This is a genomic window from Aliiroseovarius marinus, from assembly GCF_050881025.1.
Lineage (GTDB): Bacteria > Pseudomonadota > Alphaproteobacteria > Rhodobacterales > Rhodobacteraceae > Aliiroseovarius > Aliiroseovarius marinus_A.
In genome coordinates this window covers 53,426-110,047 of sequence record NZ_JBNNXQ010000004.1, presented here as the reverse complement: position 1 = coordinate 110,047, position 56,622 = coordinate 53,426, and the positions used below count along the sequence as shown (strand labels likewise).

At 60.4% G+C, this 56,622-nt stretch carries 55 protein-coding genes and 1 other RNA gene (2 of these 56 only partly in view); 39 read left to right on the top strand and 17 right to left on the bottom strand.

Annotated elements, in window-relative coordinates; genetic code table 11:
* A protein-coding gene (locus ACRY08_RS13160) for a TIGR02302 family protein (protein WP_432450412.1) crosses the window boundary here: on the top strand, positions 1-1,388 show its 3' portion. Its footprint begins 1,249 nt before the window's first position; 1,388 of the gene's 2,637 nt are visible here — the last part of the coding sequence; its start codon lies beyond the left edge, outside the window; its stop codon occupies positions 1,386-1,388.
* A gap of 84 nt (positions 1,389-1,472) precedes the next feature.
* Here ACRY08_RS13160 and recR read toward each other — a convergent pair whose 3' ends face one another.
* From recR to ACRY08_RS13145, 3 genes are all read right to left on the bottom strand, one after another.
* On the bottom strand, positions 1,473-2,069 hold the full coding sequence (gene recR / locus ACRY08_RS13155; protein WP_432450411.1) for a recombination mediator RecR: 597 nt from the start codon (positions 2,067-2,069) through the stop codon (positions 1,473-1,475).
* Between the two features lie 7 nt (positions 2,070-2,076).
* Positions 2,077-2,421, bottom strand: coding sequence for a YbaB/EbfC family nucleoid-associated protein (locus tag ACRY08_RS13150; RefSeq protein WP_432450410.1), 345 nt, complete (start codon positions 2,419-2,421; stop codon positions 2,077-2,079).
* 67 nt (positions 2,422-2,488) lie between these two features.
* A complete protein-coding gene (locus ACRY08_RS13145) occupies positions 2,489-4,288 on the bottom strand; it encodes a DNA polymerase III subunit gamma/tau (RefSeq protein WP_432450409.1) in 1,800 nt (599 codons plus the stop codon).
* A 108-nt stretch (positions 4,289-4,396) separates the two neighbouring features.
* Between ACRY08_RS13145 and ACRY08_RS13140 the strand changes: the two genes are divergently transcribed.
* Positions 4,397-4,909 (top strand): protein phosphatase, encoded by a 513-nt coding sequence (locus ACRY08_RS13140; protein ID WP_432450408.1) that lies wholly within the window; start codon positions 4,397-4,399, stop codon positions 4,907-4,909.
* 168 nt (positions 4,910-5,077) lie between these two features.
* On the opposite strand, the gene rsgA is transcribed toward ACRY08_RS13140, so the two are convergent.
* The 3 genes from rsgA to ACRY08_RS13125 form a co-directional block, all read right to left on the bottom strand.
* On the bottom strand, positions 5,078-6,052 hold the full coding sequence (gene rsgA, locus ACRY08_RS13135; protein ID WP_432450407.1) for a ribosome small subunit-dependent GTPase A: 975 nt from the start codon (positions 6,050-6,052) through the stop codon (positions 5,078-5,080).
* Positions 6,053-6,507: 455 nt separating this feature from the next.
* Positions 6,508-6,605: signal recognition particle sRNA small type (gene ffs, locus ACRY08_RS13130), an RNA gene on the bottom strand.
* Positions 6,606-6,644: 39 nt separating this feature from the next.
* Positions 6,645-8,723: a 5'-nucleotidase C-terminal domain-containing protein gene (locus tag ACRY08_RS13125; protein WP_432450406.1), complete on the bottom strand. Its 2,079-nt coding sequence runs from the start codon at positions 8,721-8,723 to the stop codon at positions 6,645-6,647.
* Positions 8,724-8,887: 164 nt separating this feature from the next.
* Between ACRY08_RS13125 and nudC the strand changes: the two genes are divergently transcribed.
* Both nudC and ACRY08_RS13115 read left to right on the top strand, forming a co-directional pair.
* Complete coding sequence (nudC, locus tag ACRY08_RS13120) at positions 8,888-9,850, top strand: NAD(+) diphosphatase (protein WP_432450405.1); 963 nt, start codon at positions 8,888-8,890, stop codon at positions 9,848-9,850.
* A gap of 45 nt (positions 9,851-9,895) precedes the next feature.
* Complete coding sequence (locus ACRY08_RS13115) at positions 9,896-10,357, top strand: SRPBCC family protein (protein ID WP_432450404.1); 462 nt, start codon at positions 9,896-9,898, stop codon at positions 10,355-10,357.
* Positions 10,358-10,430: 73 nt separating this feature from the next.
* On the opposite strand, the gene ACRY08_RS13110 is transcribed toward ACRY08_RS13115, so the two are convergent.
* The gene (locus tag ACRY08_RS13110) at positions 10,431-11,264 is read right to left on the bottom strand and encodes a prephenate dehydratase (RefSeq protein WP_432450403.1); all 834 of its coding nucleotides are present in this window, start codon (positions 11,262-11,264) and stop codon (positions 10,431-10,433) included.
* Between the two features lie 132 nt (positions 11,265-11,396).
* On the opposite strand from ACRY08_RS13110, the gene ACRY08_RS13105 reads away from it, so the two are divergent.
* The 5 genes from ACRY08_RS13105 (at position 11,397) to ACRY08_RS13085 (ending at position 17,965) form a co-directional block, all read left to right on the top strand.
* On the top strand, positions 11,397-11,924 hold the full coding sequence (locus ACRY08_RS13105; protein ID WP_432450402.1) for a c-type cytochrome: 528 nt from the start codon (positions 11,397-11,399) through the stop codon (positions 11,922-11,924).
* A 280-nt stretch (positions 11,925-12,204) separates the two neighbouring features.
* Complete coding sequence (locus ACRY08_RS13100; protein WP_432450401.1) at positions 12,205-14,145, top strand: extracellular solute-binding protein; 1,941 nt, start codon at positions 12,205-12,207, stop codon at positions 14,143-14,145.
* Positions 14,146-14,151: 6 nt separating this feature from the next.
* Positions 14,152-15,237, top strand: a complete 1,086-nt coding sequence (locus tag ACRY08_RS13095; protein ID WP_432450400.1) for a microcin C ABC transporter permease YejB — start codon at positions 14,152-14,154, stop codon at positions 15,235-15,237.
* 2 nt (positions 15,238-15,239) lie between these two features.
* Positions 15,240-16,361 carry an ABC transporter permease gene (locus tag ACRY08_RS13090; protein ID WP_432450399.1) on the top strand — a complete coding sequence of 374 codons (1,122 nt, stop codon included), beginning with the start codon at positions 15,240-15,242 and terminating at the stop codon, positions 16,359-16,361.
* Positions 16,358-17,965 (top strand): ABC transporter ATP-binding protein, encoded by a 1,608-nt coding sequence (locus tag ACRY08_RS13085; protein ID WP_432450398.1) that lies wholly within the window; start codon positions 16,358-16,360, stop codon positions 17,963-17,965. Before ACRY08_RS13090 ends, ACRY08_RS13085 begins: the two co-directional genes overlap by 4 nt.
* A 240-nt stretch (positions 17,966-18,205) precedes the next feature.
* On the opposite strand, the gene ACRY08_RS13080 is transcribed toward ACRY08_RS13085, so the two are convergent.
* Positions 18,206-19,714: a serine hydrolase gene (locus tag ACRY08_RS13080; protein WP_432450615.1), complete on the bottom strand. Its 1,509-nt coding sequence runs from the start codon at positions 19,712-19,714 to the stop codon at positions 18,206-18,208.
* A 433-nt stretch (positions 19,715-20,147) separates the two neighbouring features.
* Here ACRY08_RS13080 and clpS point away from each other — a divergent pair, with 433 nt between their 5' ends.
* From clpS to ACRY08_RS13065, 3 genes are read left to right on the top strand one after another with little or no spacing between them, the layout of a single operon-like run.
* Positions 20,148-20,489, top strand: a complete 342-nt coding sequence (gene clpS, locus ACRY08_RS13075; protein WP_432450397.1) for an ATP-dependent Clp protease adapter ClpS — start codon at positions 20,148-20,150, stop codon at positions 20,487-20,489.
* 18 nt (positions 20,490-20,507) lie between these two features.
* On the top strand, positions 20,508-21,497 hold the full coding sequence (locus tag ACRY08_RS13070; protein WP_432450396.1) for a class I SAM-dependent methyltransferase: 990 nt from the start codon (positions 20,508-20,510) through the stop codon (positions 21,495-21,497).
* 46 nt (positions 21,498-21,543) lie between these two features.
* Complete coding sequence (locus ACRY08_RS13065; RefSeq protein ID WP_432450395.1) at positions 21,544-22,371, top strand: SDR family NAD(P)-dependent oxidoreductase; 828 nt, start codon at positions 21,544-21,546, stop codon at positions 22,369-22,371.
* 4 nt (positions 22,372-22,375) lie between these two features.
* Here the strand turns inward: ACRY08_RS13065 and ACRY08_RS13060 are convergent, their stop codons facing one another.
* Complete coding sequence (locus ACRY08_RS13060; RefSeq protein WP_432450394.1) at positions 22,376-22,816, bottom strand: hypothetical protein; 441 nt, start codon at positions 22,814-22,816, stop codon at positions 22,376-22,378.
* Positions 22,817-22,944: 128 nt separating this feature from the next.
* On the opposite strand from ACRY08_RS13060, the gene hemF reads away from it, so the two are divergent.
* From hemF to ACRY08_RS13045, 3 genes are all read left to right on the top strand, one after another.
* Positions 22,945-23,835 carry an oxygen-dependent coproporphyrinogen oxidase gene (hemF, locus tag ACRY08_RS13055; protein WP_432450393.1) on the top strand — a complete coding sequence of 297 codons (891 nt, stop codon included), beginning with the start codon at positions 22,945-22,947 and terminating at the stop codon, positions 23,833-23,835.
* 108 nt (positions 23,836-23,943) lie between these two features.
* Positions 23,944-24,393, top strand: coding sequence for a MarR family winged helix-turn-helix transcriptional regulator (locus ACRY08_RS13050; protein WP_432450392.1), 450 nt, complete (start codon positions 23,944-23,946; stop codon positions 24,391-24,393).
* 78 nt (positions 24,394-24,471) lie between these two features.
* On the top strand, positions 24,472-25,647 hold the full coding sequence (locus ACRY08_RS13045; protein WP_432450391.1) for an acetyl-CoA C-acyltransferase family protein: 1,176 nt from the start codon (positions 24,472-24,474) through the stop codon (positions 25,645-25,647).
* Positions 25,648-25,697: 50 nt separating this feature from the next.
* Here ACRY08_RS13045 and hemC read toward each other — a convergent pair whose 3' ends face one another.
* Positions 25,698-26,654: a hydroxymethylbilane synthase gene (gene hemC, locus ACRY08_RS13040; RefSeq protein ID WP_432450390.1), complete on the bottom strand. Its 957-nt coding sequence runs from the start codon at positions 26,652-26,654 to the stop codon at positions 25,698-25,700.
* Positions 26,655-26,768: 114 nt separating this feature from the next.
* Between hemC and hemE the strand changes: the two genes are divergently transcribed.
* Both hemE and ACRY08_RS13030 read left to right on the top strand, forming a co-directional pair.
* Positions 26,769-27,803, top strand: a complete 1,035-nt coding sequence (hemE, locus tag ACRY08_RS13035; RefSeq protein ID WP_432450389.1) for a uroporphyrinogen decarboxylase — start codon at positions 26,769-26,771, stop codon at positions 27,801-27,803.
* A 77-nt stretch (positions 27,804-27,880) separates the two neighbouring features.
* Complete coding sequence (locus ACRY08_RS13030; RefSeq protein WP_432450388.1) at positions 27,881-29,068, top strand: MFS transporter; 1,188 nt, start codon at positions 27,881-27,883, stop codon at positions 29,066-29,068.
* A 109-nt stretch (positions 29,069-29,177) separates the two neighbouring features.
* On the opposite strand, the gene ACRY08_RS13025 is transcribed toward ACRY08_RS13030, so the two are convergent.
* Complete coding sequence (locus ACRY08_RS13025; protein ID WP_432450387.1) at positions 29,178-30,494, bottom strand: DEAD/DEAH box helicase; 1,317 nt, start codon at positions 30,492-30,494, stop codon at positions 29,178-29,180.
* Positions 30,495-30,849: 355 nt separating this feature from the next.
* Between ACRY08_RS13025 and ACRY08_RS13020 the strand changes: the two genes are divergently transcribed.
* From ACRY08_RS13020 to ACRY08_RS13005, 4 genes are all read left to right on the top strand, one after another.
* Positions 30,850-31,872 carry an aspartate-semialdehyde dehydrogenase gene (locus ACRY08_RS13020; RefSeq protein WP_432450386.1) on the top strand — a complete coding sequence of 341 codons (1,023 nt, stop codon included), beginning with the start codon at positions 30,850-30,852 and terminating at the stop codon, positions 31,870-31,872.
* A 276-nt stretch (positions 31,873-32,148) separates the two neighbouring features.
* Positions 32,149-32,529 carry a hypothetical protein gene (locus ACRY08_RS13015; protein WP_432450385.1) on the top strand — a complete coding sequence of 127 codons (381 nt, stop codon included), beginning with the start codon at positions 32,149-32,151 and terminating at the stop codon, positions 32,527-32,529.
* Between the two features lie 65 nt (positions 32,530-32,594).
* Positions 32,595-33,974, top strand: a complete 1,380-nt coding sequence (locus ACRY08_RS13010; protein WP_432450384.1) for a leucyl aminopeptidase family protein — start codon at positions 32,595-32,597, stop codon at positions 33,972-33,974.
* Between the two features lie 11 nt (positions 33,975-33,985).
* Positions 33,986-34,834: an NlpC/P60 family protein gene (locus tag ACRY08_RS13005; protein ID WP_432450383.1), complete on the top strand. Its 849-nt coding sequence runs from the start codon at positions 33,986-33,988 to the stop codon at positions 34,832-34,834.
* Between the two features lie 2 nt (positions 34,835-34,836).
* On the opposite strand, the gene ACRY08_RS13000 is transcribed toward ACRY08_RS13005, so the two are convergent.
* Positions 34,837-35,184 (bottom strand): DUF2794 domain-containing protein, encoded by a 348-nt coding sequence (locus tag ACRY08_RS13000; RefSeq protein WP_432450382.1) that lies wholly within the window; start codon positions 35,182-35,184, stop codon positions 34,837-34,839.
* A 414-nt stretch (positions 35,185-35,598) separates the two neighbouring features.
* Here ACRY08_RS13000 and paaI point away from each other — a divergent pair, with 414 nt between their 5' ends.
* The 4 genes from paaI to ACRY08_RS12980 all read left to right on the top strand — a co-directional run bounded on the left by paaI (position 35,599) and on the right by ACRY08_RS12980 (position 38,588).
* A complete protein-coding gene (paaI, locus tag ACRY08_RS12995) occupies positions 35,599-36,033 on the top strand; it encodes a hydroxyphenylacetyl-CoA thioesterase PaaI (protein ID WP_432450381.1) in 435 nt (144 codons plus the stop codon).
* 42 nt (positions 36,034-36,075) lie between these two features.
* Complete coding sequence (gene paaK, locus ACRY08_RS12990) at positions 36,076-37,383, top strand: phenylacetate--CoA ligase PaaK (protein ID WP_432450380.1); 1,308 nt, start codon at positions 36,076-36,078, stop codon at positions 37,381-37,383.
* Between the two features lie 3 nt (positions 37,384-37,386).
* Positions 37,387-37,965 (top strand): TetR/AcrR family transcriptional regulator, encoded by a 579-nt coding sequence (locus tag ACRY08_RS12985; RefSeq protein ID WP_432450379.1) that lies wholly within the window; start codon positions 37,387-37,389, stop codon positions 37,963-37,965.
* Between the two features lie 167 nt (positions 37,966-38,132).
* Positions 38,133-38,588 carry a c-type cytochrome gene (locus ACRY08_RS12980; RefSeq protein WP_432450378.1) on the top strand — a complete coding sequence of 152 codons (456 nt, stop codon included), beginning with the start codon at positions 38,133-38,135 and terminating at the stop codon, positions 38,586-38,588.
* A gap of 112 nt (positions 38,589-38,700) precedes the next feature.
* Here the strand turns inward: ACRY08_RS12980 and ACRY08_RS12975 are convergent, their stop codons facing one another.
* The gene (locus ACRY08_RS12975) at positions 38,701-38,982 is read right to left on the bottom strand and encodes an I78 family peptidase inhibitor (RefSeq protein ID WP_432450377.1); all 282 of its coding nucleotides are present in this window, start codon (positions 38,980-38,982) and stop codon (positions 38,701-38,703) included.
* A 109-nt stretch (positions 38,983-39,091) separates the two neighbouring features.
* On the opposite strand from ACRY08_RS12975, the gene ACRY08_RS12970 reads away from it, so the two are divergent.
* The 11 genes from ACRY08_RS12970 (at position 39,092) to ACRY08_RS12920 (ending at position 48,710) form a co-directional block, all read left to right on the top strand.
* Positions 39,092-40,204, top strand: a complete 1,113-nt coding sequence (locus tag ACRY08_RS12970; protein WP_432450376.1) for an S-(hydroxymethyl)glutathione dehydrogenase/class III alcohol dehydrogenase — start codon at positions 39,092-39,094, stop codon at positions 40,202-40,204.
* 135 nt (positions 40,205-40,339) lie between these two features.
* Positions 40,340-41,317 (top strand): iron exporter MbfA, encoded by a 978-nt coding sequence (gene mbfA, locus ACRY08_RS12965; RefSeq protein ID WP_432450375.1) that lies wholly within the window; start codon positions 40,340-40,342, stop codon positions 41,315-41,317.
* A 129-nt stretch (positions 41,318-41,446) separates the two neighbouring features.
* Entirely contained in the window at positions 41,447-41,761 is a 315-nt protein-coding gene (locus tag ACRY08_RS12960; protein WP_432450374.1) for a cupin domain-containing protein, read from the top strand.
* A 201-nt stretch (positions 41,762-41,962) separates the two neighbouring features.
* Positions 41,963-42,889, top strand: a complete 927-nt coding sequence (locus ACRY08_RS12955; RefSeq protein ID WP_432450373.1) for an AEC family transporter — start codon at positions 41,963-41,965, stop codon at positions 42,887-42,889.
* Positions 42,874-43,998, top strand: a complete 1,125-nt coding sequence (locus ACRY08_RS12950; RefSeq protein WP_432450372.1) for an NnrS family protein — start codon at positions 42,874-42,876, stop codon at positions 43,996-43,998. The genes ACRY08_RS12955 and ACRY08_RS12950 overlap by 16 nt, the downstream gene beginning before the upstream one ends.
* Before the next feature lie 35 nt (positions 43,999-44,033).
* Entirely contained in the window at positions 44,034-44,864 is an 831-nt protein-coding gene (fghA, locus tag ACRY08_RS12945) for an S-formylglutathione hydrolase (RefSeq protein ID WP_432450371.1), read from the top strand.
* 10 nt (positions 44,865-44,874) lie between these two features.
* Positions 44,875-45,327, top strand: coding sequence for a YaiI/YqxD family protein (locus tag ACRY08_RS12940; protein ID WP_432450370.1), 453 nt, complete (start codon positions 44,875-44,877; stop codon positions 45,325-45,327).
* A gap of 142 nt (positions 45,328-45,469) precedes the next feature.
* A complete protein-coding gene (locus tag ACRY08_RS12935) occupies positions 45,470-45,760 on the top strand; it encodes a hypothetical protein (RefSeq protein WP_432450369.1) in 291 nt (96 codons plus the stop codon).
* Between the two features lie 130 nt (positions 45,761-45,890).
* Positions 45,891-46,745 carry a 3-mercaptopyruvate sulfurtransferase gene (gene sseA / locus ACRY08_RS12930; RefSeq protein WP_432450368.1) on the top strand — a complete coding sequence of 285 codons (855 nt, stop codon included), beginning with the start codon at positions 45,891-45,893 and terminating at the stop codon, positions 46,743-46,745.
* A gap of 3 nt (positions 46,746-46,748) precedes the next feature.
* On the top strand, positions 46,749-47,933 hold the full coding sequence (locus ACRY08_RS12925) for an aromatic amino acid transaminase (RefSeq protein ID WP_432450367.1): 1,185 nt from the start codon (positions 46,749-46,751) through the stop codon (positions 47,931-47,933).
* Positions 47,934-48,239: 306 nt separating this feature from the next.
* Complete coding sequence (locus ACRY08_RS12920; RefSeq protein ID WP_432450366.1) at positions 48,240-48,710, top strand: phosphoribosyl-AMP cyclohydrolase; 471 nt, start codon at positions 48,240-48,242, stop codon at positions 48,708-48,710.
* Between the two features lie 129 nt (positions 48,711-48,839).
* Here ACRY08_RS12920 and amt read toward each other — a convergent pair whose 3' ends face one another.
* Both amt and ACRY08_RS12910 read right to left on the bottom strand, forming a co-directional pair.
* A complete protein-coding gene (amt, locus tag ACRY08_RS12915) occupies positions 48,840-50,156 on the bottom strand; it encodes an ammonium transporter (protein WP_432450365.1) in 1,317 nt (438 codons plus the stop codon).
* Between the two features lie 17 nt (positions 50,157-50,173).
* Positions 50,174-50,512, bottom strand: a complete 339-nt coding sequence (locus ACRY08_RS12910; RefSeq protein WP_432450364.1) for a P-II family nitrogen regulator — start codon at positions 50,510-50,512, stop codon at positions 50,174-50,176.
* 273 nt (positions 50,513-50,785) lie between these two features.
* Here ACRY08_RS12910 and ACRY08_RS12905 point away from each other — a divergent pair, with 273 nt between their 5' ends.
* A complete protein-coding gene (locus ACRY08_RS12905) occupies positions 50,786-53,011 on the top strand; it encodes a transglycosylase domain-containing protein (protein ID WP_432450363.1) in 2,226 nt (741 codons plus the stop codon).
* Positions 53,012-53,220: 209 nt separating this feature from the next.
* On the opposite strand, the gene ACRY08_RS12900 is transcribed toward ACRY08_RS12905, so the two are convergent.
* Together ACRY08_RS12900 and ACRY08_RS12895 are read right to left on the bottom strand one after the other, a co-directional pair.
* Positions 53,221-53,802 (bottom strand): MlaC/ttg2D family ABC transporter substrate-binding protein, encoded by a 582-nt coding sequence (locus ACRY08_RS12900; protein ID WP_432450362.1) that lies wholly within the window; start codon positions 53,800-53,802, stop codon positions 53,221-53,223.
* Between the two features lie 10 nt (positions 53,803-53,812).
* Positions 53,813-54,523, bottom strand: a complete 711-nt coding sequence (locus ACRY08_RS12895) for an MlaA family lipoprotein (RefSeq protein ID WP_432450361.1) — start codon at positions 54,521-54,523, stop codon at positions 53,813-53,815.
* Between the two features lie 226 nt (positions 54,524-54,749).
* On the opposite strand from ACRY08_RS12895, the gene ACRY08_RS12890 reads away from it, so the two are divergent.
* On the top strand, positions 54,750-56,486 hold the full coding sequence (locus ACRY08_RS12890) for a type I secretion system permease/ATPase (protein ID WP_432450360.1): 1,737 nt from the start codon (positions 54,750-54,752) through the stop codon (positions 56,484-56,486).
* On the top strand, positions 56,486-56,622 hold the start of the coding sequence (locus tag ACRY08_RS12885) for an HlyD family type I secretion periplasmic adaptor subunit (protein ID WP_432450359.1). 1,165 nt of this gene lie beyond the right edge of the window; only the first 137 of its 1,302 coding nucleotides appear in the window; it begins with the start codon at positions 56,486-56,488; its stop codon lies off the right edge, out of view. Before ACRY08_RS12890 ends, ACRY08_RS12885 begins: the two co-directional genes overlap by 1 nt.

Sequence of the window (56,622 nt, the reverse complement as noted above, 5' to 3'; positions counted from 1 at the left end):
TGGTCCTGCCCGCCCGCCGGTTTCTGCACCCGGTCGCACGCGCCGTGATCGAACAGCGTCGTGACCTCATGTGGAGCCGGAAAAACGCCCCGCGCGTGGCGCAAATTCTGCGCGCCACTCTGAACCGACCCGACGATCTGGCCCTGCCCGACGGGGTCTATCTTCAACTGCGCACCGCCATTCGCCGATTGGAAAGCGGGCTGGGATTCTCGGACGTGGCCTCAGGCCTGCCAACAGAGCTTCGCGATGAAGTGGCACAGGCGCTTTGGGATGCCGCCGTCACGCTCGAGGATGGGCAGCTTGCAGATGCCCGTGCGCGCATGCAAGAGGCCCAACGCCGGCTGGAACAGGCCGCCCGCGACGGTGCCAGCCCCGAAGAACTGGCCGAGCTGATGGACGAATTTCGTCAGGCCATGCGGGACTATATGGAGCAGCTCGCCCAACAGGACCCCAGCGACGGACAGAACCAGCCCGCTGGCTCGGACAACACCATCGAGCTGAGCCAGTCAGACATCGAAGAGATGATGGACCGCATCGAAGAGCTGATGCGTCAGGGGCGCGAGGCCGAGGCGATGGAGATGCTCGATCAACTGCGCCAGATGATGGAAAACATGCAAATGGCCCAGAACGGACAAGCCAACCAACCCGGTGATCAGGCGCGCGAAGGCCTGCAAGACACGTTGCGCCAACAACAGGGCCTGTCGGACCGGGCCTTCCGCGATCTGCAGGAGCAGGGCGAAGGGTCGCAAGCAGGTGAAGCCGAAGGCAACGAGGGGCGCGATGGCGGTCAGGGGCGTGGGCAAAGCCATGATGGCACCGGCGGGCAACAGGGCGAAAACGGAGACGGTGGCGGTGCGGACGACAATGATGCGGATGGGGCTGGTCAGGGTGGTCAACTCTCGGACCAGCAGCGCGCGCTACAAGATCAGCTGGCAGAGCAACGGCGCAATCTACCCGGTGCGGGCGATCCCTCTGGCCAAGCCGCCCGCGACGCACTGGACGATGCTGGGCGCGCCATGGGGCAAGCCGCTGATGCGCTGGAACAGGGCGATCTGCCCCGCGCGCTCGACCGTCAGGCCGAAGCCATGGAGGCCATGCGTGAAGGCATGCGCCGCTTTGACGAGGCGATGCAAAACGAACAGGCGCGCGACAACGGCCAAGAAGGGCAAAGCCCCGGCGAGGGACAACGCGCAGGCCAGCGAGACCCGCTGGGGCGCAGCCCCTCCGGGCGCGGCGGTGCCACCGCCACAGACAGCCCGCTGGGCGACACCGAAGACGCCCGGCGTCGCGCGGGTGAATTGCTGCAGGAACTAAGAAAGCGGGCGGGCGAACAAGACCGCCCCGCTCTGGAACGTGACTACCTCAAGCGGCTGCTGGATCAGTTCTGAGCCCCCGCCGCGCGTGTCATTTTCTTGTCAAAAATACCTTCGCCGAAGGCACGAAATCCGCACCGGGCACCGGCGCCCGCGAACCTACATCCGTTTGCGCGCAGCCAGTGCGGCCGAGATCGTGCCCTCGTCCAGATAATCCAGCTCGCCGCCCACGGGCACACCCTGCGCCAGCGAGGACACCAGACAATGATCCTCCAGCGCCTCGGCAATATAATGCGCGGTGGTTTGCCCATCGACCGTCGCATTCAGCGCCAGGATCACCTCGCGCGTGGCTTCGTCATGGGTGCGCTGAACAAGACGCGGAATGCCCAGATCCTCGGGTCCAACCGCATCCAGCGCCGACAGCGTGCCACCCAGCACGTGATAGCGCCCCTTGAACAGACCCGCGCGCTCCATCGCCCACAGGTCCGCCACATCCTCGACCACGCAAATCTCGCCGGTGGCGCGTTTTTTGTCCAGACAGATGTCGCAACGATCCGCCGTCGAAACATTGCCACAGGTCACACATTCACGCGCGGTTTCCGCCACCGCCTGCATCGCATCGGCCAAAGGCGTCAGCACCAGCGCACGTTTGCGGATCAGGTAAAGCACCGCGCGACGCGCCGAGCGCGGCCCGAGCCCCGGCAGCTTCGCCATAAGCTCGATCAGGTTCTCGATATCACGCGGAGCTTCGGACATCAGCGGATCAGAACGGCAGGTTCATGTCCTTGGGCAGGCCAAGGCTTTCGGTCAGGCGCGACATTTCGCTTTCCGAACGCTCCTGCGCCTTGGATTGCGCGTCCTTGATGGCGGCAAGGATCAAATCCTCGACCACCTCTTTTTCATCCGGGTTGAAAATGGTTGGATCAATGTCCAGACCGGTCAACACACCCTTGGCGGTGGCCGTGGCCTTCACCAGACCCGCGCCGCTTTCGCCGACCACGGTCATGGTTGCAAGGCTGTCCTGCAGCTCGGCCATTTTGGTCTGCATTTCCTGCGCTTTTTTCATCATGCCGGCCATATCGCCAAGCCCGCCCAGTCCTTTGAACATCTGCTGCTCCTAATGTTTCAACTTGGGTTTTAGATACGGGCGGCACGCGCCCGATACAAGGTGCGGGTTAGTCCTCTTCAAAGGGATCCCACTCGTCTTCAACCTCGGCCAAACCCTCTTCGGCGGCTTCCTGCTGCATATCCTCGGCAGACCGAATCTCGGTGATGCGGGCCTTGGGAAAGGCTGCGACAACAGCCTGAACCAGCGGATGCGCACGGGCCTCTTCTTCCAAGGCCAGCTTTTCGCCATCACGGGTTTCCGCAATAGTCGGCGTTTCACAACCATTGACCAGCGTCACACCCCAGCGCACGCCCGTCCAACCATGCAGGCGCTGCGCCAATCGCGCCGCCAGATCCTGAGGTGCTGTGGCAGATGGGGTAAACTCAATGCGTCCGGGTTGATAAGCGGCCAGCCGCACCCCCCCTTCGACTTCAACCAACAGCTTCACGTCGCGATTGATCCGAATAAGCTCAACAACATCCTCGAACCGCGCATAATGCGCCAGCGCCGTATCAGGCCCGGCCTGCACCGCAAGGGCCGTCGCGCCACCAGTCGCACCCCCCGACGAACCACCCGCAGTCCCACCCGGTGCCGCGTGGTGTGAGGCCCCTGCCCCGCCCGCCGAAGGCGCACCAACCGGAGCACCGCCCCCCGGTCCACCGGCGGGACCACCGGGCGCGCTAGAAGGAGGCACCGGCGCATCCTTCAATTTGCGCACCAGCTCTTCCGGCGTTGGCAGGTCTGCCACATGGGTCAATCGAATGACCGCCATCTCGGCCGCCATCATCGCGTTGGGCGCGCGCGCCACTTCCTCGATCGAGGACAAGAGCATCTGCCACATCCGCGCCAAGACCCGCATCTGCAAGGCCTGCGCCATCTGCTGCCCGCGCGTGCGTTCATCCGGGGAAACGGTAGGGTCTTCGACGGCTTCAGGCGTGATCTTGATGACGCTGACCCAGTGTGAGACCTCGGCCAGATCGCGCAGCACTGCCATGGGGTCGGCCCCATCGGCATATTGCGCGCCCAGTTCCGTCAAGGCCCCGGCCGCGTCACCCTTCAGGATCATGTCAAACAGATCAAGCACCCGGCCACGATCCGCAAGCCCCAGCATGGCGCGCACCTGATCGGCGGTGGTTTCACCAGCGCCGTGAGAAATCGCCTGATCCAGCAAAGACTGCGCATCCCGGGCAGACCCTTCGGCAGCACGGGTGATCAGCGCCAGCGCGTCATCCGCGATCTCGGCGCCCTCGGCATCAGCAATCCGGCGCAGCATGGCCAGCATGTCTTCGGGTTCAATCCGACGCAGGTCAAAGCGCTGACAGCGCGACAGGACAGTGACCGGAACCTTGCGAATTTCGGTGGTCGCAAAGATAAACTTCACATGCGCGGGCGGTTCTTCCAGCGTCTTGAGCAGCGCGTTGAACGCACTGGTCGACAGCATGTGAACCTCATCGATGATGTAAATCTTGTAACGCGCCGAGGCCGCCCGGTAATGCACGCTTTCGATGATTTCGCGAATGTCGCCCACCCCGGTGCGCGAGGCCGCGTCCATCTCCATCACGTCCACATGGCGCCCTTCGGCGATCGCGACGCAATGTTCGCATTCACCACATGGTTCAACCGTCGGGCCACCCTGCCCATCGGGGCCAATGCAGTTCATCCCCTTGGCAATGATCCGCGCCGTGGTGGTCTTGCCGACCCCGCGAATGCCCGTCATCACAAAAGCCTGCGCAATCCGATCCGCTTCAAACGCGTTTTTCAGCGTGCGGACCATGGCCTCTTGCCCGACCAGATCGGCGAAGGTCTCGGGGCGATATTTGCGCGCCAACACCTGATAGGCGGGGGCGTCGGTCTCTGTTTCGGTCATGAGCTGCCTTCGGGCCGGATTCGTGTCCGGGCCAGACTAAGGCCGCATCCGCGCGGCGTCCACCGAAAGACCGTTGGCGGCAGCCATTCCACATGCTACGCCCATCTCATGGAGCCTTTGTTTCCCATCGCAAGCCTGCCTGCCGGACCCGGCACATTGGGCATCTGCCCGCTGCCCGGCCACAGCGGAGACTTCCGCGAGGACCTTGAGACACTGCTCGACTGGGCGCCCGACATGGTCCTGTCCATGACCACGATGCGCGAGATGCACAGCTATGGGGCCGCGACCCTTGGCACGGAACTGAGTGCAAAAGGCGTCATTTGGCACCACCTGCCCATTCAGGATTTTGGCGCGCCGTCTGAGCGGATCGAACACGCCTGGCCCAAGGTGTCTCAGAGCGCACGTAGCATCCTGAACAGCGGCGGCAAGGTTCTGGCCCATTGCAAAGGCGGCTGCGGCCGTTCGGGCATGATCCTTCTGAGGCTTTTGGTGGAAGAACGCGAGGCGCCCGAGGCTGCTCTGGACAGGTTGCGTATGGCCCGCCCCTGTGCGGTGGAAACAGCTCAACAGCAGGCATGGGCGTGCCAACCCGCCAACGGAAGCGCTCCCGCGCCTTCATGACCTGTCGGTCAACTGGCTTGGGGGTGGCCCGAGGCTGCGCCTCGGGACCGTTTCCCTTATTTTCTTGCGAAAATACCTATGCGTAGAGGGAAACCCGCACGGGGTTCCCTCAAGGGGCAACGCCCCTTCAGGCTCACGAAGTGAGCCACCAGATACCATGAGGATACCTCAGCGCCCCTTGCGTTTTCCCGCCCCACGCACATGCGTGTTGACCATTTTCGCAAACTTCTTCTCGCGCGAGCGTGACTGCGCCACGGTTTCAGAGTTCTTGGCCTCGCCGCGCCGAAGCTTGCGCCACCGGTCCAACCGCTCCAGATCCAACTCGCCCGCCGCAATCGCGGCTTGCACGGCGCAGCCCGGCTCTGTTTCATGCTGGCAATCCGAAAAACGGCAGCGGGTTTCCAGTTCGGCCAAATCATCGAACACATTGTCGATGCCTTCGCGCGTGTCCAGAAGCCGCAAAGCCCGCATGCCCGGCATGTCGATGATCCAGCCGCCGTTCAGCATCGGTCGCATTGAGCGCGCCGTTGTCACATGCCGTCCTTTTGCATCGTCTTCACGGATGGCGCCCGTGGCCGCGTCGCCGCCTGTCAATGCGTTGGTCAATGTGGTTTTGCCCACGCCAGACGAGCCGATGAACGCCGCAGTCTGAGGCGGCTTGCACCACGCGCCAACATCCTTCGCGCTTTCCGCATCGCGGGCATTGACGGTCAGGATTGTCAGCATGGGATCAAGCGCCTGCGCCTCGGCCTCATAAGCGCGCGGATCATCACAAAGATCGGCCTTGGTCAGCACCAGAACCGGGTAGCAACCCGCCTCATGCGCCAGCGCCAGAAAGCGTTCAACGCGGGCGACGTTGAAATCGTCGTTGCAAGAGGTGACGATGAACAGCGTGTCCACATTGGCAGCGATCAGTTGCACATGCACATCCGTGCCAGCACCACGCCGTTGCAACAGCGACCGGCGCTCCAACACATGTTGAATACGCATTTCGGGGTCAGCAAGTACCCAGTCGCCGACGGCCAGCTCTCCGGCCGAAAATTTCGGTGTGGTCAGGGTCACTTGTCCGCCCTCGCCCAGCGCGGTCATCTGTGCGCGGTGGATTTCGGTAAGGCGGAAAGGGGTCAGTGTGTCAGGCTGCATAGCCCGGTCTTGTTCGAAGGAAGGGGACCATCCAAGGTCCATGAGTGTCAGTGTCATTGGTCTGCCTGTTTCAGCACAAAAAGGCACCCGTCGCGCAAACGCGGCGTTGGGTGAACGGGGTCAGGCAAGTCCGGCGCGCCAGAGTTCGGGGCCGGGTTAGTTGCGACCTGCCTGAAAGGCGGTTGCGACACTCATAAAATCCCTCCGTCAATTCATCGGCCGAATTGCCCGGCCTGTGTAAACCCAAAAGAGATACTGAAAGTCCCTGTCGGGCGGTGTCCCTTGGAGCGAAAGCGAGTTTCGCCTGCTGGGCGGTATCCCTCTCGGCGAAAACAAGTTTCGCCTGTCGGGTGGTATCCCTCTCGGCGAAAACAAGTTTCGCCTGTCGGGTGGTATCCCTCTCGGCGAAAACAAGTTTCGCCTGTCGGGGCATCAAACCCTGCGGGTTTGATGCTTGGTGAGAGGCTGGACACGACCCAGACGGGGCTCGTTGTGGCTGCTTCCTTCCGGACCTGACCAGATTGGCGAGGCGCCTGCCCGCACCAACCTCTCGGCGGTTGATATATGGGGCCGGGCGACAGGATGCAAGCGCTCAGAGATGAAGCTCGTAATGGGCAAAACCGCGACGGTCCAATTCAGACCACACAGAAATATCCAGTGCCGGATATCTCTCCAGCGTTTCGCGCGCCTTGGGCGATGACTTCAACAAGACCGAAGCGCCTTCGACCGGCGCGAAAGACCAGATGGGTTGAAGGTCTCGCGCAAGAACCGTGGCCTGCCGGACATATTCCTCTAGCACCTCGCGAATCGGCATCATCGGAACCGGCACCTGGGCAGTCGGCGAAAATGCAGGGTACCCGCCGCCGCCGCTGACGCGGAAATCGTTGGTCGCCAGCAAGAACACCTGCCCGTCTTCCAAAGGCTGTCCGTTATAGCACAGGTCCAGCACGCGCCCGGCGCCAAGCCCGGCTGGCGCGCCCAGCGCCGTGAACCGCGCCGGTTGCGACAGATCCACCCGATAACTCAACCCGTAAACTGTCTCGTAGAGGTATCCGGGCGTTGCATCCTCTTTCAAAAGAACGCCCCTTTCCCCCGGCAGCACCTGATTGAACACGCTCACAGCGCGCTCCAACCAATTGCGCAACTCGGCACCGGTCACCTTCACCAGCGCCAGTTCGTTCGGAAACAGATAGAGGTCTGAAATCGCACGCCTTGTCAGCTCTCCGGCACGAATGGCCGTGAAATAGTTAGGCCCCCCAAGCCCTCCAGACTTAAAGGGCGCGCTGGAGGCCAGAATGGGCAAGGCATCCAGCTCGGTTCCCGCCACCAAATCACGCACCTTTGCGACCATCGCTTTCTGGACCAGCTTGGTCGCACAGTCAGCGCCAAACAACGCAAAGTAGTTGTCGATATCATTGGTCAGAAACCCAACAGGCGTGCGCAGATGCGCAACCGTGCTTTCATGCAAGCGGCGCACGAGATCCACAAATCCACCCGAGGTTTCGCGCATATCTTTGCGGACAGATGCCGCCCGGTCGGACGCTTGGCTCTCCCCATGGGGCCTTTTCGACCCTCGGGAAATGGGTGCGCCTTCGTTTGGCGAAATCTGATTGGCCTCCTCATGGCTCGACGCATCCACGGATCGCAAACCGCTGGAATGCCGCATGACCCGCCAGTCCCCCGCAGGTCCCTGTGCAATATCCAGATCAATCACAGCCAGATGTGAACCCCAGAAACCGGGCAAAGCGGTCGGCACCCCGTTCAACGTGCCTGCCACTTCGTCACGCAAAGAAGGGCATGACGCATCGCTGCCAGAAGATTTTTGGGGATCGGGAAACACCTGATGGGTGTGCCCCCCGATAATGGCATCAATCCCTTCGATCCGCGACAGCGGCAAAAGAGCGTTTTCCATGTTGTCGACATGCTCTTCGTCGCCAATGCCTGAATGGGCCAGCGCAATAACAATATGTGCCCCTTTCCGACGCATCTCGGGCACATGCGCGCGTGCGGCCTGAACGATGTCACGGGTCACGGGTTGATGCGGCTCGCCCGTGGTTTTAATCGATCCCGGTGGCAAAAAGCCAATCACCCCAATGCGCAGCTCATGAAAATGGCCGTCGGCGTCCTCGACCTCGCGGTTCAAAATGACATAGGGCGGCACAAAGGTGGCATCCTGGCGCGGATCAAAGGCCAGCCGGTCAACAGCATTGGCAGAAACAACCGGGAAATCTGCTTGCGAAATCACATCGAAAAGCGAGCTGACCCCATGGTCGAAATCGTGATTGCCCAACGTGGCCGCATCATATCGCAGATGTGTCATGGCGGCGATCATCGGGTGTATATCGAAATCCGGCAGCGCGGTGTCCGTGTGACCTGCCGCGGTCACAAGATCTGCCATGGCGGTGCCGTACAGAAAGTCACCATTGTCCAACAGGATCGAGTTCTTCGCCTCGATCCGGGCCTGATGAATCAAACCAGCGGTGCGCGACAACCCCCACCGTTCCACCTTGCGATCAGACAGATAGTCATAGGGCAGGATATGCATGTGCAAGTCTGTCGTCGCCAAAATGCGAAGCGACAGTTGGGCCGGGCCAGAGGACCCATCGGGAATGCGTTTACGATCCAATTTAGTGACCTTGCCTCGGTCGGGTTTGCGTGTTTTCAACATCATAGCCCTGTCTGCTCCGTAACGCCATCTTGACGTGTTAAATTTTCTGTAGCTCTACCTATAGTTGCATATTGGCCATGTCCATCGCCCCCGGGCCAGCCTTGTGTCTTGCCACCCCGCGCCGAAGACGGCACATGTTGTGCGCATGACACGGGATGGAGCTCAGGATGCGCATTGCTGAAACCGTCACTTTTGGCGCAGGTCTGATTGACCGCGACGCGGCCCGGCGCGCCGACCCGCGTCAGCTGGACCAAATCGCGCAGACCGCACAGCATTTACCGGTCTGGCGCGGCAAACCCTTGATGCGACAACAGGAACACGGCTGGTCGATCGCCGCACTGCCCCCGACAGCGCTGCCCGGTTCTTTTGACCTGAAACGTCGCGTCTATCTGGGGCGCGTCAATGGCGCGCCGCTTTTCGCGGTGGATGTCTCAAGCTGGAGCCCCGATGAGGATGCGCGGGACCCAGAGAGCTTCGTCGATCATTCGATCCAAACCCATCCGGACCTGCCCGGCGACACGGGCTTTGCCGAGCTACGTGCAACTATGGCGGGGCTTTCTGCGCTGGATGGCGAGATCGCGGCCACCGCCCGCTCGATCCTTGAATGGCACCGCATCCACGGCTTTTGTGCCAATTGCGGCGCAAAAACCAACCGCGCGATGGCCGGTTGGCAGCGGGATTGTCCCGATTGCGGGCGATCCCATTTCCCCCGGACCGATCCCGTTGTGATCATGCTGATCACCCATGGCAATTCGGTTCTGCTGGGGCGCGGGCTGGGCTGGCCGGACGAGATGTATTCACTGCTGGCCGGGTTCATGGAACCGGGTGAAACCATCGAGGCCGCCACCCGCCGCGAGGTATTTGAAGAAACCGGGGTCACGGTCGGCGCGGTCGACTACCTCGCCTCGCAGCCCTGGCCCTATCCATCCTCGCTGATGATTGGCACCTGCGGTCAGGCGACCAGCCGCGACATCACGCTTGACCCCGCTGAGCTGGCCGATGCCTTGTGGTTGACCCGCGAGGAGCTGCTTGACGTGTTCGCAGGCCAGAACAAATCCATTCTACCGGCCCGAAAAGGCTCTATTGCGCATTTTCTACTGACAAACTGGCTTGCGGATCGGCTGGATTAACGTCAGGTTCTAGGCAACAAAAAATACCACGCACAGGGGCGTCCGATGAAGTTCAAAACCCACGAAGATATCGAAGCGACAATCGAGCAGGTCTTTGCAAGCCTTGCTGATTTCGACGGGTATGAACGCGCCGCCCTGCGCCGTGGGGCCGAAGTGATCCGCACGGGCGACCCAAGCGTCTATGGCAAAGGGATGACCTGGCAGGCGAAGTTCCCCTATCGCAACCGGGAACGGATTGCGGATATGGAGCTGACCGAATTTGACCAGCCCAACCAGATGGTGCTGCAGTCGAAAGTGTCAGGCATCGAAGCCGAAGTATTGGTGGACCTGCTGGCGCTGTCGCCCAAACGGACACGTATGGCGCTGTCCATCGACATGCGCCCCAAGACGATCCCGGCGCGCCTTGTGCTGCAATCGTTGAAACTGGCGCGCTCCACCATGGCGAAACGGTTCCAGAAACGCGTCGCGGATTTCGCCCAGTCCATCGAAGATCGCCACAAAGCCTGAACCACCCGCGCTGACGACAGGTCTGCGGGTGCCTCTGGTCACTCATGCCTCTGGCCATGTAGGGGAACTGTGATCAGTCTCGTGCCGGGTCGCGCGGATAGACGCCGATCACGTCCAGTGTCGAACAGAAATAATCCAGCTCTTCCAAGGCCAGCTGAACGTTGCGGTCGTCGGGATGACCTTCGATATCCGCGTAAAAGCGCGTGGCGCTGAACGATCCGTCCACCATGTAGCTTTCGAGCTTGGTCATGTTCACACCGTTGGTCGCAAACCCGCCCATGGCCTTGTAAAGCGCGGCGGGAATGTTGCGCACTTCGAAGACGAACGTGGTCATCATGCCGTGTTCACCGCGCCGCGACATGTCTGCCTCGCGCCCCATGATCACGAAACGGGTGGTGTTATGGCCGTGATCCTCGACATCCTCGGCCAGCACATCAAGCCCATAGATTTCGCCCGCCAGAGACGAGGCCAGAACCCCTTCGCCCGACACTTTGGTCTTGGCAAGTGTTGCGGCCGCACCGGCGCTGTCGGCCGCCGCGATACCGCGCATGCCGTGCAGCTTCAGGAAGCTGGCCGATTGGGGCAAAAGCACCATATGGGCGCGCACCGTGTTGATATCCTCGACCTTGCTGCCCGGCAGTCCCAACAGGCTGATGCGCACGCGCACAAAAGCTTCGTCAAGAATGTGCAAACCGCTTTCGGGCAGCAGCCGGTGAATGTCGGCCACGCGGCCATAGGTCGTGTTCTCGATGGGAAGCATGGCCTGATCTGCCTGCCCCGAACGCACCGCGGCAATCACATCTTCAAAGGAATCGCAGGGCATCGCCTCCATCCCCGGCCGCGCAGCGCGGCAGGCTTCGTGCGAATAGGCGCCGGGTTCCCCCTGAAATGCGATACGATTGGTCATTTGGCCGTCCCTTCCTGGCGGGTTAGCGATAAACGCATGCCCGTGGCGCGTCATATCGCTTGAAAACGTATAGGGGAAGCGGCTAGAAGGCTTCTGACTTTGGATGAGACGGAACGCGACATGTTCGACACAATGAAAACGACAAAAATTTCTGCTGCCCTGATCGGCACCCTTCTGATCTTGCTTTTGGGCAATTGGGTCGCTGGCAGCCTCTATTCGCTGGGCGGTGGCGGCCACGGCGCACATGGTGACGATCACGCCGCAACCGGCTATGTGATTGCAACGGCCGACGAAGACGCTGCTGAGGAAGTCGAAGAAGAGGCCGTACCCTTCTCAGAAATCCTTGCGGCTGCGGACCCTGAAAAGGGTGCGAAAGCCTGGAGCAAGTGTAAAGCCTGCCACAAGCTGGAAGACGGCGCCAACGGCACAGGCCCGCATCTTTACGGTCTGATCGACCGCCCGATCGCCAGCGTGGATGGCTTTGGCTACTCGGACGTTCTGGCCGGCATGAGCGGCGACGCATGGACCACCGACGCGCTGAACGAATGGCTTTTGAACCCGAAAGCCTTTGCGCCGGGCAACAAGATGACCTTCAAAGGCATGAAGAAAGACACGGAGCGCGCCAACCTGATCGCCTATCTGGCGACCATCGGCGGCTGATCCACCGGGGTTGGTCCGGGGCAAGACTTGCTTCTAACCCGACAGAAATTGATGAAAAGGCCGTCAGTTCACGCTGGCGGCCTTTTTCTGTGATCCGCGCGCATCCCACCAGCAATTCCCCGCTTGTCCCCACGCAGGTTTGATCGGACGCGAGTTCGCTTTGCCAAGTTTGGGATTCACACAGTTCTTAAAACGCTTTAACGTCTCAAAGGAACAACACGCCCGTCCAGATTTGCCCCAGATCGCAGACTGGCAACCAGATGATATCAGGAGATCCATCATGACCTCATCCCGTTTCGGCCCCGTATCACGTCGCAAAGCCCTTGGCCTGATCGGAACGGGAACGGCTGTCGGTCTTGGTGGCATTGCCCGCCCTGGCTGGGCCTCCAGCAACGCGGCCCCGGACGGACAGATGATCCGCAGCCACGGCTATTCATTTTACGGCGACCTGCAATACCCTGCAGACTACGCGCATTTCGGCTATGTCAATCCGAACGCCCCGAAAGGCGGCACCATTACCCTGTCGCAACGCGGTACCTTTGATGGGTTCAACCGCTGGACATGGAAATCCGGGGATCCCGAGGTGAATTCAGGCGTGGTGGCCGAGGCGATGTTTGGAGAAATGCCCTTTGCCGGAGGCCTTCCGGCTGACAGCATCACGGACAGTTACGGGCTGATTGCTGAAAGCGTGGAATACCCCGAAGATCAATCCTATTGCATTTTCCACATGCGCCCCGAAGCACGGTTCCGGGACGGATCGCCACTGACCGCGCATGACGCGGCCTTCACCCACAACCTGTTTCTAGAGCAAGGCATCCGATCATACGCCCGCGCGGTGAAAGAGCGGATCACGGCCGTCGAGGTGCTGGACGATCACACCATCAAATACACGTTCGCCGATGGCATTTCGCGCCGGTCGTTGATCTCGCAGGTGGGCGGCACGCCGATTTTCTCCAAAGCCTGGTACGAAGAAACCGGTGAACGGCTGGACGAAGGCTCGTTGGAATCCCCCATGGCCAGTGGCCCCTATCAATTGGATGACTACGAGCTGAACCGTTATGCGGTTTACAAGCGAAACCCTGACTATTGGGGCTGGCATCTGCCAATCAATCAGGGCCGGTATAATTTCGACTACGTCCGGTTTGAATACTACTCCGACGACACGGCTGAATTTGAAGCCTTCAAAGCAGGCGAGGTCACTTTCCGCCCCGAAGGCAGCACCAAACGCTGGGCCACCGGATATGATTTCCCGGCGGTCACAAACGGGGATGTGGTGCGAGAGGAGATCGCGCTCGCCAACCCACCAACCAACACGGGCATCGTGTTCAACACGCTGAAAACGCCGCTGGATGACAAGACCGTGCGCCATGCGCTGTCGCTTTTGTTCAACTTCGAATGGGTCAGCAAATCGCTGCAATACGGGCTGACAACACAGCGCCACTCTTTCTCGCAAGGATCGGCGGTGATGGCCGAAGGCGTGCCCGAAGGCAAAGAGCTTGAGGTCCTGAAGTCTCTTGGTGATCTGGTGCCCGAAGACATGCTGACCGATCCTGTGGTCATGGCGCACAGCTCGGACCCGGCGAAACCAGCCGACCGCAAGAACAAGCGCAAAGCCCTGAAGCTGCTCAGTTCCGTGGGCTGGAACGTGGACAGCGCGGGTGTGATGCGCGATGCATCCGGCGCGGCGATGGAGCTGGAGTTCCTGCTGTCCTCTGCCACCTCGAACACGGCAGAGGCAATCATCACGGCCTATGTGAAAGTCCTGCAGGACACCGGCATTCAGGCCAAATCCGAAAAGATTGACGCCGCACAGCTGCAACGCCGGTACCTCGATAAAGATTATGACATGCTCTACACGAGGTATCTGTCCTTTGAACAAGCTGGCACCGGCTTGCGCCAATTGTTCGGATCAGAGTCTGCCGAAGTGTCCTCCTACAACCCGGCAACCCTGCGCAGTCCCTTGGTCGATGCGATCATCACAGCCGCCTTGGACACCACAAAACGCGACGATGAAATCGCCGCCCTCAAAGCGCTTGACCGCGCGTTGAGATATGAGCGCATCGTGGTTCACGCAGGCTTTGTACCTGAAACATGGCTGGCCTATTTCGATTTCTATGAACACCCGGAAACCCTGCCCCCGCACGCAACGGGCTTTCTGGATTTCTGGTGGATCAACGAAGACAAATACGCTGATTTGAAATCCAAAGGCGTGTTGAGGTAATCCCCCGTGGGCGCATATATTCTTCGCCGTCTTTTGCTGATCATCCCGACCCTTCTGGGGATCATGATCATCAATTTCACCCTGACCCAGTTCGTTCCGGGCGGCCCTGTCGAACAGGTACTTGCCAAGCTGCAGGGCGAAGGCGATGTCAGCCAGCAGATCACCGGAAACGCCAATGATGTGGGCGAAGAGACCTTCGGCTCGGACAGCGAATATATCGGCGCACGTGGATTGCCCAAAGAATTCATCGAAGAGCTGGAACGCGAATTTGGCCTCGACAAACCCCCTGTTGAGCGGTTTTTCCTGATGATGTGGAACTACATGCGCCTTGATTTCGGCGAAAGCTATTTCCGATCCATCGGGGTGTTTGAGCTGGTGGCGGAAAAGCTGCCCGTTTCGGTCACACTGGGGCTGTGGTCCACGGTAATCGCCTATCTGGTGTCGATCCCGCTGGGCATTCGAAAGGCCGTGCGCGACGGATCGACCTTCGACACATGGACGTCAGGCCTGATCATCGTGGCCTATGCAATCCCCGGCTTCCTCTTTGCGATCATGCTATTGGTGCTGTTCGCGGGGGGCTCTTATCTGCAATGGTTCCCACTTCGGGGGCTGACATCCGACAATTGGGAAGAGCTTTCGCTTTGGGGCAAGGTCATCGACTATTTCTGGCACATCACCCTGCCGGTGCTGGCCACCACCATCGCCAGCTTCGCAACACTCACGCTCCTGACCAAAAACAGCTTTCTGGATGAGATCAAGAAACAGTATGTGGTCACCGCACGGGCCAAGGGGTTGGCGGAAAACAAGGTGCTTTACGGCCATGTGTTCCGCAACGCGATGCTGATCGTGATTGCCGGGTTCCCCTCGGTCTTCCTTGGCGTCTTCTTTGGCAGCTCGCTGATCATCGAAACCCTGTTCTCGCTTGACGGGCTGGGACGGCTTGGGTTCGAGGCTGCGCTGCAGCGCGACTACCCGGTCATTTTCGGCACGCTCTTTGTGTTCGGCCTGATGGGCCTTCTGGTCGGGATCCTGTCTGACCTCATGTATGTCTTCGTCGATCCTCGCATCGACTTTGAAGGGCGCGAGGTCTGACCATGGCCCAGTTCCGATTGAACCTGTCTCCGCTCAACCAACGTCGCTGGCGCAACTTCCGCCGCAACGGGCGGGCCTTTTGGTCGCTGATCCTGTTTTCGATCCTCTTTGGCCTGTCGCTGCTGGCTGAGTTTATCGCAAACGACAAACCGATCCTGGTGAAATATGACGACGGCTACTACATGCCCGTCTTCAAGTTCTACCCGGAAACCGCCTTCGGCGGCGACTTCAGGACCGAAGCCGTCTATGGCGACATCGAGGTACAATGCCTGATCATCGCACAAGGGGCTGAGGCCTGCTGGGACGCGCCCGAAGATGTGATTGCCGAGGCCAAAACCGGCACAGTCGAAGGCCAACCCATAAGCCCCGGATGGCTACTCTGGCCGCCCGTGCCTTACAGCTACACAACCATCAACGACATTGATGGCGCAGCCCCTTCGGCCCCGGATGCCAACCACATTCTTGGCACCGATGATACCGCGCGCGACGTGTTGGCGCGGGTGATTTATGGCTTCCGCCTATCGGTCTTCTTCACCATCGTCGTAACGGTTCTGACCTCGGTCATCGGCATCGCGGCGGGCGCCATTCAAGGCTATTTCGGCGGCTGGGTCGACCTGATCTTCCAGCGCATCCTCGAAATCTGGTCCTCGACGCCCTCGCTTTACGTGATCATCATCCTCTTCGCGATCCTTGGGCGAAGTTTCTGGCTTTTGGTCTTTGTCACCGTCCTCTTTGGTTGGCCTGCGCTTGTGGGCGTGGTGCGCGCCGAGTTCCTGCGCGCGCGCAATTTCGAATATGTACGTGCGGCAAAAGCGCTTGGCGTGTCCAACCGCGTGATCATGTTCCGCCACGTGCTGCCCAACGCCATGGTCGCCACGCTGACCATGCTGCCCTTCATCATCACCGGCACCATCTCGACGCTGGCCACGCTGGACTTCCTGGGCTTCGGCCTGCCGTCATCGGCCCCATCACTGGGCGAGCTGACGCGCCAGGCAAAGCAGAACCTGCAAGCCCCCTGGCTGGCCTTCACCGCCTTCATGACCTTTTCGATCCTGCTGTCTCTGCTCGTCTTCATTTTCGAAGGCGTGCGGGATGCATTTGACCCAAGAAAGACCTTCCAATGAGCCTTCTGCGTGTCAAAAACCTGAACGTCGCCTTCCGGCAGGATGGCCAGACTCACCCCGCTGTGCGAAATGTCAGCTTCGAGGTGGCCGAGGGCGAAACCGTCGCCCTTGTGGGCGAAAGCGGGTCAGGCAAATCCGTGACCGCCCTGTCCACCGTGTCGCTTTTGCCCGACAGCGCCGAGGTCAGCGGTTCAATCACCTATGCCGGGCGCGAGATGATCGGGGCATCACAATCGGATTTGCGCGACGTGCGCGGCAATGACATCAGCTTCATATTTCAGGAGCCGATGACCTCGCTGAACCCGCTGCACACGATCGAAAAACAGCTGGCGGAATCGATCCAGCTGCATCAGGGGCTGACGGGGGATGCCCTGAGCGCACGGGTGTTGGAGCTGTTGAACAAAGTGGGCATTCGCGACGCGGAAACGCGGCTTGCGAATTATCCGCACCAGTTGTCGGGCGGGCAACGCCAGCGCGTGATGATCGCCATGGCGCTGGCCAACGGGCCAGATCTTTTGATCGCGGATGAACCCACCACCGCGCTGGATGTGACCATTCAGGCGCAGATCCTCGACCTCTTGGCCGAGCTGAAGCAAAGCGAAAAGATGAGCCTTTTGTTCATCACCCATGACCTTGGCATCGTGCGCAAAATTGCCGACCGGGTTTGCGTGATGAAAGACGGTGAAATCGTCGAAACCGGCCCCACGGCAGAGGTGTTTGAAAACCCGCAACATGACTACACCAAGATGCTTCTGGGCGCCGAGGCCCACGGCCGCCCCGACCCGGTGCCGGCAGATGCGCCCGAGGTTGCCTCGGCCGACAATCTGCGCATCTGGTTCCCCATTCAACGCGGGCTGATGCGCCGCACAGTGGGCCATATCAAGGCGGTGAACGCCGCCACCTTCAAGGTGCGCGCGGGCGAGACCGTTGGCATCGTTGGCGAAAGCGGCTCGGGCAAAACCACGCTTGCGCTGGCCGTGATGCGCCTGATCAGCTCGGAAGGCCCGGTGGTCTTCATGGGCAAGGGCATTCAGGGGCTGAAGTCCCGCCAGCTGCAACCGCTTCGCCGCGATATGCAGATCGTGTTTCAGGACCCCTATGGGTCGCTGTCGCCCCGCATGACCGCCGAGGAAATCATCGCCGAAGGCCTGTCCGTGCATGGGCTGGAACCCGGCCGCGACCGGCGCGAAATGGTTGCCGAAATCATGGAGGAGGTCGGTTTGGACCCCGCCACCATGCACCGCTACCCGCATGAATTTTCCGGCGGACAACGCCAGCGCATCGCCATTGCGCGCGCCATGATCCTGCGCCCGAAACTGGTGGTGTTGGACGAACCGACCTCGGCTTTGGACATGACGGTGCAGGTGCAGATCGTCGAGCTTCTGCGCGGGCTGCAGAAAAAGCACGGGTTGGCCTATCTGTTCATCTCGCACGACCTGCGCGTGGTGCGCGCGCTGAGCCATCATGTGCTGGTGATGCGCGCGGGCGATGTGGTGGAAAGTGGTCCGGCGGATCAGGTATTTGATGAGCCTGAAACCGACTATACGCGCGCCTTGATGGCGGCCGCCTTCGATCTGGAAGCGGTCCACGGCGTGGCGGACTAAAGCGTTTCGAGATTAAAGCGTTTTGGTCTTAACCTGAAACAGGGGAAAACCGAAACGCGGCAAGAGATATCAGCATAGTGGGCGTTTCGGGATAAACATGTGCATTTTGTTTATCCCGAAACGCTTTAACTTGAGACACAAGTTGATTTCGAAGCGCCCACAACACTGATAGGTTCCGCGCGTTTCGTCTCATTGTTGTGCTTCAACAACAAGTCGAAACGCTTTAGATCATCAGGGAAATCAGGACGGGCCAAGCACCTTGCAAGGTGTGTTGCGCGCGTTCAGGCGGCGGCAGGCCAAATCGGCCTGTCCTTGACTGAGCCCCACGAAATTCGCGTGCCAGCCATCGGACCGGTTCACGACTTTGCGCAGCGCCTCGTCCAGCGTGTCGATTTCCTTGAGCGCGGTCTTTAGCAACAGGCGCTCGGCCTGATAGCGCGACGTCAGCACGCCAACATTGATCGCATAATGCCGCCCGCCCGATGTGGACATACGCGTCACGATCTGAGGGGCAGGATCAGCCGTGGTTTTCACCGGCGCCAACGAGGTCAACACAATCGCAGCCGGGCGCGGCGGTGGTGACACAGCCGAAGCCGGCGCCACTTTGCTGCCCGAGAAGGGCTGTGCCGGGGCAAATCCGCCCGCAGGCATGGCCGAGGCTTTTGCAACCTCTGCCGGCGGTGCAATGGCTGCCACCTTCGTTGTGACTTTTGCGACAGCATCCTTGATGCCCTCGGTCAGTGCGGCAAGCTGCGGGTTGGCAGGCACAGCGGCCGCCGCAACCGGGCGCGGCGAAGGCCGCGGGCTGCGTTTCACGGCGGTCACAAGGCGGATTGTTTTGCCTGCTGCGCCGGGCACAACGGGTGCCGCAGTTCCCACATTGCCGACATAGGCAGGCAATGCCGGTTTGCGCACGGTGGCGCGGCTGGGCGCACGACGGAACCCAAGGTTCATCAACTCGGCCACTTTCGCATTGCGCGAGGCGGTCGAACGGCCCCCGAAGACGGTGGTGATGATCCGCTCCTGCCCGCGTTCTGCCGAGGCCACAAGGTTGAAGCCAGCGGCCCGCGTATAGCCCGTTTTGATCCCGTCAGCACCCTTATAGCTGTTCAAAAACCGCGTGTTGGTGTTGTTCACCGACCGCATGCCCGCATCGGTCGTGCGGCGCGAAAACAGGTTGTAATATTCCGGGTGATCAAAAAACAGATGGCGCCCCAGCGTGGTCATATCCCGCGCGGTCGACAAATGACCGCTTTCGGTCAGACCATGGGCGTTCTTGAAATGCGTGCGCGTCATGCCCAGCGCCTTGGCTGTACGGTTCATGCGGCGCGCAAAGGCGGCCTCGGACCCGGAAATGGCAATCCCGATTGCGGTGGCCGCGTCGTTGGCTGATTTCACCGCGGCAGCCCGGATCAGATAGCGCAGCTTGATCTTCTGCCCTTTGCGCAGACCCAGTTTCGAAGGGGGCTCGGCGGCGGCTTTCCCGGTGATCGTCACCACGGTATCCGCCGATATTTCGCCGCGTTTCATCGCCTCGAAGGCGACATAAAGCGTCATCATCTTGGTCAGAGATGCCGGGTGAAGGCGGGTATCGGCGTTGCGCGCATGCAGCACTTTGCCCGTGCGCGCATCAATCACCATAGCGGCATAGGGCGCCGCCTGCGCACGCGCGGGCGCGAGCACCACCAAACAGCCAATAACTGCAAGAAATAGCCCCAGCGGGACCAACTGCCTCAGACGTGTCTTCACGTCGCTCACCTTTTCTGCCTCAATCGCCAGATCATTTGTCGCCCGGCTGATTTGTTTTTTTCAGGCTAACACGGTCATGCGTTTGGGAAAACAGATTATTTTCAAAGCCCTAGAACGTGTCACACAAGACACGACCACAATATGTAGTGTGTTCCTGCGCACAACTCTTCCATATATGGGCCATCTTACCCCTTTGGCAGAGGCATGCCCCACAATCCGGCTGAGACAGCGAGGCGATAGCTGATTGCGAAAACCGCGCCGTATGCGCGCCTCGTTGGCCACAGTCTTCTGCCCGTTCGAAACCAATTGTTGTGACTTTCTCTGGCATTTTGTATGAGCCGGACGGTAATGGCCGTTCTGCCCCTTTTCTTGAAAGGGAGAGCCCTTATATTCTGAGGTCCAGACCTCGTTGACACCAGCGGAGACCATCGGCATGTGCCAAGCCCCCCTGATCCTCTCTTCGGACAATGACGCCGATGATGGAGACGTGGGCCTTGCGGTTGCCACAAAACCCAAGACCAAGCGCCCGCCCATGTACAAGGTGATGATCCTGAACGATGATTTCACCCCGATGGAATTTGTGGTCATGGTTCTTGAACGGTTCTTCGGCATGAACCACGCGCAGGCGTTCGAACTGATGCTGACGGTGCATAAAAAGGGTCTGGCCGTGGCCGGGGTGTTTTCCTACGAGATCGCCGAAACAAAGGTCACGCAGGTGATGCAGATGGCCCGTGAACATCAGCACCCGCTGCAATGCACCATGGAAAAGGAGTGACCCGTCCGGGGTCCTGACATGCTGCACACGCGTCTGAACATCGCCCTTGAAGACGGGCTTTTCACCCTGCCCGACAGCGGCCAGATTTTGGTGATCGGGGCAACCTGTGACCATAATCTCAGCGCCCTACCGAAAGACCGCGTCGTGGTCTACAGCCGCTTTGCCCCGGATGTTACTAAGCTTTGCGCAGACGGATATGACGTCATCCATGATCTGCCTGACACAGGTTTCGCCGCAGCACTTATCTGCGCCCCGCGCGCCAAAGCGCTGGCTCATGACTGGGTGTTCTCTGCACAAAAAGCCGTCGGAGACGGCTTGGTCATATTGGATGGCCAGAAGACAGACGGCATGGACAGCCTCCTGAAATCTCTAAAGAAAAAGGCTCAGATCGGCGGCATCCTGTCAAAAGCTCATGGCAAGATGGTGTGGTTTACGAAACTCGACGCCCCGGATTGGGCTGCGTCTGACACTGAGCTGCCCGGCGGGTTCATCACCCGCCCCGGTGTCTTTTCAGCCGAAAAGATCGACAAGGGGTCCGAGGCGCTTGTCGCGGTCATGCCTGACGAGATTAACGGGCGGGTGGCGGATCTTGGTGCAGGCTGGGGATACCTTTCACGCCATATCCTGGACCGCGGCGGCGTCACGGCGCTGGACCTGATCGAGGCCGACCGCGTCGCACTTGACTGTGCCCGTGTGAACGTGGCCGACCCGCGCGCGCGGTTCTTCTGGGAAGATGTCACGCGCTTTAAACCAGACACGCCCTATGATGTGGTGATCTCAAACCCACCCTTTCATACCTCGCGCGCAGGTGATCCTGATATCGGGCGCAGCTTCATTCAGGCCGCAGCCGGGTTGCTGAAACCATCCGGCCGGTTTGTCATGGTCGCCAATCGACACCTTCCTTACGAAGATACGCTGGCCAAACATTTTCGCGTGGTCGAGGATCTGGGCGGCACGCCCGGTTTCAAAATCCTTGCTGGCCTCAAACCCCATCGCACTGGGCGCTAGGATCAGCTAGGCTCTGGCTGAACCGGTCCGGAATCAGGAAGCACTCATGTCTTTTTCCATCGCAGGCAAAACCGCAATCATCACCGGCGCCGCCAATGGTATCGGCCTGTCCATCGCACGACATTTCGCCGATCACGGTGCCAATGTGGTTTGTGCTGATATGGACGAAGCACGTCTTCTGGACGAATGGGGCCCGAATTCTGACGATGACGAAGATACGTCTTCGAACACCCGGATCTTTGCGGGCGATCTGCGCGAAAAGCTGACCATCGCAAATCTGCTTTCGGCGACAATTGATGCCTTTGAACGTGTCGATATTCTGGTCAATGCATCGCGGCAAGTTATGCTGGCCGATCCACTGGACGCGGACAATACCGCAATCCAGACCTTGATGGATCAGAACCTGATGACCAGCCTGCGCCTGAGCCAGCTTGTCGCAAAGCGCATGATCCAGCAGGGGCTTGCGCGCGAAGAAGATGAAAGCGAAGAGCCTTTGGGGGCCATCGTGAACCTGTCATCTATTGCAGCCGGCCGTACACAGCCCGGCCTGATGGCCTATTCCATTGCCTCTGCCGCGGTGGACCAGATGACCCGCTCGCTGGCCGTGGCACTGGCCCCCAGCCGCATCCGCGTGAACGCCGTGGCCTTCGGGTCGCTGATGAGCGCAAGCCTGCGCGATGCAATCCGCGAAAACGGGGACACGCGCGGCGATATTATTGATGGCACGCCTCTGGGGCGTATCGCCGCGGCGTCGGAAATCTCGGAATCCGTTCAGTTCCTTGCCTCGGAAGCGTCAAGCTTCATGACGGGTCACGTGGTGACGGTGGATGGCGGGCGCAGCCTTCTGGACGCGGTCCCAAATCCGTCACATTAAGCCTTTATGCCCCGCCACATGCCGTCACCAGCTGCGCGCGGCGTTCGGCAAGCTCTGCCCGCTGGGTCTTCATTGCCTTGTGATCACGATAGCTGGGAAGCGAAGACGAGATTTTCGGGCTTGGAAGACACACGCTCGCCAAGCCAAAACCCTTACACAATTTCAAAGGGTTGGCAATTCTAACCGGACTATTTTCAGTCTTGTATCCACGTGCAATTGCTCGGTCCAGTTGGGCGATGCTCTGATCCAGCTGAGCCACTTCCTGCCGGTTCGACGCCGTGCAGGTCACGCGGCGTTGTTGAGTGGGAACGACAGCGCGCTTATTCGCTGCGCGCGCAGGACCCGACATTTCCGGCACGGGCTGCGAGGACACCGCAGTCGTGGAATTGGACTGACAGGCGGTCAGCGTCGTTGCACAGATCGCAGTCAATATCAGGAAACGCATGGAAAACCCCTTCGGCTCTCTGGAAATACCAACACGGGGACCTTTGCAGATATCCCCCTTTGCCACATGGGGAATTCCTGATAGCCCGTCCCCATTCGATCGCGTGCCACAATGAAGGGACCTACCAGATGACCGACCAAATGACCGACCAGAAGGCGCGGGCCAGCGCTTGGTTCAAAGAGTTGCGCGATCAGATTGTTGGCGCCTTTGAGGCTTTGGAGGACAGTCAGGTCGATGGCCCGTCTGCCGCCGCTTCGGCAGGCCGGTTTGAGGTCTCTGAAACCACTCGCCAGTCCGACGACGGATCAGACGCGGGTGGTGGTTTGATGAGCGTCATGCGCGGCGGACGTGTGTTTGAGAAAGTGGGCGTAAATGTCTCGACCGTTTACGGCACCTTGGGCAAACCCGCACAACAGGCGATGGCCGCACGCGGGGTGCCGGGCATCGAAGATGACCCGCGGTTCTGGGCCTCGGGCATTTCGCTGGTCGCCCATATGCAAAACCCGCACAGCCCCGCCGTGCACATGAACACACGCATGTTCTGGACCCCCAATGCGTGGTGGTTTGGCGGTGGGTCCGACCTGAACCCCTGCATCGAATATGATGAAGACACCAACCATTTCCACGATGTTCAGAAAGCCCATCTGGATCCGCATGGCGCCACGCTCTACCCCGAGCTAAAAGCATGGGCGGACGAGTATTTCTATATTCCCCACCGGGGACTTGCGCGCGGTGTCGGAGGGATTTTCATGGATGATCGGAACTCTGGCGACTGGGAGGCGGATTTTGCCCTGACCCAGGACATTGGCCGCGCCTTCCTGCCCGCCTTCCTGCCAATCACCGAAAAGCGTCGCAACACGCCATGGGACGCGGCCGACAAGGACGCGCAACTTGTGCATCGTGGGCTCTATGCCGAATATAATCTGGTCTATGATCGCGGCACCAAGTTCGGTCTTGCGACCGGGCATGACGCGAATGCCGTGCTGATGAGCCTGCCGCCCATGGCCAAATGGGTCTGACCATGAGGGGTGGCAAGATCGCCTGCGCCGACCACCCGCTTACCTGATCCGCTTGCCTTGTGTCCCGACTAGGGGCAAATTGCCTTGATAGAAACGAAAGGCTGGCCCGTGACCTCATTCAAGCTTGATAACTTTCTGCCGTATCAACTGGCGGTGCTGTCCAGCCGCGTCAGCGCAGGGTTTGCAAAGCACTATCGCGACGCCTATGGCATTTCGGTCAGCGAATGGCGCGTGGTGGCACACCTCAGCCAAGCCGACAGCGTCAGCGTGCGAGAAATTCATGCGCGCGTGGATATGGACAAACCAAAGGTCAGCCGCGCGGCCTCGCGGCTTGAAGCGGCGGGCTATGTCACCAAGACAGTGAACCCCAATGACCGGCGTCTGGTGGAGTTGAGCCTGACCGCCAAGGGGCGCGACATGATCGAAGCTCTGGCGCCCATCGCAGATGCCTATGAAGCGCAGATATGCGCGCTTCTGGCAGACGAGGCCGACCCCTTTCGCCAGCGCGTGGTGCAATTGATCAACCAGTTGGAACCAAATGTGACCGCCGACGACTGACCCGTCTGACGGAGCGTTATTGAAGACAACAGACCGAACATCAGGCACTGTTCCCGCAACCGAAAAAGGGAGCATTCTATGTCCGATATTGTCATTCTCGACGGCGCACGCACAGCCATTGGCGGCTTTGGCGGCAGTCTGGCGGCCATTCCACCCAGCGCATTGGGGGCGACGGTCACCCGCGAAGCCATGGCGCGCGCGGGCGTGGACGCGGGTCAGGTCGGGCAGGTTGTCTTTGGCCATGTGATCAACACGGAACCACGCGACATGTATCTGTCACGGGTGGCGATGATCGAAGCAGGCATCCCCGACACAACACCCGCAATGAACGTGAACCGCCTGTGTGGATCGGGGCTGCAAGCGGTGATCTCTGCCACCCAAAGCCTGATGCTGGGCGACGCGGATTTCGCCGTGGCCGGGGGCGCTGAAAGCATGAGCCGCGCGCCTTACATCCTGCCACAGGCCCGCTGGGGTCAGAAGATGGGCGATACCGGCGCGCAAGACATGATGCTGGGCGCGCTGAACTGCCCCTTTGGCACCGGACATATGGGCATCACCGCCGAAAACGTGGCCACTGAACATGATGTCAGCCGCGCCGATCAGGATGCTTTTGCGCTGGAAAGTCAGGCCCGCGCTGCCAAGGCCATCGAGGCTGGGTATTTCGACAGCCAGATCGTGCCCATCGAGGTAAAACAACGCCGCGAAACGGTCGCATTTGCCCGCGACGAGCATCCCAAGCCAACGACGGCAGAGGCATTGGCCGGGCTGCGCACGGCGTTCCAGAAAGATGGCACTGTCACGGCGGGCAATGCGTCGGGCATCAATGACGGTGCCGCCGCCATGGTGCTGGCGCGTGCAGATGCCGCCGAGGCCGCCGGGTTGAAACCCAAAGCGCGGATCATTGGCTATGGTCTGGCTGGCGTGCGTCCCGAGGTTATGGGCATCGGCCCTGTGCCTGCCGTGGAAAACCTGCTGGCCAAAACCGGGCTTACCGTGGGCGATTTTGACATGATCGAATCGAACGAAGCCTTCGCCGCACAGGCCATCGCCGTGAACAAAGGGCTGGGGCTGGACACGGCCAAGGTCAACCCGAACGGTGGCGCGATTGCATTGGGCCATCCGGTGGGCGCGACGGGTGCCATCATCACCATCAAGGCGCTTTATGAACTGGAACGCATCGGGGGATCAAAAGCACTGATCACCATGTGCATCGGCGGCGGTCAGGGCATCGCATTGGCCATCGAGCGCCTGTAAGCTCTGCACGCAAAAAGAAAGAAGGCCCGGTCGAAACGCCGGGCCTTTTCTTATTTCCAGTCGAAGAAGTCGTCGTCGACTTGCGACAAGAGTTTCTCGGCCAAGCTCCGGCCCAGCGCGGGGCCCTCTGCAATCGGCCCCGAAATCTGGTCCGCCACGCTTTCTGACCCATCCGTGCGCAGGATTTCCCCGCGCAGGGTCAAGGTGTCGCCATCCAGTGTTGCCAGCCCCGCAATCGGTGTCTCGCAGGACCCATCCAGCGCGCCCAGGAAAGCGCGTTCGGCGGCCAGACGTTGGCCGGTCTCAAGGTCGTGGATCGCGTCCAGCATGTCCTTGGCGCGGGCGTCATCGGCGCGGCGCTCGATCCCGATGGCACCCTGCGCCACGGCGTTCAGCATATCCTCGGTCGGGATGGCGGTTGCCGGCACATCATCCATGCCCAGCCGGTTCAGACCGGCCATGGCCAGGAAGGTCGCCTCGGCCAGCTCATCACCCAGTTTTTTCAGGCGCGTCTGCACGTTGCCACGGAACTCGACAATCTGCAGGTCAGGCCGACGGTTCAGAAGCTGCGATTTTCGCCGCAGGGACGAGGTGCCCACCACCGCGCCTTCGGGCAGGTCGGCGATGGATTTATATTTCAGCGAGACAAAAGCATCACGCGTGTCTTCGCGCGGCAGATAGCACTCCAAGACCAGCCCCTCGGGCTGTTCAACTGGCATGTCTTTCATCGAATGCACCGCAATGTCGATGCGGCCATCCAGCATCGCTTCCTCGATCTCCTTGGTAAAGAGCCCCTTGTTGCCGATCTCTTTCAACGCGCGATCGGCATCGATCATGGATCGGTCATCGCCGGTCGTGTGAATCACGACAATCTCGAACGCGGCCTCGGGCAGATCGAAAGCAGCCATCAGGCGACGGCGTGTTTCATAAGCCTGCGCAAGCGCCAGCGGGCTGCCACGGGTGCCGATATTCAGCGGGGCGTCGGGGGTCGGAAGCGTGTAAGTCATGGCTTTCCTTTACGCCGGAAGGCCCGGCCTGTCCATGCCTGCGGCATCCCCGCCGCTTGACATCCTGTCGCGGCTCTGGGACCACGCGGGGGAACGAATTGAAAGGCCCGCCCTATGACCCAGCAAAAGACCATCCTGCGTGCGCTTGCCGGTGAGACGCTTCCGACACCGCCGATCTGGATGATGCGTCAGGCCGGGCGCTATCTGCCCGAATACCGCGCCACCCGCGCCGAGGCAGGCGATTTTCTGAAGCTTTGCTATAATTCCGAACTGGCGGCCGAGGTCACATTGCAGCCCATTCGCCGCTATGGGTTTGATGCAGCAATCCTGTTTGCCGACATCCTTTTGTTGCCGCAGGCCTTGGGAGCGGATCTGTGGTTCGTGACCGGCGAAGGGCCGCGGCTGTCCACGATCACCCAACAGGCCGATTTCGACAAGCTGTCGGGCAAGGATGACATCCACGAGACGCTGAACCCGATCTACGAGACCGTGCGCATTCTGCGCCGCGAGCTGCCTGAAGAGACCACTCTGATCGGCTTTGCCGGCATGCCATGGACCGTCGCGACCTATATGATCGCAGGGCAAGGCACCAAGGATCAGGGGCCTGCCCATGCGCTGAAAGCCGAGAACCGCCCGCTGTTCGAAGCCGTCATGGATCGCCTGACCGAAGGCACGATTGAATATCTCTCGAAACAGATCGAAGCGGGTGCCGAGGTGGTGAAGCTGTTTGACAGCTGGGCGGGATCGCTGAAGGGCGAGGATTTCCAGAAATACGCGGTGGAACCTGCGCGTGTGATCACGTCTGAGCTGAAGAAACGTCACCCCGGCATTCCGGTCATCGGCTTCCCGCGCGAAGCAGGCGAAGGCTATGTCGGCTTTGCCAAGGCAACCGGCGTGGATTGCGTGGCGCTGGACAACTCGGTCAGCCCGGAATGGGCCGCGGACAGTGTTCAGGTTGATGGCTGCGTGCAAGGCAATCTGAAATCCAGCCACATGGTCACCGGCGGTCAGGCTTTGGTTGATGAAACCCGTGCCATTGTCGAGGCCTTCAAAAAAGGCCCGCATATCTTCAACCTCGGTCACGGCATCACGCCTGATGCTGATCCTGAGAATGTGCAGCTGATGATCGATACGGTTCGGGGCGGCTGAACAGGTAGAACGACAAGCCCGCTTGCCAAACCTCCCATCTGCGTGTCTTCTGCGCAGGTTGTCGTAAGGAGACCACCATGCGGATTGGCATCATCACCTTGATTCTCGCTTACGTGTTAAGCCAGTTCTACCGCGCCTTTCTGGCGGTCATGACGCCTGCCTTGAAGCTGGACCTTGGGGCCACGCCCGAGGATCTGGCGCGCGCTTCGGGGGCGTGGTTTCTGGTCTTTGCGCTCATGCAGATCCCTGTTGGCTGGGCGCTGGACAACATTGGCCCGCGCAAGGTGGCGGCCGGATTGCTGGCCGTTGGCGGGGCCGGAGGGGCCGCGCTTTTCGCCATGGCCAGCACGCCCGATCACATTCTTTACGCAATGGTGCTGATCGGAATTGGCTGTTCACCGGTGCTGATGGCCAGCTACTTCATCTTTGCCCGCATGTATTCGCCAAAGGTTTTTGGCACTTTGGCCGGCATGGTGATTGGCATCGGCTCACTGGGCAATATCGCGGGCGCGCTGCCCATGGCGCTGGCGGTCGAGCAATTTGGCTGGCGGGCCTGCCTTTGGGCCTTGGCCGCTGTGACATTGGTCGTCGCCGCGCTGATCATGATCGCGGTGGACAACCCGCCCAAAGCCACGTCGGAGGATGGGGCGCAGAAAGGCTCGGTGCTCGATCTTCTGAAAATGCCCGCGCTTTGGGCGATTTTCCCGATCATGTTCGTGAACTACACGGCCGCCGCTGGCCTTCGGGGCAGCTGGGCCGGGCCTTACCTGCGCGACGTTTACGGGCTGGGCACCACGGGCATTGGCTGGGCCACGATGGCCATCGCCTTGGCGATGGTGATTGGCAGCTTTGCCTATGGCCCGTTGGATCGTGTCTTTGGGACACGGAAATGGGTGATCTTCTTTGGAAACCTGATCGCCGTTGGATTGGTCTTCCTGCTTTGGGCAGCACCTGACGCGGGCGTTTGGCGCGTATCGCTGACCATGGCCGCCATTGGCCTCTTTGCCGCGAGCTTCCCTTTGATCATGGCGCACGCGCGCAGCTTCTATCCGCCCCACTTGGTCGGGCGCGGCGTTACGCTTTTGAACATGTTCGGGATCGGTGGCGTGGGCATTTTCCAGTATGCCTCGGCAAGCGTGTTCAGGTCCGCGCAAGGACCTGATGTGGCGATCACGGCCCCTTATCAGGCCGTGTTCCTGTTCTTCGCGGTGCCGGGTTTGATCGGCTGCCTGCTTTATCTGTTCAGCCAGGACCGCACCGATTAAAGCGCTTCGGGATAAACTTGAGGCACATGTTTATCCCGAAACGCCCACGACATTGATATCTCTTACCGCGCTTCGGTTTTCCCCTGTCTCAGGTTAAAACCGAAACGCTTTAAGCCGACTTCTTGGGGCGACGCCGACGACGTTTGCCAGCACCCGCATTCGGGTTGCCAGAGGGCTTGCCCCCCTGCCCCCCTGCCGCGCGCGGTTTGCGCCCGCCGCCACCACCTGCGCCAGCACCGCCGCCGCCACGACGGCCTCCACCGCCCTGACCTCGCTGAGGACGTTTTTCCTCGGCCGGGCGTTTGCCGCCCAGCACAGGGATTTCGATTTTCATGACCTTCTCGATGTCGCGAAGCAGGCCCAGCTCAACGCCGGAGACAAAAGAAATCGCGTCTCCATCCGCCCCCGCACGCGCGGTGCGGCCAATGCGGTGCACGTAGTTATCGGCGACCTCGGGCAGGTCGAAGTTGTAGACATGGCTGACGCCCGGAATGTCGATCCCGCGCGCGGCGACGTCGGTGGCCACGAGAATACGTGCCTCGCCCGCGCGGAAGGCCGCAAGCGCGCGGTCACGTTGCCCCTGGCTTTTGTTGCCGTGGATCGAAACCGCCTTGAACCCTTTGGTCACAAGGTGCTTCATCAGCTTCTCAGCGCCATGTTTGGTGCGCGAGAACACGAGCGACAGCGCCTCTTCATCATGGCTCAGAAGATCAATCAAGCGGGTGATCTTGGCGTTGCGATCAGGGCAATAGTAAAGCCCTTGCGTGACCTTATCGGCGGCCTTGCCCGGAGGCGACACCTGCACGCGGGCCGGATCGCTCAGATAGGCTTTTGACAGCTCGGCCATCAGCTTGGGCATGGTGGCCGAAAACAGCATGGTCTGGCGCGGTGTGCCCAGCTCGGGCGCAATGCGGCGCAGCGCATGGATGAACCCCATGTCCAGCATCTGGTCAGCTTCGTCCAGCACAAGAAAGGTCGCCGTGTCCAAACGGATCGAGCCGCGGTCCATCAGGTCGATCAGGCGGCCCGGCGTGGCAACCAGAATGTCGATGCCATTCGCCAGCATGCTGATCTGTTTGTTGATCGACACGCCACCCACAACGGTGCGCACTTTCAGATGCGTGCCCTGCACATAAGCGCGCAGGTTGTCGGCGATCTGATTGACCAGCTCGCGGGTGGGGGCCAGCACAAGCGCCTTGACCGATTTCGGCTGTCGCTTGTCATGATTGCTAAGAAGCTGGTGGATCAGCGGCAAACCAAAGGCGGCCGTTTTGCCGGTGCCGGTCTGGGCCAGCCCCATCACGTCGCGGCCCTCCAGAACCAGCGGAATGGCTTGAACCTGAATAGGGGTCGGAGTGTCGTAACCAGCCTCGGTCACGGCCGCGACCAATTTCGGGTCCAGCCCGAGATCTGCAAAATTCGTCATCCTCGTCTTTCTGGCACACGCATGGGTGCACCGCTGTCACGCGGGTGGGGCATCTACGCCCATCGCTTAGGTTTGCGGTGGATGCTCGCACAAAGGCCGAATGCCCAAGCGCCGATCTGACCGCCAGAACCCCGCGTGATTTGGGAACTTGTAGAAAGGACTGTCTGCCTCACATCTGGGGCGGGTCGCTCACGCGTCGACCGGACAGTTGATGCGCGTATCACAGCCAAAACCACACAAGTCAACGACAAATGATGGCAAAACGCCGGGAAAGGCCTTTTCTGCAACGCGGAATTGATCTAAGGAACCCTCCGTCTTTGGGTGGTTCAAAGACGAGACAAAATAGGAGGCCGTAATGGGCTATAAAGTCGCCGTCGTGGGCGCCACGGGTAATGTGGGCCGCGAAATGCTGAACATCCTGGCGGAACGCCAGTTTCCTGTAGACGAGATTGCCGCGCTTGCATCGCGCCGTTCGCTCGGTACTGAAGTCAGCTTTGGTGACAAGACCCTGACCACCCAGGATCTGGACACCTTCGACTTCACCGGCTGGGACATGGCGCTGTTTGCCGTGGGTTCAGAAGCCACCAAGCAATACGCGCCGAAAGCGGCTGCGGCTGGCTGTGTGGTGATCGATAACTCGTCGCTTTATCGCTACGACCCCGACATCCCGCTGATCGTTCCGGAAGTAAACCCGGACGCGATCCACGGCTATAAGAACAAGAACATCATCGCGAACCCCAACTGCTCGACCGCGCAGATGGTTGTGGCGCTGAAGCCCCTGCATGACCGCGCCAAGATCAAGCGCGTTGTCGTGTCGACCTACCAGTCGGTGTCGGGCTCGGGCAAAGACGCGATTGACGAGCTGTGGAACCAGACCAAGGGCATGTATGTGCCGGGTCAGGAGGTCGCGCCGAAGGTCTACCCCAAGCAGATCGCCTTCAACGTGATCCCGCATATCGACGTCTTCATGGACTCGGGCGACACGAAAGAAGAATGGAAGATGATCGCCGAGACGAAGAAAATTGTCGATCCGTCGATCAAGGTCACCGCCACCTGCGTGCGCGTGCCGGTCTTCGTTGGCCACTCGGAATCGATCAACATCGAAACCGAGGAGTTCCTGGACGAAGACGAAGCCCGCGACATCCTGCGCCAGTCCCCCGGCCTTCTGGTCGTGGATAAGCGCGAAGATGGTGGCTATGTCACCCCGGTCGAATGCGTGGGCGATTTCGCCACTTTCATCAGCCGCATCCGTCAGGACGTGACGATCGAGAACGGCCTGAACATGTGGTGTGTCTCGGACAACCTGCGCAAGGGTGCGGCCCTGAACGCCGTTCAGATCGCCGAGCTTCTGGGCCGTGAGGTTCTGAAAAAGGGCTGATCTCACCCAATGGACATGACGAAGGGCGGGGCCATCCGGCACCCGCCCTTTTTATTTTTTTGAACTGAACACCTGATCAGACAGGAGCCCAGGCAAGGGGCGTATGTGGTCAATGCTTCCGTCCGATCTTACGTCCCGTTTCTGTAGATAATTTGAGCGCAATTCGAGCTATTTCAGCACCCGCAATATACCTTTTCTTGAGGCTGATTGATCATGCTGCTGGGCAACGGTTCCGGAAGCGGGACATGAAATATGGGTGAAAATGAGGGTGCTAAGGTGAGCATGATCGACCAATTGAAACATGCGGAAGCGGTCCGGCTGGATCGCGACCAGTTGGAAACGCTGTTTGTGCAAATGGGGCCGCAGCGGGCGGACAAGGAAATCAACCAGTCGCTGGAGGATTTGGCCGTCGCACTGGCGCGCGTGCAAAAGGCCAATCAACGCGGTGAAATCGAAGACATGCAGGCGGGCGTGCGCGACTTGATCCGCGTGGCCCAGAAAGTTGGCATGGTCACGCTGGCTCGTGTGGCGCGCGACGTGCTTGACCTGTCAAAGGGTACGGATGGCGTTGCGTTTGCGGCCTGCCTGGCGCGGCTGGAACGGATCGGCGAAGGCAGCCTGATCGCGGTCTGGGACTTGCAGGACATGACACTTTGAAAAGCCGATTGCAGTGCACAGGGAAGCAGGTAGTCTGAGGGCAATTTTCTGAACCCGAGGCCCTCATGACCCTGCGCTTTGCTCCCCGCTCGTCCGACTGCTTACCCCTTTATCTCGTTGAGAAATCTGACGCCGCGCTGGACGCGCTGCCAGAAACCGCGCGCGCATGGGCCACGCGCATGGGCTTTACCGGCGCGCTTGGCGCCTGCCTTGTGGTACCGGGCGCCGATGGGGCGCCCGAAGCTGCATTGGTGGGCTATGGCACAGCGGAAAGCCGCCTTCGCAAGCGATTTGGCGCGGCGGCTGCGCGATCGAAACTGCCCGAAGGCACTTATGAGCTGGCAACAGGCCTTGATCGCGACGCCCTTGCAGAATTTGCCCTTGGTTGGCTTTTGGAAGGGTATCGGTTTGAGCGCTATGCCAAGCAATCCAAGCCCAAAGCGCAGCTGGTTGCCCCGGACGGTCTCGACGCCACGCAATGCGAGATCATCGCCGCGGGCGAGGCTTTGACCCGTGATCTGATCAACACCCCGGCCGAAGACATGGGCCCGGATGAGCTGGAGGCCGCCGCACGCGCATTGGCCGACAGCCACAAGGCTGACATCACGGTGACAACGGGTCCGGCGCTTTTGACCGACAACCACCCGATGATCCACGCCGTAGGCCGGGCGGCAGAGCGTGCCCCCCGGCTGATCGACATGCGCTGGGGCGACAGCGGCCCGACCCTGACGCTTGTGGGCAAGGGCGTGTGTTTTGACACGGGCGGTCTGAACCTGAAGCCCGGCGGCTCCATGGCCTTGATGAAAAAGGATATGGGCGGGGCCGCCACCGTGTTGGGACTGGCGCAGATGATCATGAGCCTGGGCCTGAAGCTGCGCCTGCGTGTTCTGATCCCTACCGTGGAAAACGCCGTGTCCGGCAATGCGTTTCGCCCTGGCGACATCCTGACATCCCGCAAGGGGCTGACGGTCGAGATCAACAACACAGATGCTGAAGGCCGCCTAGTGCTGGCCGACGCGCTGGCACTGGCGGACGAGGAAACCCCCGACCTGATCATCTCGATGGCGACGCTGACAGGGGCCGCACGGGTTGCGGTTGGCCCGGACCTGTCACCTTTTTATGCCCGCCAGCCCGCAGATGCCGATGCCGTCCGCAAGGGCGCACGCGCCGCTGCCGACCCGGTCTGGGAGATGCCCCTATGGGCGCCCTATGAGGCGATGATCGAACCGGGCATCGCGGATCTGGACAATGCGCCAAAGGGCGGTTTTGCAGGATCGATCACAGCCGCGCTTTTCCTCAATCGCTTTGTCACCGAAACCCCACGCTATATGCATTTCGACATCTACGGCTGGAACCCAACCGCCGCCCCCGCCCGTCCGAAAGGCGGCGTCGGCATGGGTGCCCGCGCGCTTCTGGACGCGCTGCCTGAGCTCTTGGACCTGTGAAGGATCAACCCATGGACCGCCGCCTGACCCCCGCCAACGAACATGTCGCGCATGAAAGCTTGCGCGGCGTGGTCGACGCCCCGCGCTATACCAGCGGCACGTTGAAACAGGTGGTGGGCACCGCTTTTTTGCTGGATGCGCGCGGCGGCAGGCGGGATCGGCAGCTTTTGACCGGCGATGCGTTCACAGTGCTCGATGGCGATCAGAGCATGGTGTTCGGCCAGTCGCATAAAGACGGCTATGTTGGCTATCTGGACGCCTGGTGTCTGGCAGAACCGCAAGAGCTGACCCATCGGGTCACACGCCGAACGACGCTTTTGTATCCCGAACCGGACTTCAAACGACCTCATCGCGAAATCCTGCATTTCAACAGCCATGTGCGGGTGTTGAACAGCGACGGCAAATGGGCCGAGGTCGAATTGCCCGAAACGCCGATGACCGCTGCGCGGCGCGGGTTTTTGCCAGCCGCGCATCTTTGCCCCAAGAACCAGTTTGCCGATGACCCCGCAGCCCTTGCCGGACAGTTCATCGACACGCCTTACCTTTGGGCCGGGAATGCCGGTCTGGGCATCGATTGCTCGGGCCTTGTGCAGGCCGCGCTTCTGGCGTGTGGCATCGACTGCCCGGGTGACAGCGATCTGCAGGAAGCGTCGCTTGGAACGGACATTCCCGAAGGTGAACCGCTGCAACGCAATGATCTGCTATTTTGGAAAGGCCATGTGGCGATGGTGGTGGACGCGACGCGCATCATTCACGCCAATGCGCACCACATGTCCGTGGTCTATGAAGACACCGATGCCGCGATTGACCGCATCAAAGCTCAAGGCGATGGCCCTGTAACAGCTCGCAAGAGGCTCTAGGCTCAGTCGACCGAGCGGATCAGCTTGCGTTCCAGAACGCGCAGCACATTTTTCAGATCGCTGCCCCGTTTCAAAATGCGCCCATCCATACCGATGACCGAATATTGCCCCTGCCGAAGACGCAGCTTCGGGCGTTTCTCGATCCGGTAAATCGGGTGCTCGGCGGTGCGGCGAAATACGGAAAACACGGCCACTTCATTCAGAAAACTCAGCCCGTAATCGCGCCACTCACCAGCAGACACCATCCGGCCGTAAAGCCCCATGATCGTGCCCAGCTCCACCCGGTTGAACGCAACCTGCTCGGTTGGTTTGCCTGCCCCGGTCGGGGCTGTCGGTTGTTGCATGTTCATGCCCTCATGCTGCAACCCAATGGGGAACAAATCAATCCCTGCCCCAATTTTGCCTTAAAAACTGACCAAAAGTTTCACGCGCCGTCCCTTTTGGCGCCCGAATGCAGGGTGATAACCGATCCTGTAGCGAGCGAAAGCTCACCCGGTGCCGCGCTTAACAGCCCCCACCCAGTATGCGGCACCGGGGCTACCTGGATTTACATGGGGGCTGGCACATCTTAACCGACCAGACCGCTCAACACTGTTGACCGATCGGTCGGTTTTGTGCATCCTACCCGGAACAAGCCAAAGCGTTTCAGCGTTAACCCAAGACGGGGGAACGTCGAAACGCGGCAAGATACGTCAATGAAGCGGGCGTTTCGCGACAAACCAGTGCGCAGGTTTATCTTGGAACGCTTTCGGGGGGAGATGCGCGTGACGCCGCAAGACATTGCCGAAAAAAGTGCCGCCTGCATGTGGGCGGATGATCCGGCCAGCCAGGAGCTGGGCATGAAGATCGAGACCATCGAACCGGGCCACGCGGTCATGTCCATGGTGGTGCGCAAAGATATGGTGAACGGGCATGGTATCTGCCATGGCGGGTTTTCCTTCACCCTTGCCGACAGCGCCTTTGCCTTTGCCTGCAACAGCTACAACCTGCGTGTCGTTGGCCAGCATTGTCAGGTCACCTACCTGACCCCTGGCAAACTGGGCGAACGCCTGACCGCCACGGCGACCGAGGTCAGCCGCACTGGCCGCTCGGGCATCTACGATGTGCGTGTGACCGGCGAAGATGGCCGCGACGTGCTTATTTTCCGCGGCCATTCACGGCAGGTGTCCGGCACGCATTTTGACCAAAACGACGAATAAGACGACTGATGACAGGCGGGCCCGGCCCGCCGGAGGAGAGATATGAAAGACCTGACCCCACGCCGCGAAGACCTTGATCCGATCGAAATCGCCTCGCGCGATGAAATTGCCGCCACCCAGCTGGAGCGGATGAAGTGGTCCCTGAAACACGCCTATGACAACGTGCCCTTTTACAAAAAGAGCTTTGATGATGCCGGCGTTCACCCCGATGACCTGAAAAGCCTGTCGGATCTGGCCAAGTTTCCGTTCACGGTGAAACAGGACCTGCGCGACAATTATCCCTTCGGCCTGTTCGCCGTCCCGCGTGAGGAAATCGCCCGTGTGCATGCCAGTTCCGGCACCACGGGCCAGCCGACCGTTGTGGGCTATACCAAAAATGACCTGGCCATGTGGGGAAGTGTGGTCGCGCGCTGCATGCGGGCGTCGGGTCTGCGCAAGGGTGACGTACTGCACAACGCCTATGGCTATGGGCTGTTCACCGGCGGGCTTGGCGTGCATGGCGGCGCCGAGGCAGCCGGGCTGACCGTTGTGCCCGTGTCGGGCGGCATGACCCAGCGCCAGGTGCGCCTGATCGAAGACTTCCGCGCCGATGGCATCACCGTGACGCCGTCCTATGCGCTGTCCATTCTTGATGAATATGCCAAGCAGGGTCTGGATCCACGCGAAAGCCCCCTGAAGGTGGGTATCTTCGGGGCCGAACCCTGGACCAACAACATGCGCCGCGAGATCGAAGAGGCCTTCGACATGCATGCTGTTGATATCTATGGGCTTTCCGAAGTGATTGGACCCGGCGTCGCAAATGAATGCGTCGAGACCAAGGACGGGCTGCACATCTGGGAAGACCATTTCTATCCCGAGATCATCAACCCCGACACCGGCGAAGTGGTCGAGGATGGCGAGCTGGGCGAGCTGGTCTTTACCTCGCTGACCAAGGAAGGCTTCCCGATCATCCGCTACCGCACCCGCGACCTGACGCGGCTTTTGCCGGGCACCGCGCGCTCGATGCGGCGCATGGAAAAGATCACTGGCCGCTCGGACGATATGATCATCCTGCGTGGCGTGAACGTCTTCCCGACCCAGATCGAAGAACAGCTGATGGACGTACCCACCCTGAGCCCGCATTTCCAGATCGAACTGGTGCGCCCGGGCCGCATGGACGAAATGCATGTGCATGTGGAAATGGCCGAAGGTCAGTCGCAAGAAGGTGCCGAAGCCGCCGCCCGCGCCCTGTCTGCCAAGATCAAATCCAATGTCGGCGTCAGCGCCAAGGTGCATGTCGCAGATGGCGGCAAGGTTGCACGAAGCGAGGGTAAGGCTGTAAGGGTCGTCGACAACCGGCCAAAGGAGTAACCCATGCCGCGAGGAATAGCCCGCGATCATGAAGAAAAACGCGCTGCCATCCGCAAGGGGGCAGCAGCCTATTTCGCAGAACACGGGTTCGACCGGGCCTCGATGACGGCGGCGGCGAAGCATTGCGGCGTGTCAAAGGCGCTGATCTATCACTACTACGACAGCAAAGAAGCCCTGCTTTACGACATACTCGACAACCACCTGTCCGGGCTGGTTGCCGAGGTTGAAGCCGCACCGGAAACGGACGGGCTGCGCGGGCTCGTGCGGGCCATTCTGATGGCCTACAAGGGTGCCGATGCCGAACACAAACTGCAGCTGGACAGCCTGCATGTGCTGGAACCGGACCAACAGACGCCGCTGGTCGACCTGCAGCGCAGATTGATTGACATGATGGGGGCCGCTTTGAAGACAGAAGCCCCCGGCGCCTTCGAAGACCCGGTGCGACTGCGCGCGGTGACGATGTCGGTTTTTGGCATCCTGAACTGGTACTATATGTGGAACCGCCCCGGCAAAGGTCTGGACCGCGAGGAATACGCGGATCTTGTCTCCAACATGATCATTGGCGGGCTGCCTGCTCTATAACCCCATCGGCATCATGCCCATTATCCCCTTTTGAAAGGCTGTTTGGGAGTGATGTGAGCGCACTGAGCGGCGGCCAAGACTTGCGCTTCACGAGGCTGTGACTTTCAGGTCGACAAAAACCGCCTACACTTGAGGCCGCGAAAGACCCGCGCTTGAAAGGAATACGTATGAAACCTGCACGCAACCTCGCAATTGCCTGCCTGACCAGCCTTGCCTGTCTTGCGCTGCCCGGCACGCTCGTCGCGCATGAGAACGCCAAGAACCCGGCCGTGATCAAACGCATGGATGCCATGGAAGCCATTGGGGACGCCATGAAGGTTCTGGCCGGCATGGCGAAAGGCGAGTTGGATTTTGACGCCCAGAAAACACAAGCCGCCTTTGCGGTGATTGCCGAGAAAGGCACGCTGGTGCCCGCGCTTTTTGAAGCCGAGGAAACCGACCCGGTGACCGAAGCCCTGCCGGCAATCTGGAAGAACTGGGATGATTTCGTGCAGAAATCCGACGCCATGGTATCGGCGGCCAGATCGGTTGGAACGGTGACGGATCAGTCAGCCCTTGGTGGCGCGCTTGGCCAGGTGGGTGCCACCTGCAAAGGCTGCCACAAAGACTATCGCAAGAAGTAAACTTGATGGAACCGACCTGATATGGGAGGCGTCGCTGGTCAGCGATGCCTCCTTTCGTCTGCTTTATAGCGTTTCCAACTGTTGCCCGATCACAGCAATAAATGGAAACGCTTTAGCTGCACCAGACGCGATCAATCTTTTCGGCCGCGCTGATCGAAATATTCAGACGATCCGGTTGGTAATCTGCTGTCACCGCCATGCCGGGGCGCAGAATACGCAGGTTTTTGGGCAAGTCAGAGCGTTCCAACACGGCCGCATCCTGCCCAACCAGCGCCTGCAGATTATCGGCACCGCAACTTGGGGACATGTCAGGTTCCGATGGCTGCGTGCTTCCTGCGGCCTCCAGACAAGCGGCCAATAGAAGGGGTGAGAGCAAAAGAAAATATCGTGTCATGCAGGTATTTTGCGGAAGATGTCGCGCGTGAACAAGCGGGGGTCGTTGGCTGCTTGAAATAACGCGGGCTTTCGCTCACCCTTAGGGCCACCAAAAAAGGAGAAGTCTGATGCGCACCCGTGCCGCCGTTGCCCTTGCCCCCGGCAAACCGCTTGAAGTGATGGAAGTGAACCTTGAAGGCCCGCGCGTGGGCGAGGTTCTGGTCGAGGTCAAAGCCACAGGCCTGTGCCACACAGACGAATTTACCCGCTCTGGCGATGATCCCGAAGGCATCTTTCCGGCCATTCTGGGCCACGAAGGCGCGGGTGTTGTGATCGAGGTGGGCGAAGGTGTGACCTCGCTTGAGGTGGGGGACCACGTGATCCCGCTTTACACGCCCGAATGCCGCGAGTGCGACTACTGCCTGAACCCGAAAACCAACCTGTGCCAGTCGATCCGCTCGACCCAAGGCGCGGGGCTACTGCCAGACGGATCAACCCGCTTTTCCATGCTCGATGGCACGCCGATCCACCACTATATGGGCTGTTCGACCTTCGCCAATCACACCGTGGTGCCCGAGATCGCGCTGGCCAAGGTGCGCAAAGACGCGCCTTTCGACAAAATCTGCTACATCGGTTGCGGCGTGACCACGGGCATCGGTGCGGTGATCAACACGGCCAAGGTTGAAATCGGCTCGACCGCTGTGGTCTTCGGTCTGGGCGGCATTGGCCTGAACGTCATTCAGGGCCTGCGCATGGCTGGGGCCGACCAGATTGTCGGCGTGGACCTGAATGACAGCAAAGAAGAGATGGGCCGCCATTTTGGCATGACCGATTTTGTGAACCCCTCGAAAGTGGATGGCGACATCGTGGCCCATCTGGTCGAGCTGACCGGCGGCGGGGCGGATTACTCGTTTGACGCCACCGGCAATGTGAACGTGATGCGTCAGGCGCTGGAATGCGCCCATAAAGGCTGGGGTGAATCGATCATCATCGGCGTGGCGCCCGCGGGTGCCGAGATTTCGACCCGCCCCTTCCAGCTTGTCACCGGGCGCGTTTGGCGCGGCACCGCCTTTGGCGGCGCGTCGGGCCGCACGGACGTGCCCAAAATCGTCGACTGGTACATGGACGGCAAGATCGAGATCGACCCGATGATCACCCACAAGCTGACCCTTGATCAGATCAACGAAGGGTTTGACCTGATGCATAAAGGTGAAAGCATCCGGGCGGTGGTGGAGTTCTGAACCACCCGAACCAAACCACCAAGGGGGCTTCGGCCCCCTTTTTCTTTGCGCTGCATGGCTGCCCGCGTCACTATGCGGTCTTGTGCATTTTAGAAAATCATCTAAATTAGAACCATTCTAATCTAGGAGCGCCCCATGCTGTCCGCCAATCTGCACCGCCGCCGTTTTTCCGACTTGTCCGAGCAGGAAATCCTGGCGCTTGCGATCTCGAACGAAGAGGATGACGCGCGGATTTATCGCCAATATGCCGAGCATCTGCGCGAGGAATTCCCCTCGTCGGCAAAGGTGTTCGATGGCATGGCCGAGGAAGAGGACGAACACCGCCGCCTGCTGATCGAGGCGCATAAGGTGCGGTTCGGCGACGTGATCCCGCTGATCCGGCGCGAACATGTGGCAGGGTTCTATGCCCGCCGCCCGGTCTGGCTGGTCGAAAACCTCGGGCTGGAAAGCATCCGTGCCGAAGCGCGTGAAATGGAGCGTCAGGCCGAGCAGTTTTACCGCAAGGCCGCCGACCGGACCACGAATGCGGACACGCGCAAGCTGCTGGGTGACCTTGCCGCAGCTGAGGCCGACCACGCCCATGTGGCCGGTGACCTGGAAGCGCAGCATCTGGACGAAGACGCCCGCCAGACAGAAGACGAGGCCGCCCATCGCCAATTCATCCTGACTTGGGTGCAGCCGGGATTGGCAGGGTTGATGGATGGCTCGGTTTCGACCCTTGCACCGATTTTCGCCACCGCTTTCGCCACGCAAGACACGCACACCACGTTTCTGGTGGGGCTAGCCGCCAGCGTGGGCGCGGGCATCTCGATGGGCTTCACCGAAGCCGCGTCAGATGATGGCGAGCTGTCGGGCCGTGGCAGCCCGGTCAAACGCGGTTTTGCCTCGGGCATCATGACCACGCTGGGCGGGCTGGGTCACGCATTGCCCTATCTGATCACCGATTTCTGGACCGCCACCACCATCGCGATCCTCGTCGTTTTCGTCGAGCTTTGGGCGATTGTCTGGATCCAGAACCGCTTCATGCAAACCCCCTTCATGCGGGCCACATTGCAAGTCGTGGTTGGCGGCGCTTTGGTCTTTGCCGCAGGCGCCCTGATCGGCGGCGGCTAGAGCGTTTCGCAATAAACATGTGCCTAAAGCCTATCCCGAAACGCTTTAGGCTGGCCTGACATTTCGCGGGGTCTGGCGATAGACGATGCCACGCTCCCGTCACAGGATCGTTTCAGGCAGGAGGCGATCATGTGTGAGGCAAATGGAACCGCCGTTGGAACGGTGCTTTTGGAAAACGACCGGATGCGCGTCACCGAATGGCGCTTTGCCAAACGGGGGGACAACACCGGGTGGCACCGGCACGAATACGATTATCTGGTCATCCCGATGTTTGACGGCACGCTGGACATTGACCTGCCGGATGGGTCCCGCATTCAGGCCCCTTTGAAAAACGGTGTGCCCTACGACCGCAAAGCCGGGGTCGAACATGATGTGATCAACGCCAATGACTTTGAATGTGCATTCATTGAAGTCGAACTGCTTGAAGACGCCGCGCGCACCTAAGCGCCGCATAAAGCGTTTCGGCTTATTGTTGAGGCACGACAATATGTCGAAACACGCGGAACTTATTGATGATGTGGGCGTTTCGGAATCAAGTTGTGATCTGGCTTAATCTCGAAACGCGGTAAATGATATCTATACCGTGGGCGTTTTGGAATAAACACGTGCTTCAAGTTTATCTCGAAACGCTTTAGGGCTGGGCACATGATCGATGTGCTGTTGCAGACCTTCCCCTTTTTCGCCCTGATCGGACTGGGCTTTGGCGCGGCCGCCAAAGGTTTTTTCCCGCCCGAGGCAACCGCCTATCTGACCCGCTTTGTCTTCTATTTTGCGCTCTCGGCCATGCTGTTTCGGTTCTCGGCCAACCTGTCGCTGGCCCAGGTGATCGACTGGCCCTTCATCTGGGCCTACGCGTTGGGCGGGCTGGCGATCTATCTTCTGGCCACCGCCGTCGCCCTGATGCGCAAACGTGGCGTCGAAGAAGCCGCGGTCGAGGCCCAATGCGCCGTGATCGGCAACACCGGCTTTCTGGGCGTGCCCATGCTGGCGCTTCTCATGGGCGAGGCCGCCATCGGCCCGGTCATGCTGGTGCTTGCCGTGGACCTTTTTCTGTTCAGCAGCCTGATTGTGATCATCATCACCGGCGCGCGGGATGGGCGGGTCAGCCCCGCCATTCTGGGCACGGTGGGCAAAGGTCTGTTTGCCAATCCGATGATCGTCTCGATGGCGCTGGGATTTGCATGGTCGGCGACCGGATGGATCCTTGCCGACCCGGTCAGCCGGTTTCTTGACCTGCTTGCCGGCGCCTCGACGCCCTGCGCGCTTTTTGCCATCGGCGCGTCGCTTGCCTCTAAATCGGCCGAGCGTGTCACCGTCGCGGCTTGGCTGAGTTTCGCCAAGCTGGTCCTGCACCCGCTGGCCGTTGGCATACTTGCCTTTGCAGTCTTCGATGTGGATCCGTTCATGGCAGGCGTCATGATTGCTGCGGCGGGTCTGCCCGTGGCGGGCAATGTCTATATGCTGGCCCAACACTACGGCGTTGCGCCGCAGCGCGTTTCCTCGGCAATCCTGTTATCCACCTCGATATCGGTTCTGACCGTGTCCGCAATTATCGCATGGGTGACACAGTGATCTTCTTGTCCGGCGCCTACCGGCCCTTCTTTCCCGCCGCCGCCTTATTTGCCGGTCTGGCCATCCCGCTCTGGATCGCCAGCTACGCAAGCATCGTGACCCCCAACAGCGACCCGATCATGTGGCACCAACATGAAATGATGTGGGGCTATCTGCCCGCGGCGCTTGCCGGTTTTCTGTTCACCGCCATTCCCAACTGGACCAAGCGCCCACCGCTTGCCCCGGCCCCGCTTGCTGTGCTGTTCGCTCTGTGGCTGGCGGGACGGATTGGCATGTTCACAGCGCCCGAGGCCCTGCCCGCCCAGCTGATTGCCGCTGCATTCCTGCCTGCCACCGCCGTCCTTGCCCTGCGCGAGCTGATCGCAGCGGGCAACCGGCGCAACTATGTCGTGGCGGGCGTGATCTTTGCCCTTGCCCTGTCGCAGATGATCTTTCTTTGGAGCAACGCCGAGACCGGCCTGACCGCAGGCTTCGCGCTCACCCTTGTTTTGATGACGCATATTGGGGGCCGCGTCACCCCGGCCTTCAGCCGCAATTGGTTGAAAGCACGTGGGGCGGCAAAGCTGCCCGCCCCGTTTGGCAAGGTCGATCAGATCGCCATCATCGCGGTGGCGGCCACAGGGGCTAGCTGGGTTCTGTTGGGCTTGAGCCCGGTAACCGGCGTGATTGCGACCCTCGCAACCTTTGCCCTTGCGCTGCGCCTGTCGCGCTGGTGCGGCTGGTCCGTACGCACAGAACCTTTGCTGTTTGCGCAGCACGCGGCCTATGGCTGGCTGGCCGTGGGCACAGCATTTCTGGCGCTGTCGATCCTGTCAGAGGGTACAAGTCTGGCACAGGCGCAGCACGCCTTTGGTGCCGGCGCCATCGGCACCATGACCGCCATCGTGATGCTGCGCGCACTTCTGGGCCATTCAGGCCGCCCGATCAAAGCCACGCGGTTTGACACGCTCACCCTGTGTGCACTGCATCTGGGGGCGGCCTTGCGCGTCATCGCCGACTGGGCAAGCGACCCGACACCTTTCTATCACGCGGGCGGCACGCTTTGGGCGGCCGCGATGATTGCGCTGGCCATGCGCGCTTTCCCCATTGCCATCACCCCCCGGCTCTAGTTAGGTCGGTGTCAAACCGATCAAAGGAGCCACCCATGGAAACCATCTCGGAAAACGCTTGTTTCGGCGGCACTCAGGGCGTCTACAAACACGCCTCGCAGGCCACTGGCACCGACATGACCTTTGGCCTGTTCCAACCTGCCGAAGCCTCCGATGGTCCAGTGCCTGTTCTGTGGTATCTCTCGGGTCTGACCTGCACCCATGAAAACGCCATGACCAAAGCGGGTGCGCAAGCCTGGGCGGCGGAACAAGGCATCGCGCTGGTCTTTCCAGACACCAGCCCACGGGGCGACGGCGTGGCCGATGACGAGGCCTATGACCTTGGTCAGGGCGCGGGCTTTTACGTGAATGCCACCGAGGACCCTTGGGCGCCGCATTTCCAGATGTGGGATTACGTGACCGAGGATCTGCCCGAGCTTCTTTTCAACAGCTTCGCGCTGGACGCGGAACGGCAAGGCATCACCGGCCATTCGATGGGCGGGCATGGCGCGCTGACCATGGCGATGGCCCTGCCCGACCGTTTCCGGTCCGTGTCCGCCTTTTCGCCCATTTGCAACCCAACCGGGTCGGATTGGGGCAAGAAGCAGCTGGGCGCTTATCTGGGTGCCGACACGGACCGCTGGAGCGCGCATGATGCCTCGCTTCTGATGCAAGAGGTGGGTTTTGATGGACCCATGCTGATCGACACAGGCACCAAGGATCAATTTTTGGACCTTTTGCGCCCCGAAACTCTGGCTGCAGCCATTGCCACCCGCCGGCAAGAGGCCATTTTCCGCATGCAGCCGGGCTATGACCACAGCTACTTCTTCGTCTCGACCTTCATGGAAGACCATATCAACTTCCACGCTGAAGCCCTTTGGGCCTGAGGCGACGGGCATGGCTGTTTACATCGACGCCGATGCCTGCCCGGTCAAGGCCGAGGCCGAAGCCGTCGCGACTCGCCACAAGACCACGATGTATGTTGTGTCCAATGGTGGGCTGCGCCCGTCGCAAAACCCGCTGGTCGAGATGATCTATGTGCCCGATGGCCCGGACGTGGCCGATATGTGGATCGCAGATCGCGCGGGACCTGCTGATGTGGTGGTCACCGGGGACATCCCGCTGGCGGCAAAATGCGTCGAAAACGGTGCTCAGGTGATCCGCCACAACGGCGAGCGCTTCACTCAGGCCAATGTGCGTGAACAGCTGGCCATGCGCGACCTGATGGCGGATCTGCGCGCGGCTGACCCGTTCCGCCAAGGCGGTGGCAAGGCCTTCTCAAAATCAGACCGCGCGCGTTTTCGCGAGGCTTTGGACGCAGCCCTGCGCCGGACCTCCAGCCACAGCTGACCCCGCGTCACGGCCAAGTTCCCCCGTTTTTTCCCCTTATTTGACCCGCCGCGATCATGGAATGTGGCTTTACCGGGCACGGGGGCTGGCCCGGGTATAGGAGTGAGGGGCCCCGACATCCATTCTGGGGAAGGAACAGGCTATGGAATCGCTACTTATCAACCTCGTATCGGGGGCCGTTGGCGGCAACGTCGCAGGCGGACTTTTGAAGAATCTCAACCAAGGCACGCTGATCAACTCGATCGCCGGGATCGCCGGTGGCGGGCTGGGCGGAACCATCCTGAAGGCGCTTGGCGCAGGCGGTGTGGCGGACGCAGCCGGGGCGGGTGGCCTTGATATTGCGTCGATCCTTGGTCAGGTCGCCACCGGCGGCGTGGGCGGCGGCGTGGTGCTGGCCGTGGTTGGTGTCATTCGCAACATGATGGCAAAATAACCACCAAAGACTTTGTAACGAGTGCAGGGGGGCCGCGTGCCCCCCTTTTTTCATGGCTTCAAGCCCCGCACGCTTGCCTATCCCCGCGCCGCGTTCTAGGCATGTTGGGAAACTGACCGGAGGGCAAGCCGTGCCGCATAGCGACCCTAAGACGCTGGTCTCGACCGACTGGCTGGCGAAACATCTGAAAGACCCGGATCTGCGCATCCTGTGTGCCAGCTGGTATATGCCGGATATGGGGCGGGACGGAAAAACGGAATATGATACCGGGCATATCCCGGGCGCGCGTTATTTCGATATCGACGAGATTGCCGACCTGCGCTCTGACCTGCCGCACATGATGCCGCCGGTTGAAAAATTCATGTCCCGCGTGCGCGCTTTGGGCGTGGGAGACGGTCACCAGATTGTCGTCTATGACGGCATGGGGTTGTTTTCGGCCGCCCGTGTCTGGTGGATGTTCCGTCTGATGGGGCACAAAGACATTGCTGTTCTGGACGGCGGGTTGCCGAAATGGCAGGCCGAGGGTCACCCGATCGAGGACCTGCCGCCTGTGATCCGCGACCGTCACATGACAGTCAGCCGTCAGGCGCATATGATCAAGGATGTGACGCAGGTCGCGGCGGCCTCGAAGCTGGGCGATTATGAGATCATTGATGCCCGGTCAGCTGAACGGTTCCGCGGCGAGGTGGATGAACCCCGCGAAGGGCTGCGATCAGGCCATATCCCGAACTCGAAAAACGTCCCCTTCGGCACGCTGTTGAACGCCGATGGCACGATGAAATCCCCCGAAGACATCCGCAGCGTGTTTGAAGCCGCCAATGTGGACCTTGCCAAACCCGCGATCACCAGCTGCGGGTCAGGCGTGACCGCCGCGATCCTGTCGCTGGCGCTGGAACGCATCGGGCACGATCGCCACGCTGTTTATGATGGCAGCTGGACCGAATGGGGCATGTATAACGACCTGAACGTCGCAACCGGAGAATAGACGATGTTTACCAATCTCAAGGCGCAACCGACCGACAAGATCATGGCGCTGATGCAGCAATATCGCGAGGACCCGCGCGACGGGAAAATCGACCTTGGCGTAGGTGTTTACAAAAACGCGCAAGGCGTGACCCCGGTGATGCGCGCGGTGAAAGCCGCTGAAAAAGTGCTGTGGGACATCGAAGGCACCAAATCCTATACTGGGCTGGCCGGTGATCCGGCTTACGGCCGCGCGCTGACCAAGCTGGTGCTGGGGGATGCTGTGCCGTCGGACCGTCTGTCGATGGCCGCCCAACCTGGCGGCACCGGCGCGATCCACCAAGCGGTTGAGCTGATCAAGATGGCCTCGCCTGATGCCACGATCTGGCTGTCGGCGCCCACATGGCCAAACCACCCCTCGATCATCAAGCATCTTGGCATGAAGATGGCCGAATACCGCTATTTCGACAATGAAAGCCGCGCGGTTGATTTCGACGGGATGATGGAAGACCTGAAAGGCATCAAAGCCGGCGACGCGGTGCTTTTGCACGGTTGCTGCCACAACCCGACCGGCGCGAACCTGACCCTGCCCCAGTGGAAAGAGGTCGCCGCGCTGATCGTTGATAAGGGCGCAACCCCGCTGATCGACATCGCCTATCAGGGCTTTGGCGACGGTCTGGAAGAAGACGCCGCTGGCGTGCGTCTGATCGCGCAAGCCGTACCGGAAGCGATGATCGCGGCGAGCTGCTCGAAAAACTTCGGCATCTACCGCGAGCGTACCGGGCTTCTGACCTGCATCTCGGAAAACGCCGAGCAGGCCGGGATCACCCAGCAGAACCTGACCCACCTGAACCGTCAGAACTTCAGCTTCCCCCCCGATCACGGCGCCCGTCTGGTGACCATGATCCTTGAGGATGAGGGCCTGAAAGCCGACTGGATGGCCGAGCTGGAAGAGGTGCGCACCGGCATGCTGGGTCTGCGCGAGCAGCTGGCTGGCGAGTTGCGCGCCCGCACGGGCTCCGACCGCTTCGGCTTCATCGCCGATCACCGCGGCATGTTCTCACGCCTTGGCGCCACTCCCGAGCAGGTCGAGGCGCTGCGCGTCGATCACGGCATTTACATGGTCGGGGACAGCCGCATGAACATCGCGGGCCTGAACGAAGAGACCGTGCCCCTGCTGGCGGAAGCCATTGCGAAGGTTGGGGTATAAATCCCCCCTTCCTGAGTTGAAGCGTCCTGCCATAAACCTGATTTGCGGGTTTGGGGCAGGACGCGCGAAACACTGATTTGTTGCGCAGCCCCCCTTTTTTCCTGCCTCAGGTTAAAGGTCGGAGGCTTTAAAGACGCTGAACCCACCGAATCTGTGGGTTCAGCACGCACCCCCCGAAAACTGCCGTAGCGTAAATTCGCAAGCCCACGCAGCGAAGCCCCAGTTTGGTCTTCCCCAAAACATGCCTTACCCTTTAAGAACTGGCGTCGACCCGGTTGTAATCGAATGTGAAAGGGAAACGCGCAAATGATCACTGAAGACGACCTGTTGGCCGCACGCACCGCATGGGGGGACGCCCTTGTTGCAATCTCGAAAGCCTATGAGGACGATGGGATAGAAGCGGCACGCGACGTGGCCGGCCAAATCCTTGATGCGGCCTATGGCTACAATCTGGGACCTGTCCTGTTCAAACCCACACTCAGCGGCGGCGAACAAACGTTCCGCACAACCCGCGACGGCGCGCTGTCCTACTTCGTCGGGCATAGCGACAGCTACCCTCAGGATGGCGGCTTTGGCATCAAAGGCTGGCGCGAGGTCCGCTCGCAGACAGCTGCAAGTTTCATCGAAGGTGACGTTGGCATGTGGATGGGCTGGATTTTCTGCATCGATAAAGACGGCAACACCACCAAGGTCGACAAGACCTTTGGCTACAAGAAAGATGCCGACGGTACGCTTCGCATCGTGCTGCACCATTCGTCCTTGCCGTTTGAAGGCTAAGCCGGCGAGTTTTGCGCACCGGAAGCGCACAAAGAAAAGGGAGCCTTTCAGCCCCCTTTTCCACCCTGTTGGCCTTGGCATTTGCGCGGCCAGCATGTGCCGGGGGTTGGTCCCCCGGCATTTTATGTCTTAGCCGTTGGTGAACTCCGGATAGGCTTCCATGCCCAGCTCGGCCGTGTCCAACCCGTTCATTTCGTCTTCTTCGCTGACCCGCAGGCCCATGGTGGCCTTGATGATCCCGAAGAAGATGAAGCTGACGACGAAGACGAAGATGCCGATGGCCAGGAACCCCATGATCTGAGTGCCAAAGCTGGCCTCCGCGTTGGTCCAAGCCACGATGAACGTGCCCCAGAAACCTGCCACCAGATGCACCGGGATGGCGCCGACCACATCGTCAATCTTCAGCTTGTCCAGCAGCGGCACAACGAAGACGACGATTGCGCCACCGATGCCGCCGATGATCAGCGCCTGAAACAGCGAGGGTGCCAGAGGTTCAGCGGTGATCGAGACCAGACCAGCCAGTGCACCGTTCAGGGTCATCGTCAGATCGACCTTCTTGAACATCACCTGCGTCATGATCATCGCAACGACAGCACCCGCGGCGGCAGCCATGTTGGTGTTGGCGAAGATACGTGCCACGTCCGAGACGTCGCTGATGGTGCCCATGGCCAGCTGCGAGCCGCCGTTGAAGCCGAACCAGCCCAGCCACAGGATGAACGTGCCAAGCGTGGCCAGCGGCAGGTTCGAACCCGGCATCGGGATCGTGCGGCCATCTTTATACTTGCCGATACGCGGACCAAGGATCAGGACACCTGCCAGCGCGGCAAAGCCACCAGCCGCATGCACCAAGGTCGAGCCTGCGAAGTCCGAGAAACCTGCCTCCGACAACCAGCCGCCGCCCCACTGCCAGCTTGCCTCAATCGGATAGATGAAGCCGGTCAGCACGACCACGAAGGCCAGAAAGGGCCACAGTTTGATGCGCTCGGCCAGCGTGCCCGAAACGATGGACGCGGTGGTCGCGCAGAACATCAGCTGGAAGAAAAAGTCCGATGCACCCGAGGCATAGCCGACGTCTACCGCATCGGCTGCGACGCCAACCGGGTCCAGCGAAGTCACGGCAAAGAACGGCCCCAGCCAGCCTTCGACCAGCCAGTCGCCGGGATACATGATGCCGTAACCCGCGAGCCAATACATGATCGCCGCGATGGAAAAGAGCGCGATGTTCTTGGTCAGCTGCATGGTCACATTCTTGGACCGTACCAGCCCGGCCTCAAGCATGGCGAAACCGGCCGCCATCCAGAAGACCAGCACCCCGCCCAGCAAGAACAGCACCGAGGTCAGAATAAAGCCCGTGTGCGGCGCGGCCTCGCCGCCCGCCTCTTGCGCCAGGGCCAACCCCGGCAAAGCGGCCATCAGGGCCGTCGAAATCAGAAATTTGCGTGTCATTATCTGTCCTTTCGCGCTTACACGGCGTCTGCGCCGGTTTCGCCGGTGCGCACGCGCATTGCGTCCGCCACATCGAGGGTGAAGATCTTGCCGTCACCGATTTTGCCCGTGTGGGCGGCCTTCGAGATCGTCTCGACCACGTCAGCGGCCAGATCGTCATTCACGACGATTTCCAGCTTGATTTTCGGCAGGAAATTCACGGCATATTCTGCGCCGCGATAAATTTCAGTGTGGCCCGACTGCGCGCCGAAGCCTTTGATTTCGGAAACCATCATGCCGGTCACGCCGACGGAGGTAAGCGCTTCGCGTACCTCCTCGAGCTTGAACGGCTTGATCGCTGCAATGATCAGTTTCACGATCTTGTCCTTTCTGTCCCTTGTACCGCACCGCCCTAGCGACCGTGCACCTGCAGCAATTCAAGCGCCGCAGAGCAGCAAATGCACAGAGGTCGGTGGGGTCAGGCTGCTCAGAAAACCGGCAATGCGCGAAATTTGCGGCGCTTGCACAGCGCCCTGCCTGTTTTTTGCACAGTGCGAAAAATCGCGGGTCGCGGGGCTTCGGGCTACACTTGCTGGACACGATTCGTTAAATCAGAGACAACAAGCCCCGAGCAGACGCGGACGAGTATCATGAGCCAATCCGGCCAAAAGCGCCCCAAACTGGTGGCAGACAAGCGCTATCCGACAAAAAAGGCAGCGCCCAAGAAGACTGCACGCAAGAGCGCGCGGAAAGCCACGCCGAAGCGGCGCAAACGCGGCGGAAGCGGCGGCGGTAAGCGACCGCGTAACATCCTGCTTTGGCCGTTTTACCTGGTGGGGCTCTTGCTGCGGCTGATCTGGCGACTGATGTGGAAGGGCGCCGTGGTGGTGGCCCTCATCATCGGGGTTGCGGTGTTCTATTTCGCCTCCACCATGCCCGAGTTGAACGCGATGCTGGATGGGCGGGCGAAAGGCTCGGTGACCATTCTGGACCGCTACGGCGACGTCTATGCTTGGCGCGGCGACCAGCGCGGACGCACCATCACCGCCGAAACCGTCAGCCCGCATTTGAAGAATGCCGTGGTCGCAACCGAAGACAAACGCTTCTACGGCCACCTCGGCGTCAGCCCGCGCGGCGTGGCCAGCGCGATCCGCATCAACCTGCGCGAAGGGCGCGGGCCGCTGTCCGGGCACGGCGGGTCGACCCTGACCCAACAGGTGGCCAAACTTCTTTGTCTGGGCGTGCCCTATGACCCGGATGTGTGGAAGACCGAGGCCGCCTATGAAGCGGACTGCCGGCAGGGCTCGCTGTGGCGCAAGATCAAGGAAGCCGTCTATGCGATGGCGCTAGAGGCCAAGTTCTCGAAAAACGAGATCCTTACGATCTATCTGAACCGTGCCTATCTTGGCGCCGGGTCCTTTGGCTTTGACGCCGCAGCCCAGCGCTATTTCGCCATTCCGGCCTCGGACCTGAACCCGGCACAGGCGGCCATGTTGTCAGGCATGCTGACCGCGCCCTCTCGCTTTGCCCCCACGAACAACCTGAAACGATCGCAGGATCGTGCCGCGACCGTGCTGCGTTTGATGAACGAACAGGATTTCCTGTCTGACAAGGAAACTGCGCATTATCAGGCGAACCCGGCTGTGCTGTCGAAAGCAGCCAAAGCGCAGGCAGGCGGATATTTCGCAGACTGGATCATGGGCGACCTGCCCGCCTTCCTGACCCGCAAAACCACCGAAGACGTGATCATCAAGACCACGCTGGACCCGCGCATTCAGAAAGCCGCGGAAAATGCGATGGCCAAGATTTTTGCCGAGAAGGTCTCGGCCGGGTCCAAAGCGCAGGCCGCCATCGTGGTGATGAGCGCGGATGGGGCCGTGCGTGGGCTTGTCGGCGGGCGCGAAACCCGCGTGACCGGGGCGTTCAACCGGGCCACACAGGCCAAACGGCAAACCGGGTCCGCCTTTAAACCCTTCGTCTATGCCGCCGCGCTGGACATGGGGTTTCAGTGGGATGATTTCGTGGTGGATGAACCCTATTGCCTGAACGTGGCGGGGTCGGGCGAATGGTGCCCGAAGAACTACACCAAGAAGTTTTACGGCACGGTCAGCCTGACCGAAGCGCTTGCCCGTTCGCTCAACATTCCGGCGGTAAAAGTGTCCGAGGAAGTGGGCCGCGAAGCGGTGCGCGCGGTAGCCGCGCAGTTTGGCATCGAAAGCGATCTGGCGGCTGGCCCGGCACTGGCGCTTGGCGCCTCTGACGGCACGCTTCTGGAAACCACGGGGGCCTATGCAGGCATCCTGAATGGCGGATCATCCGTGACGCCTTATGGTTTGACCGAACTCAGCCTTGTGGGCGACCGGGAACCGCTGATGACGCAATCCGGCGGGATCGGCGAACGCGTGATTTCGCGCGAAGCATCGGCGCAGCTGATCTATATGATGAACCGTGTGGTCGAAACCGGCACCGGCACCCGCGCCAAGATCGACGGGCTGGAGATTGCGGGCAAAACCGGCACCAGCCAATCCGCGCGGGACGCGTGGTTCATTGCCTTCACCGCGGACTACGTCATGGGCATCTGGATGGGCTATGATGACAACACGCCGCTTAAGGGTGTCACGGGTGGCGGCCTGCCCGCCGAGATGTGGCGCGAAGCCATGGTCGAGATCCAGTCACAACTGGTGCCGACACCGCTGCCCATGATCCGCCCCAACCGCACACCGCGGTTTGACGGACAGCTGATGACCTCGGGCGACGGTGCCTTTTCAGGGGGGGCTGGCGGCACGCGTCCGACCGGGAACGGCCAATCGGTCGGCAATGCGGTCGAAGATGCGCTGATTGGCGTTCTACGTTCAATCTTTGGCCAAAAGAACTGATCGGGCAACGCCACTGGCAATGGGCACGAGCGGGTTTTTCTGACGAAAACCGCGCTGTCGGTGGCTCACTTCGTGAGCCTGGACCACCGCCATGGCCACGCAAAACAAAAGCCCCAGCGCAAAGCCGGGGCGTTCTGTGATGTCATATTGTCGAAGGTAAAAGCGTTTCCAGTTAGTGTTGAGTCACAGCAATAACTGAAACGCTTTGGTTACTTCAGATCAGCGATGAGCTTGTTCAGATCGCCACCGCGACGATCCAGCATTGCGCCGATTTCTTTCTTCTCGGACTTCACGATCGAAATGCCTTCGATCACCATGTCGATGAATTTCCCGTCACGCTTGGCCACGATAAAGACCACATCAAAAGGGGCTTTCCCTTTCAAAGTCGTCTTGGTCAGCACTTCGTAGAAGTTCTTGCGCTCGGACGAGCTGACCACATCAATGCGCCCGCCTTCAAATTCGCGAAACCGGCTGCCATAGCGGCGCGAAATGTAACCTTTGAATGCCTTGGTAAAGCTGCGCATCTGCGACGCGCTGGCAGAACGTGCATCGACACCCAACGCGCTGCGCGCGATGAAGTCAACAGCGGCATATTTGTTAAACACGCCTTCGAATTTCTTGATCATCGATGCTTCGGACGCGCCCGAGTTGATGATCGAATTGATGTCATTCACCACTTTGCCAATCAGGCTTTCCGCCTTGGCGGCCGAAATCGCGGCCATTGCGCGCCCCGGCATTGTGGCCATCACGCCAAGCCCGGCCAATCCGCCAAGAACGGCGCGGCGTGTCATAGAGGTCTCGTTACCCACCATACGCATCATAAATATCCTCCAATTCATCGTCTTGAACCTCGATGCCAAGCTCATACCGGCGGCTGTCGAGATAGTAGAGCTTCATCAGCTCGTAACCGTTTTCACCTTCATAGAATTCGTCAATCGTATCACCAAAGGTGTAGCGATCGCCAAATTTGGACAGAACCCAAGCGGCTTTCGGCACATGTTTGACCTCGGCCGGCAAGGCAAGGCTCAGCGGGTTCAGCACAAAGTCGACCAGGATGCCAAAACCGTCCCGTTCGGTCGACGGTCCAAAGAACGGCAGCACAACATAGTCACCTTCCGGCGCGCCCCACACATGTAGGGTTTCACCGAAATCGCTGTCGCGTTCCTCGATCCCAATGCCTGTGGCAACGTCAAAGAGGCCAAAGAGACCCAATGTTGCGTTGAACACGAAGCGGACTGAGTTGTGTACGGCGTCCTCGATATTGCCCTGAAGCAGATTGTTGGCCACCACACCGGGCAGACCTGCGGTATCCGAGAAACTGGCCACGCCGTCACGGATCGGACGGGGCAGGATCTCGCCGTAGGCGGTTGACGCGGGCGACACCAAGGCCTTGTCCAGGTCAATATTGGCGTCATGCGTGCGGCGGTTCTGAACCTCATGCGGATCGCTATATCCCACAGGCGCCGGTGCGGAAGCACAGGCTCCGAGCGCCGTCAGGGCAATAGCCGCCATGGCGGGGCGAAATCTGGTAAATTTATGAGTCACGTGAACAATCGCCAAATATCGAGGTTTCTGTCTGCTGGCACACACATAGTGGATGCACAGGGAAAGCACAGATGTTAACACCTTAGCAGAGATTAGATGTGACTATTTGGCGACAGTTACCAAGCAGTTTTCCGCCGAATCGCGGCGCGCAACCGCCCGGGACCATGGCCGACGCGTAAGACAGGTAAATAAAATGCAGCAAGACACAGTGGAATATGGCCTAGAAGAGCTTCGCGCGGCGCGGCGCAAGACACGCGCGCTGTTCATCGGTGTCGCCGTATTTTCCGTATTTACCAACCTCTTGATGCTCACCGCACCCCTTTACATGCTGCAGCTCTATGACCGCGTGCTGGGCAGCCGCTCCGAAGCCACACTGGTCGCGCTGACGCTGCTGATGGCGTTTCTTTTCATCATGATGGGCGTTCTGGATTATGCACGCGGGCGGGTGCTGGCGCGGATCGGCGCGCAGTTTCAAGAAGCGCTGGACCACCGGGTGTTCTCGGCAATGCTGCGCCAACCGGCAAATACCGGACCCAACAAAAGCGCCTCTGCCGGCTTGCAGGACCTGGAAGCGATCCAGCGCTATTATTCCAGCCCGGTCTCCACCGCGATTTTCGATGTCCCATGGACACCGCTCTTTCTGTTCGCGATCGTGATCTTTCACCCTTGGCTGGGGGCGCTTGCGCTGGTGGGCGGGGCGGTTTTGGTGGCCATTACGGTGCTGAACCAAATCTTCACCCGCGTCGCGGCACAACGTTCCGTCGAAGCCACGCTGCATGCTGACCATCTGGCCGAACAGATGCGGTTGGAAAGTGAAATGGTGCGCGCTTTGGGCATGTCTGGCGCGGCCTATGACCGCTGGCACCTTGCCCGGCGGGAAGCTCTGGCCCAGACGATCCGTGCAGCAGATAGTCAGGGGCATTTCTCTAACCTGTCAAAAACCTTCAGGCAGTTTCTGCAATCCGCCATGCTTGGGCTTGGCGCCTATCTTGCGCTTTTGGGGGAAATCTCTCCCGGCGCGATGATTGCAGGTTCCATCCTTCTGGGGCGGGCGCTTGCTCCGGTGGATATGCTGATTGGGCAATGGCAGACCGTACAGCGCGCGCGGGTGGGCTGGCGCAACCTCGGTGCCTTGCTTGGCAAAGTGCCCAAAGAGGAGCACAAAACCCAGCTGCCCCGCCCCAAGGCCCATTTGCGGGCCGAGAATGTGACCGTCATCCCCCCCGGCTCCAGCCACGCGGTGCTGCGCACGGTCAGCTTCGAGGTGAAGCCGGGCATCGCGCTTGGGGTGATTGGCCCTTCGGGGTCAGGCAAGACAACGCTGGCCAAGGTGTTGACGGGCGTTCAGGACCCTGCGGGCGGGGTGGTGCGCCTTGATAACGCATCCCTGGATCAATACACGCCCGAAGCGCTTGGACAATATATTGGTTACCTGCCCCAGCGGGTGCAGCTTTTTGACGGAACAATTGCCGAAAACATCGCGGGGCTTGATCTTGAACCGGACTCGGCTCAGGTCGTGGCCGCCGCCAAAAGCGCCGCGGCGCACGAGATGATTCTGGCCTTGCCGGACGGGTATGACACCAAGATTACACCGGGAAGCAGCGTGTTGTCGGGCGGGCAAATGCAGCGCATCGGTCTGGCTCGCGCCCTCTATGGCGACCCTGAGATTCTGGTGCTGGATGAACCGAACTCCAATCTGGACAACACCGGAAGCATCGCCCTGAACACCGCCATCCGAAACTTGAAATCACGTGGAGGCGCTGTGTTGATCATGGCGCACCGCCCCGCAGCCATTCAGGAATGCGAGTTGTTGTTGGTGCTGGATGGCGGGCATGCTGTCGGCTTTGGCCCCCGCGATCAGGTGCTGGCCGAACATGTCAAAAACGCCCGCAAAATACGCGAAACACAGGGCATGGGAGGGGTAAGCTGATGTCCACACACACCTATTCCGCTCGCCGTCCGATGATCATAGGCCTTGTCGCCCTTGCCGTGCTGGTTCTTGGCTTTGGCAGCTGGGCTGTCGCCAGCCGTCTGGCCGGTGCAGTCATTGCATCCGGAGAGGTTGA

Excerpts from the sequence above, each read along its gene's own strand:
- recR (WP_432450411.1), bottom strand. The coding sequence starts at position 2,069 with ATGTCCGAAGCTCCGCGTGATATCGAGAACCTGATCGAGCTTATGGCG.
- ACRY08_RS13150 (WP_432450410.1), bottom strand. The coding sequence starts at position 2,421 with ATGTTCAAAGGACTGGGCGGGCTTGGCGATATGGCCGGCATGATGAAA.
- ACRY08_RS13145 (WP_432450409.1), bottom strand. The coding sequence starts at position 4,288 with ATGACCGAAACAGAGACCGACGCCCCCGCCTATCAGGTGTTGGCGCGC.
- ACRY08_RS13140 (WP_432450408.1), top strand. The coding sequence starts at position 4,397 with ATGGAGCCTTTGTTTCCCATCGCAAGCCTGCCTGCCGGACCCGGCACA.
- rsgA (WP_432450407.1), bottom strand. The coding sequence starts at position 6,052 with ATGCAGCCTGACACACTGACCCCTTTCCGCCTTACCGAAATCCACCGC.
- ACRY08_RS13125 (WP_432450406.1), bottom strand. The coding sequence starts at position 8,723 with ATGATGTTGAAAACACGCAAACCCGACCGAGGCAAGGTCACTAAATTG.
- nudC (WP_432450405.1), top strand. The coding sequence starts at position 8,888 with ATGCGCATTGCTGAAACCGTCACTTTTGGCGCAGGTCTGATTGACCGC.
- ACRY08_RS13115 (WP_432450404.1), top strand. The coding sequence starts at position 9,896 with ATGAAGTTCAAAACCCACGAAGATATCGAAGCGACAATCGAGCAGGTC.
- ACRY08_RS13110 (WP_432450403.1), bottom strand. The coding sequence starts at position 11,264 with ATGACCAATCGTATCGCATTTCAGGGGGAACCCGGCGCCTATTCGCAC.
- ACRY08_RS13105 (WP_432450402.1), top strand. The coding sequence starts at position 11,397 with ATGAAAACGACAAAAATTTCTGCTGCCCTGATCGGCACCCTTCTGATC.
- ACRY08_RS13100 (WP_432450401.1), top strand. The coding sequence starts at position 12,205 with ATGACCTCATCCCGTTTCGGCCCCGTATCACGTCGCAAAGCCCTTGGC.
- ACRY08_RS13090 (WP_432450399.1), top strand. The coding sequence starts at position 15,240 with ATGGCCCAGTTCCGATTGAACCTGTCTCCGCTCAACCAACGTCGCTGG.
- ACRY08_RS13085 (WP_432450398.1), top strand. The coding sequence starts at position 16,358 with ATGAGCCTTCTGCGTGTCAAAAACCTGAACGTCGCCTTCCGGCAGGAT.
- clpS (WP_432450397.1), top strand. The coding sequence starts at position 20,148 with ATGTGCCAAGCCCCCCTGATCCTCTCTTCGGACAATGACGCCGATGAT.
- ACRY08_RS13070 (WP_432450396.1), top strand. The coding sequence starts at position 20,508 with ATGCTGCACACGCGTCTGAACATCGCCCTTGAAGACGGGCTTTTCACC.
- ACRY08_RS13065 (WP_432450395.1), top strand. The coding sequence starts at position 21,544 with ATGTCTTTTTCCATCGCAGGCAAAACCGCAATCATCACCGGCGCCGCC.
- ACRY08_RS13060 (WP_432450394.1), bottom strand. The coding sequence starts at position 22,816 with ATGCGTTTCCTGATATTGACTGCGATCTGTGCAACGACGCTGACCGCC.
- hemF (WP_432450393.1), top strand. The coding sequence starts at position 22,945 with ATGACCGACCAAATGACCGACCAGAAGGCGCGGGCCAGCGCTTGGTTC.
- ACRY08_RS13045 (WP_432450391.1), top strand. The coding sequence starts at position 24,472 with ATGTCCGATATTGTCATTCTCGACGGCGCACGCACAGCCATTGGCGGC.
- hemC (WP_432450390.1), bottom strand. The coding sequence starts at position 26,654 with ATGACTTACACGCTTCCGACCCCCGACGCCCCGCTGAATATCGGCACC.
- hemE (WP_432450389.1), top strand. The coding sequence starts at position 26,769 with ATGACCCAGCAAAAGACCATCCTGCGTGCGCTTGCCGGTGAGACGCTT.
- ACRY08_RS13030 (WP_432450388.1), top strand. The coding sequence starts at position 27,881 with ATGCGGATTGGCATCATCACCTTGATTCTCGCTTACGTGTTAAGCCAG.
- ACRY08_RS13025 (WP_432450387.1), bottom strand. The coding sequence starts at position 30,494 with ATGACGAATTTTGCAGATCTCGGGCTGGACCCGAAATTGGTCGCGGCC.
- ACRY08_RS13020 (WP_432450386.1), top strand. The coding sequence starts at position 30,850 with ATGGGCTATAAAGTCGCCGTCGTGGGCGCCACGGGTAATGTGGGCCGC.
- ACRY08_RS13010 (WP_432450384.1), top strand. The coding sequence starts at position 32,595 with ATGACCCTGCGCTTTGCTCCCCGCTCGTCCGACTGCTTACCCCTTTAT.
- ACRY08_RS13005 (WP_432450383.1), top strand. The coding sequence starts at position 33,986 with ATGGACCGCCGCCTGACCCCCGCCAACGAACATGTCGCGCATGAAAGC.
- ACRY08_RS13000 (WP_432450382.1), bottom strand. The coding sequence starts at position 35,184 with ATGAACATGCAACAACCGACAGCCCCGACCGGGGCAGGCAAACCAACC.
- paaK (WP_432450380.1), top strand. The coding sequence starts at position 36,076 with ATGAAAGACCTGACCCCACGCCGCGAAGACCTTGATCCGATCGAAATC.
- ACRY08_RS12985 (WP_432450379.1), top strand. The coding sequence starts at position 37,387 with ATGCCGCGAGGAATAGCCCGCGATCATGAAGAAAAACGCGCTGCCATC.
- ACRY08_RS12980 (WP_432450378.1), top strand. The coding sequence starts at position 38,133 with ATGAAACCTGCACGCAACCTCGCAATTGCCTGCCTGACCAGCCTTGCC.
- ACRY08_RS12975 (WP_432450377.1), bottom strand. The coding sequence starts at position 38,982 with ATGACACGATATTTTCTTTTGCTCTCACCCCTTCTATTGGCCGCTTGT.
- ACRY08_RS12970 (WP_432450376.1), top strand. The coding sequence starts at position 39,092 with ATGCGCACCCGTGCCGCCGTTGCCCTTGCCCCCGGCAAACCGCTTGAA.
- mbfA (WP_432450375.1), top strand. The coding sequence starts at position 40,340 with ATGCTGTCCGCCAATCTGCACCGCCGCCGTTTTTCCGACTTGTCCGAG.
- ACRY08_RS12960 (WP_432450374.1), top strand. The coding sequence starts at position 41,447 with ATGTGTGAGGCAAATGGAACCGCCGTTGGAACGGTGCTTTTGGAAAAC.
- ACRY08_RS12955 (WP_432450373.1), top strand. The coding sequence starts at position 41,963 with ATGATCGATGTGCTGTTGCAGACCTTCCCCTTTTTCGCCCTGATCGGA.
- ACRY08_RS12950 (WP_432450372.1), top strand. The coding sequence starts at position 42,874 with ATGGGTGACACAGTGATCTTCTTGTCCGGCGCCTACCGGCCCTTCTTT.
- fghA (WP_432450371.1), top strand. The coding sequence starts at position 44,034 with ATGGAAACCATCTCGGAAAACGCTTGTTTCGGCGGCACTCAGGGCGTC.
- ACRY08_RS12940 (WP_432450370.1), top strand. The coding sequence starts at position 44,875 with ATGGCTGTTTACATCGACGCCGATGCCTGCCCGGTCAAGGCCGAGGCC.
- ACRY08_RS12935 (WP_432450369.1), top strand. The coding sequence starts at position 45,470 with ATGGAATCGCTACTTATCAACCTCGTATCGGGGGCCGTTGGCGGCAAC.
- ACRY08_RS12925 (WP_432450367.1), top strand. The coding sequence starts at position 46,749 with ATGTTTACCAATCTCAAGGCGCAACCGACCGACAAGATCATGGCGCTG.
- ACRY08_RS12920 (WP_432450366.1), top strand. The coding sequence starts at position 48,240 with ATGATCACTGAAGACGACCTGTTGGCCGCACGCACCGCATGGGGGGAC.
- amt (WP_432450365.1), bottom strand. The coding sequence starts at position 50,156 with ATGACACGCAAATTTCTGATTTCGACGGCCCTGATGGCCGCTTTGCCG.
- ACRY08_RS12905 (WP_432450363.1), top strand. The coding sequence starts at position 50,786 with ATGAGCCAATCCGGCCAAAAGCGCCCCAAACTGGTGGCAGACAAGCGC.
- ACRY08_RS12900 (WP_432450362.1), bottom strand. The coding sequence starts at position 53,802 with ATGACACGCCGCGCCGTTCTTGGCGGATTGGCCGGGCTTGGCGTGATG.
- ACRY08_RS12895 (WP_432450361.1), bottom strand. The coding sequence starts at position 54,523 with ATGGCGGCTATTGCCCTGACGGCGCTCGGAGCCTGTGCTTCCGCACCG.
- ACRY08_RS12890 (WP_432450360.1), top strand. The coding sequence starts at position 54,750 with ATGCAGCAAGACACAGTGGAATATGGCCTAGAAGAGCTTCGCGCGGCG.